Here is a 57,466-nt window from a genome sequence, read left to right on the forward strand (position 1 = left end):
ATCATTACAACTATTCAGATGGAAAGCGATCATTTTCTTAAGCTCCAGATCGGAGAAGCTTATAAACACTCACTGATGGAACTGTTCGGAAAGTAGATCTTTCAGACGTTTGCGGTTTCACTGCAAAATACAATGGTTTCATTACATCCTTCCCTTTTGACCCATCAATCCTGTGTATTTTTGCTGCAGATTAAATGATTTTATAATGAAAAATTGTGTGTATGCAGCAGGAATTCTCATATCCGGACTTTGCTTTTCTCAGGAAACAGGTTCAAAGGTGAAAGCCTCCTTTTTTGATGGAGTTGTAGTGGCCGGATATGTAGATCATGGAGCTTTTATCAACTTTACAGGCCCGAATATCAGCTTTACCCATAAAGGTCTGAAACTTATCGCCGGAATGCTTCCTTCGCTGCGGATCAAAGAAGATCATTCTCCGGGAACAAAAAACAGTCCGATCACCCCAAACCTGGGCGCAGGTCTTACCGTAGTGTACAAAAAGATCGCTCTTCAGATACCGGTTTATTACAATACAAAAACATCTGCAGAAAACGGAGCCTGGAAAGCAGGACTTGGACTAGGCTATTCTTTCAGATAGACTTTTATTACATTTTTTAGAACATTTATTACATTTTAGAAAGAAGGGTATTTAACATCAATATATTCTCATCAACTTTGCATTAAAATATTAGGAATCATGAACTGGGGAAAATACAGAAATTTAATTTTTTACATTCTGACCATTGCCTTTTTTTCCTGCCTGATGTACTTCTTCATCATAGAAGGACAGACGCTGGAGATCGGAGAAAATATCGTTAGAAAAACCAATACTGGCTCTACCTGGGAGAATTTTCAGGAATCTTTTAAAGCCAACCTCCACCATCCGCTGGCATTGCTTCTTGCACAGATTGTCACCATTATTCTGGTCGCAAGACTTTTCGGATGGATCTGTATGAAAATCAAACAACCTACGGTAATTGGTGAAATGATTGCTGGGATCGTTTTGGGGCCATCACTACTTGGGATGTACTTTCCTGAATTTTCCGCTTCTCTTTTTCAGAAAGAATCTTTAGGTAACTTACAATTTCTGAGTCAGATAGGCCTTATCCTCTTTATGTATATTGTAGGAATGGAGCTGGATCTGAGTGTATTAAGAAAAAAAGCTCACGATGCAGTAGTGATTAGTCATGCGAGTATCATTATTCCTTTCGCACTAGGAATCGGTCTTTCTTACTATGTATATCAGGAATTTGCACCCGAAGGCATCCAGTTTACATCATTTGCCTTGTTCATTGCTATTTCAATGAGTATTACGGCATTTCCGGTATTGGCCAGAATTGTTCAGGAGCGAAATCTTCAGAAAACCAAGCTGGGAACTATTGTTATTACCTGTGCAGCAGCTGATGATATTACAGCATGGTGTATCCTTGCCGCTGTAATAGCCATTGTAAAAGCAGGATCTTTCACCAGTTCCATCTATGTGATCATTATGGCTATTGCCTACGTATTTTTAATGATTAAGATCGTGAGACCATTTTTAAAAAGAATCGGTGATCTTCAGGCGGGCAAAAAAACCATCAGCAAACCAATGGTCGCTATTTTCTTCCTGACCCTGATCCTTTCTGCCTATGCTACTGAAGTCATTGGTATCCATGCATTATTCGGAGCGTTTATGGCCGGAGCTATCATGCCGGAAAATGCAAAATTCCGAACCCTTTTCATCGATAAGGTTGAAGATGTTGCTTTAGTCCTTCTCCTTCCGTTATTCTTTGTCTTTACAGGTCTCCGTACGCAAATCGGATTACTGAATGATGGTCATTTGTGGATGACGGCAGGATTTATCATTTTAACGGCTGTCACAGGAAAATTCATAGGAAGTGCACTCACTGCAAGGTTTGTAGGAATCAACTGGAAAGAAAGTTTAACGATTGGTGCATTGATGAATACAAGAGGATTAATGGAGCTTATCGTCCTGAATATCGGGTATGATCTGGGCGTGTTAAGCCCGGAGATTTTTGCGATGCTGGTTATTATGGCTTTGTTTACCACATTTATGACGGGGCCTGCTTTAGACTTTATTAATTTTATTTTTAAATCTAAAAAAAGCGACGAAGAAATGCATGATGGTCATGATTCCAAATACCGCGTATTGCTTTCTTTTGACAAACCGGAATCCGGAAGCACGCTTCTGAAGCTGGCTCACGATTTTACCAATAAAATGAACGGCAATAAAAGCATCACTGCGATGAATATTGCTCCCGTGGACGAAATGCACGCTTATGATATCGATGAATATGAAGATGCGCAGTTCAAAAACGTCATCGAAACATCACACGATCTGAAACTGGAAGTCACGACCCTTTTCAAAGCGTCTACTGATATTCAAAACGATCTTGCAGGGATTTCAAATAAAGGAAATTATGATCTTCTCCTGATTATGCTTGGGAAGTCAATGTATGAAGGAAGCTTACTGGGAAGATTGCTTGGGTTCACCACCAAAATTATCAATCCTGAAAAACTTCTGAATACGGTAAAAGGGAAAGGAAATATTTTCAACAATTCTCCTTTTGACGATTTTACGCTTCAGATCCTAGATAAGACCCAAATTCCGGTAGGTATTATGGTAGAAAAAGATTTCAAATCAGCGGATAAAGTATTTGTCCCTATTTTTAACCTGAGCGATTTCTATCTGCTGGAGTATGCGAAAAGACTGATCAACAATAACAATTCACAAATTATTATCCTGGATGCTGCCGGACAGATCCGTCATAATATCGAAGTGAAAGAGTTGATCAGAAGTATTGAACAGGTAGCCCCGAATCACATCACTTTATATAACGAGAAAAAGATCGAGAAAGAATTCCTGAACTCACAGGATCTGATGTTGGTCAGCAGCAAAAGCTGGAAAAACCTGATCGACAGTAAGAGCCTTTGGCTGTCTGATATTCCTTCGACATTGATTATCTCGAACCCATAGAATTAATGTAACACTGTAGCAGTATAACAATGTAACAATAGAATAATCCCAAGGTATTATAATAGATATTTGTAGTATCCGGCTTGATTAAATGATTGATAAACTGGTACATTGTTATATTGTTACATTATTTTTCCTTCCTGAGTTTTAGAAGTTTTTGAAATGTCTCAGAAATTCTTTTCTGCTCTCCTTCAATATAATCACTGCTGAAAGGTGCACCACAATCCAGACTATTGGTTACATGAAGCAGTTTTTCTTTTTCAAAATAATTTCTGTTTTCCTCAATTTCTGATTTTTTAAAGTCAAAAGTTTCGGTATCATTATTTTCTTTCATGGCCTTTACATCATAATACAGCGGCCGGTTGTAGGTATATATTTTCTCAAAAACAAACGATAGATTTCCATTAAGAAGATAATATTCGGTAAGTACCTGCCCCATTTCACCATAAAGTCTTGCCGATATCTTTTCCAAACGCCCCTTCTGCTCATAAAATACAGCTTCCCCGCCTTCTGTGGATTCTCCTTCTATGTCTCTCTTTGTAATGGAACTCCATTTTGTAATAGAATTGATCCTTTTAAAATTGGCACGGATTGGTTTCAGCCTGTCTGTTAAATATTCGTTGACGACAATATCATTTTCCCTGAATGATTCTTTGATCTTTATCGTATCAGATGTAGAAAGCTGCCTATTTCCAGTTTCGGTTGTGAAAGTTCCCGCATTACTCCACTGTATGGCAGCAATTACTACCAGTAAAGGATAAAAACAATTCTTCATGATCATTGTATTTTGCTGTGATATTAATTTACTGTTCTATAATAAAGCTAGTTAATCTTCATGATAACGTACTCCGTATCACTTAAAAACTGGAATTACTATCTTTGGAGAGATACGATAAGTAAGCTTCCATTCTCGCGAAGATCACACTGGTATTCTAATAATGATTAACAATATCTAACTTTTGAGGAAAGCCTATTGGCTTTTATTTTTCCAGAAGTGATTCAATAATTTTGTTTTGTGTTAATTCAAGAATCTATTTCACTTTAAGAAAAGTTCCTTCCAACGTTGCATTCATTCCAAACTCACAATCTGATGTTTGCACAGACGGAACCTGTGTAATGGATAAAAATCCATTATAAAAGGTCGCGACGAATGAACATGATTTGTTGACATCAATTGTAAACTGATTATTTTTAATCATCACCTCTCCCGATGCATCTGCAATATTTCTGCCCGGAGCCCCCGTTACAGAACCAATGTCATAGGAATACATCTGATCTTTCAGCTTTTTAATCGTGATACTTCCCTGATAACCGTTTTCTCCATATTGATACGTATACGTTCCTTCAAAACGATCAGACGGAACAGGTGCAAATATTTCCGGTTTCGGATGTACTTTAGTCTGGATATCAAGTGTCATGGGATAAACTGTTTCAGACTTTGTGGAAGACCATGATCCAGATAATTTTCCATTTTTTAAGACCGCATCAATAATCCCACTGATATTCCCATCGTTTTCAAATTCCTCCAAATGATAATGGTTTTCGGAATCCACCGTTCCTATTATTTTAATGGTTTTTTTTTCTTTAGTTTTTACATATCTGATGTTCCCTAAAACGACATTCTTTGAAACACTTACGGTTAGTTCAACAGGGATTTTTTGGTTGACAAGACCGCTAAAACTATAATTCGCGTCTGTATTCTTTTGCTGAGCGTGACAGATGCCTGTGGCAAAGCATATCATGAAGGTTACTTTTTTCAGATAGTTCATATTATTTAGATTTAATGATCAAGTGGATACGATTCAGTGAAGTTATTTTTTTTAAAAAAAAGCTTCGTCATACAAAAGTACAAAAAGACGACTATTACAATGCTCTTCTACCAGAAAAAGCCAGTTGAAATTGACCGTTATTTTACGTATTAAAAAGTAATCCCTAAACAAAAATTCAACTGATATTCAAAACTTTATAAAAACAAACATTTTAAAATTACAGACTGAGTCCATTTCAAAGATGAATATTCATTATTTTTGAACCACTCTAAAAAGTAAATTTAAAATTCCATCAATGAAAAAAATAAGTTTCGTCTGCCTAAGTCTGTTAATTTTTACAGCCTGTCAAAATGATTCCAAAAAAGAGCGTACTGAGACCACAGCAACTACAAAGGATACCATCACTGCAAAAGCACCTTCAGCAAATACCATCACTCCGCAAACGAAGGAAATTCCCACTTTGAAAGAATGCACGGAAAAACAGGTTGAATATGAAACCGAAGTGGAATGTATCTTTAAAAATAAAGACGTTAATGAAGTCTACCAAGCTACCATAAAAGATCAGGAGATAGAAAAAGCAGAACTTTTACTGCCGGACCTTCCCAAAGAAAATACCACCAAAGAAATCAATAAAGACGGCCTGTTGTCCATCAGCTACACGGTTTCTCCAAAGAAAACAGAGATTGAGTTTCAGTTTGAAGGCGGAGTAACGACCTTAAGTCTTGAGCAAATGAATAAAGACGTTAAAAGAATCATTATTCACAGCGCAGATTAAGCCGGAGAAGAAACACCGTAATAATTTAAGTCAAAAATATCTTGAGTTTAAAAAAATGTTTTATACCTTTGCTCTGTGAATTTCAATAACACGACATATTATTATAGAATTTTTAACTCAGATCTGGGATAGGGATTCTTATGAACATAAACATATAAACCTCGTCCTAGGACGGGGTTTTTTATTTTAAAAAATTTAAAAAGATGAAAATAAGTATTATTGGTGCAGGTTTAATCGGAGGTTCAATGGCTTTAAAATTAAGAGAAAAAGGCATTGCAGATTTTATCTATGGAATTGATAACCATCAGCAGCATATCAGTAAAGCACTGGAACTTAAAATTATTGATGCAGGTACAGATCTTGAATACGGGGTTAAAAATGCTGATTTTATCATCATTGCCGTTCCAGTTGATGCAGCCAGAAAGTTACTTCCTGATGTTCTGGATTTAATATCTGAAGACCAAACTGTAATGGATGCCGGATCTACAAAAGCAGGGATCGTGAATTCAGTTAAAGACCATCCGAAACGTTCCAGATTTGTAGCTTTTCACCCGATGTGGGGGACAGAAAACAGTGGTCCTGCATCTGCTGTTTCCGACAGTTTTTCAGGAAAGGCAGGCGTTATCTGCAACAAGGAAGAATCGGCACCCGACGCTCTTCAGTTGGTCGAAAAAGTGGCAGAAAACCTTGATATGCACCTGATCTACATGAATGCCGAAGATCACGACGTTCATACAGCTTATATTTCTCATATTTCCCACATTACGTCTTACGCTTTGGCCAATACTGTTTTGGAAAAAGAACGTGAGGAGGAAACGATTTTCCAGCTTGCCAGTTCCGGTTTCTCCAGTACGGTACGTCTTGCAAAATCGCATCCGGAAATGTGGGTTCCCATTTTTAAACAAAACAAAGAAAATGTTCTGGACGTTCTGAACGAACATATTACCCAGCTTAGAAAATTTAAGGCTGCACTAGAAAAAGAAAACTATGAATACCTTGAAGAACTTATTACCAATGCCAACAGAATCAGAGGAATATTAAGGTAAATCAGAAGTAACCAATATTAAAATACAGGAAGCTGAAAGAAGGAGACAAGAGATAAATAACCACCTTGACTCCTTCTTTTCAGCTTTTTATTTTAACCACTATCCTTTTAACTTCTCCTTGAAGATCGGGCCAACTCAACAGAAGCAAAAATTCTTGAGTACTTAATCTACCCTCTCAAAAAATATTTCACGGATCCTCACGAACAATTCAATAAAAAACGTGACAATTCCCCTCCTCCGAAGGGGTGGCGAAAATTCAAAGAATTTTTGACGGGGTGGTTGAATCTTTTAGTTCATTACTCACCCGCCCTCTAATTCTTTCTCTCCTTTCACCATTAAAATCCTGGACTTTCAGATCATTTCATAAAAAAATTTTAATAAAATTAAAAAACATTTTAACTTTATTAAAAAAAGTATTACTTTCGTAAAAAATATAATCAATGAAACTTCCGACGGTTTGCCCAAGTTGTGACAGTACTTTAAACGTAAGTCAGATGAAATGCCCGAGCTGCAAAACAGAAGTCAGCGGCGATTACGAACTTCCCGTTCTTCTCAAGTTGAACCGTGAAGAGCAGGAATTTGTTCTGAATTTCTTTCTTTCCAGCGGAAGCATCAAAGAAATGGCCAAACAAGCCGGACTTTCCTATCCGACCATGAGAAATAAAATGGACGACCTGATCACTAAAGTAGGACAACTAAAAACGAACCTCTAAACTCAACAAGATGAACTGGAAAACCATATTTAATCCTTTTGAAAGATTTGATGATAAATTGCTGCTAGGTATTGGCATATTAGCAACAATTTTGGCTATTTTAGTGGGTTATTGGACAGGTACCTATTTCAGCAGTATTTATAGGATTAACAGTTTAGATAAGGTGACATTCCAGGCTGTTGCTATTCCCACCTTAATCAGTTTTTCGTCTGCCATAGCCGTTCTTTTCATTTTAGGTAAAATTTTAAACAGCAAAACACGGCTTATTGATATTGCCAATACCGTATTAATTTCACAGCTTTTGCTTGTTATTCTTCAAGCCACAGACAAAATATCTTTTATAAAAGAGGCTCCTAAAAAAGTGATCGCGCATCAGAAACACCCTTCTGATCCGTTACCTGTTTTAGACATTGCCATTATGCTCACAATGGCATCAGTCACTATTATTATTTTGATCTATAGTATAACCCTTTATTACAATGGCTTTAAAACAGCAACCAATATCAAAAAATGGCAGCATATCGTACTTTTTGCCGCGGCATCTATGATCACGACTTTGATATGCCAAATATTACTATCTAAATACTTCTAAACATCATGAAAATCAAATTTTTATTGGTGCTGGTTTTTCTGGCACACCTTTGTCACGCCCAAATTGAAGGCACCTGGAACGGAGAAATCGACACCCAGATGATGAAACTACCCTTGATACTGAAGATCAAAAAAGGTCCGGAAGGCTATTCCTCTCTGCTCAACAGTCCCAAACAGAGCAAAAATGATATCACTGTAGACCAAACGGCTTTCAAGAATAACGAACTTAGTTTTAGCATCAAAAAAATCAATGCCAGTTATAAAGGAGTTTTCAAGGAAGATCATTTTGAAGGGAACTTTACCCAGAATGGGAAAATACTTCCTTTAGACCTATTCAGACATCTTCCTGTTTCTAAAAATTCTGACGTGCCTTATCTCAATGGAAAAGCAATTAATAAAGAAAAAATAGATGATTTCCTGAATTATATTGCTGAGAAAAACCAGGGAATCGGCAGTGTATCTATTTTCAGAAACGGCATTCAGGAATACCATAAAGATTTCGGCCAACAGCAATTAAACAATGTGACCTATGATAAAGACACGCAATATCAAATAGGGTCTGTCAGTAAAATGATTACAGCAGTGATGCTGATGCAGCTGGTTGAAAGCGGGAAGCTTAAACTGGATGAAAAACTCTCAAAATATTATCCCGAGATCCCCAACGCTAAAAAAATCACCATAAAACAAATGCTGAACCACACCAGCGGATTGGGCGATTATGTAGGTGAAGAAAAAGATAATTGGCTTTTCGGAAAGGCGGTAGGTGATAAAGCCATTGTTGCGGAGATCAAAAAACAGGGCGGCAGCTTTGAACCGGGAAAGAAAACCAAATATTCCAATTCAGCTTATTTTCTACTCAGCAGAATTCTGGAAAAAATTTCCGGTCAACCTTATAATATCCTTTTAAAGGAAAATATCCTGAAAAAAGCAGGAATGCACCATACTTTTTCGGTACTGGACCATCCAAAGAATGTATTTAAATCTTACAAATTCACAGAGGGTAGCTGGAAAGAAGTTCCTGATTTTGATTTCCACAATTGTATTGGCTTAGGAGATATTGTCTCTACGACAGAGGATATGAATACTTTCATTGATGCTTTATTCACCGGAAAATTCATTAAAAAAGAAACTCTTGAAATGATGACTTCCAATAAAGAGGAGAAGTTCTTCGGAACCGGAATCATGAAAGTGCCTTTCTACAAAATTATTGCCTACGGACATGGTGGTGATACAGCAGGATCTCACTCTATTCTATCGTATGAACCGAATGATAAACTCTCTTTTGCAGTGACCATTAACGGAGAAAATCTGTCCCATAATGATCTGTATCTTGGTATTTTAAATCTTTTATATGGAAGAAATTACCAATACCCATCTTTTGACGCAGAAAAATCAGATCCCGAACTAAAACAATATGAAGGAGAATATGAATCAAAAGAAATCCCGATTCCTTTGACTGTATTTTCTAAAAACGGATCTTTATTTGCGCAAGGAAAAGGACAACAGGAATTCCCTCTGGAAAAGATGGAAAAAAATAAATTCCAGTTTGAAAAAGGCGGTATCACCATTCTCTTTATTCCTGAAAGCAAACAAATGCAACTCATTCAGAAAGGAAAAACCTATCTGTTTGATAAGAAATAAAAGCATAGCCATAAAAACACGCTATATATTCAAAAGAAATCCTTAGGTTGCGGCCTAAGGATTTTATATTTCAAAACAAAATGCTTTCTTTTAACATTCAGGAACGTTCACTGCAATAGCAAGTCCGCCTTCTGACGTTTCTTTAAAACGGTCACTCATTGATAAAGCCGTTTCCCACATGGTTTGAATCACTTCATCTAAGGTTACTTTCGCTTTGGAAGGATCACTTTCTAAGGCAATATTGGCTGCTGTGATCGCTTTCATGGCGCCCATTGTATTTCTTTCGATACATGGGATCTGTACAAGCCCTTTGATTGGGTCACAAGTAAGTCCGAGGTGATGCTCCATGGCAATTTCTGCCGCCATTAATACCTGACCGATGCTTCCTCCTAAAATTTCGGTAAGCCCTGCCGCTGCCATCGCCGATGATACCCCGATTTCGGCCTGACATCCGCCCATCGCAGCAGAAATGGTTGCATTTTTCTTGAACAGCGTTCCGATTTCTCCGGCAACCAGTAAAAACCTCACAATATCATCTTCGCTTACACATTCTGTAAATGCCTGCGAATACATTAATACTGCCGGAATAACACCACTGGCTCCATTGGTAGGTGCCGTGATAATTCTTCCGAAACTCGCGTTCTCTTCATTCACTGCTAATGCAAAACACGCGATCCATTTATTGATATTGGTAAAGTTTTCTTCCGCATCCACAACCAGCTTAAACCATTCGTCGATATTTTTATAGATCTTATCTCCTAAAAGTTTCCTGTTGATTCCTGCGGCCCTTCTGGTTACATTTAAACCTCCGGGAAGGATACCTTCTTTATTGACTCCTTTATAGATACATTCTTTAATATTTTTCCAGATATACAATGCCTGTTCTCTGGTTTCTTCAGGAGTTCTCCAGCTTTCTTCATTGATCATGATCAGATCTGAAAATCTGCTGAATCCCAGTTTTTCACAATATTTTACAATATCTGAACCATGATGACAAGGATAAAGTGTACGGACACAGTGTTTTTCTATAGAGTTTTTCTCCTGGCTGGCAATAAAACCACCTCCTACAGAATAGAAATCCTGAACAAGCTCGGTTCCGTCTTCAAAAACAGCTCTGAAAATCATTCCGTTAGGATGAAAATCAAGGGATTTCTGCATATTTAAAACCAGATGATGCCCGTAGATAAAAGGAATTTCTTTTTCTCCACCCAGATTAATGATCTGGTCACTTTTGATCTTCGCTATTTTTTCATCAATTTTTGAAGTATTGATGGTGGTAAAATCTTCACCATTCAATCCAAGCATTCCGGCAATATCTGTCCCATGTCCAATTCCCGTTTTAGCTAAAGAACCGAAAAATTCAAGAAAAACTTCCTTCACTTCCGCGATGGATCTTTCCCTTTTTATAATTCTGATAAATGCAGAAGCTGCATTCCAGGGACCCATTGTGTGCGAACTGGAAGGGCCTATTCCTACTTTAATAATCTCAAAAACCGATATTGATTCCATAGATGATTCTTCATTTTTCCTCGAAAACAAAGATACATGATAAATCCCAATAAAAGCATCCCGGGATCTTAGAATTAATACTCCTTAACGCGGCATCAGATGCCTTTATAATAAGTATTTTTGTAAATTAGCTGATCCGTGTTGTCTTCTAAACCTGTTGATATCAATTTTCTATCCTTTTAATCATTTTGAATGGAAACATTAATTAAGAACATTTTAAAGCATGTAAGGTTAAGTCCGGAGGAAATTGCCATTTTTAAAAATTTCTGGACAGAAAAAACATTGGAAAAAGGCGAATTTCTTCTAAGAAACGGTGAAACCTGCCGATATGACAGTTATATTATTTCAGGGGTTTTAAAAGCTTTTTGCATCAATTCAGATAATGGAAATGAGGAAATCCTTTTCTTAGCTATTGACGATTGGTGGGCTACCGATATCTCCAGTTTTTCTAAACAAAAAGCATCCATTTACAATATTCAGGCCGTAGAAAAAACAAATCTTTTACAGATCAGTCATCAGAATTTTCAAAAAATGCTGCAGGAAATTCCTTCTCTGGAAAGATACTTCAGGATTATTTTAGAAGGCTATCTGGGAACTCTTGAGAAGAGAATTGTCTGGAACCACATGTACAAAGCGGAACAGAAGTATTATGATTTTCTCGAGACCTATCCTGATATTGTTTCCAGGGTTCCTCAATATTTAATTGCTTCCTATTTAGGTGTATCAGCAGAATTTATAAGCAGAATACGAAAAAAAAATAAATCCTCTTGAACTAGATCAATTTTTAAGGACTGAATAATCAGGAATTTTGTCGCTATAAAATTGACAGTAATGAAAGTATTGATTATTAATGCAAGTGTAAGAAATGAAAGATCTTACAGCCGAAAATTGACCCAACTTTTTGTTGAAAACTGGAAAACCAGATATCCCGCAGATGTATTTACGTACAGAGAAACGGGGATTGACAGTATTCCCAATATTAACGAATCTTGGATTGCAGGAGCATTTAAAAAACCGTCAGACAGGACAGAAGAAAACCAAAAGTCATTACAGGTAAGCAATGAGCTGGTCCAAGAGCTCAAAGAACATGATATCTATGTCATTGGAACTCCTATGTATAACTGGTCTGTTCCCAGTGGGCTAAAAGCTTATATAGATCAGGTAATGCGGATCAATGAAACCTGGAAATTCAGGTCAGCAGTTCCGGATGGCGACTACGTAGGTTTGCTTGAAAACAAAAAAGCATTTATACTATCTGCCCGGGGCGATACAGGATACGGAGAAAATGAAAAAAACGGACATATCAATTTTCAAACCACTTATCTGAAGCATATTTTCGGAATCATGGGAGTCAAAGATATTTCCATTTTTTCATTAGATAATGAAGAGTTTGGGGGCGAAGTCTTTGAAAAATCTAAACACAAAATTTTCAACGCTATCCAATCCATTGAATAAAATGAGAAAAACATCCTTCTTAATTGAGTAATTTCAATCAGGGCATAAGGCGTAAATCCGAATGCCCTGTTTACTTCTAGCAAACATCACTTGAGACTTTCCTCATGCTGGGAAAGATCGAGCCCCATAGACTCTGCTTCTTCAGAAACTCTGAGGGTAATAATAGAATCTGTAATCTTATACAAAAGCAGGGAACCAAAGAATGTGAAAACCGAAACAAGAGCCAGAGCAATCATATGATGAGCAAAAACTTCAATTCCTCCATGAAGAAGACTGGCATTTTCACCGTGGGCAAATACAGCCGTGAGGATCATTCCCATAATCCCACCTACTCCGTGACAGGCAAATACATCCAGCGTATCATCTATTTTTTTCAGCGCTTTCCAGTTCATCATGAGATTAGAAACGATCGCCGCTGCAAATCCTATAAAAAGACTTTCCGGAATGCTGACAAAGCCACAACCGGGAGTAATTGCTACCAGCCCTACAACCGCTCCGATACACGCCCCCAATGCAGAAACACTTCTCCCGTTGATCCGGTCAAAAAAGATCCAGGTCATCATGGCGGAAGCTGATGCAATCGTAGTGGTTCCAAAAGCCATAGCTGCCGATGCATTCGCGCTGAGTGCTGATCCGGCATTAAACCCAAACCATCCGAACCAGAGCATTCCGGTTCCTAAAAGGACATAAGGAATATTGGAAGGTTCATGGTGAGGATTTTTTCTGTTCCCTAAAACCATCGCACCAGCCAAGGCTGCAAAACCGGCACTCATGTGGACCACAGTTCCACCCGCAAAATCTTTTATGCCAAAATATTTATTTAAAAGTCCGTCCGGATGCCATACCATATGACAAAGTGGTGTATAAATGAAAATGCTGAAAAGCACCATAAACAAAAGATAAGAGATAAAACGTACGCGTTCTGCAAAAGAACCGGTAATCAACGCAGGTGTTATAACGGCAAATTTCATCTGAAAAAGGGCAAAAAGAACAAACGGAATCGTAGAAGCCATTGCTTTGTGAGGCAGCACTCCCACCCTGCTGAAAAATGGATAACTTAAAGGGTTTCCGATGATTCCGTAATGAACCCCATCCACTTCAAAACCTAAAGAATCCCCGAAAGATAAAGAAAACCCTACAACGACCCACAAAATTGAAATAACACCCAGGGCAATAAAGCTTTGGAGCATCGTGGAAATCACATTTTTTTTCCCTACCATGCCGCCGTAAAAGAAGGACAGTCCCGGGGTCATCAGAAGGACAAGACCTGCTGCTGCCAGAATCCATGCGACATCTGCGCCTACGATTTTATCTTCACTGAGGAACTCTCCCGTATTGGGGAAATCAACGATCGGGCTCCAGAATAATCCTCCGAACGCCACAAGGGTAATGACTGAGAAGGAAACGATCCATTTTAAACCAATTTTCATACAATTTATATTTAACCCTATCAAAATTAAATATAAATTTTATAAAAACACATGTTTTCAAATTTAAACCCCTAAAAAAAATACACTAAATCGTAAATTTTATCATTTCAAACAAAAACCTCCTTCAATATTTTGGATACTTCCTTGTGTTTTGTGGCCGGAAAAAGATGCGTTCCTCCTTTGATGACATAATCCGGTTTTGAATATTTAATAGGAAATACAATATCTTTATCTCCTAAAATCTGGATAACCCCCGGAATTTCCTCAAATTTCCATTCTGAGACCTTTTCCACAGACCACTTCAGATAGTAGGGATCCCGAACCTGAAAGTATTGAAGAATTTTTGGATTCTTCGGATCAAACAACTTTCTCACTACAGAATAAACATTCGCCGCTTTGTCATTGAACATCCCTGTAGGAAGTATTCTCGGAATTTTTGTAATCTCCCCTGTCCTGATCAATTTAGATTTTTCTTTATCTGACCTGATGCTTCCCATGATAACCACTTTTTGGGCAGGTTTAAGTTTATTGATCTCCTGAACCATAATCCCACCAAAAGAATAACCCAGCAGGCAAAACGGCTCTGAATCATCTACTTTCTCCGCCATTCTTTCAACATAGGAATAAAAGGGCTCATTTTTGTGGGGAATAAGCCAGTCTATAAAAATCAATTCACAGTTCTCGGGAAATTCCAGTCTTTCCAATACTTTAAAGTCTGCTCCGAGGCCACTTACTACATAAATTTTCATAGGACTAATTTAGGAAAAACGAAGGAAAAGAAACAGATTAAATTTGACATGTACCGCATTTTTAATTTTTAAGAATACGGGACGTTTTAGAATATAAAGAGAGATTTTGCTTTAACTGTATGCTTTTGTAACGCAAAGTTTTTGCCTTAGTCTTTATAACAAGGAAAGCAAAGAACTGCCGCTGCACCAATAACTGAGTTATCGAATCATGTGATTGCTCAAGTTGTTTAACCTATTATCTATTTCTTCCAGCAGCCCGTTTTATCAATCCATTAAAGGCATAAAAAATGGGCAGTTTATAAAAACTGCCCATCGTATTTTGATAGTATATCTTACCTATTTCTTTTTCTTCACAGGAACCCTGTTATCATTATCCAGTTTTTCTGTAGAAACTTTGAATTGGAAATCCATTTCATCCTTGATGAAGTAATCTTTCAGCGAAGACTGGTAGAATACTTTAAAGTCTCTTCTGTTTAATGAGAATTTAGCAGATTCAATCACCACTGTAAACTGAGTTACATAAGCATTCGCCGGGAAGGTGATCGTTTTTCTTACTCCTTTGATGGTAATATCACCATATATCGTTGAATTGTACTCACTGTTTGCTAAAGGAATTATTTTAGTCAGGTGGAATTTCGCGATCGGAAATTTTTTAACTTCAAAGAAATTGGTGCTTTTCAATTCGTTGGTAAGCTTGATTTGATCTTCTTCGGAAATATCTCCCGCCATCATGCTTCTCATATCTATAATAAACTCTCCGTCTACCAGAACTGTTTTATCGAAATTGAATTTTCCGCTTTTCAGCTTTACCGTCCCTGAATGCGAAGAAGCCTCAGTTTTAACGACTTTATATCCCCACCACCTGATCTCTGATGAAGTCACTTTTGAAACCTTATCAAATTTCCTCTGTGCAGAAACAAATGATATGCTCGCGCACACCATAGCAAACAATAGTAATCTTTTCATTCTTTTTTATTTACAATTCAACAAAAATAAAAAAAAGTGTAGAACTTCTACACTTTTAACAATCTTTTTTTGATTAAATTATTTAGCAGTCACCTTTACAATCATTTCGATGTCATCTTTCACAAAAACATCTTGCATTGTAGATTTGTAAGCAACGTCGAATTTCTGTCTGTCGAAAGCGAATTTATCAGAAACCAGACTTACCACTCCTTTGCTGTAAGCAATCTTTGCTGGGAAAGTGATTGGGCTTGTTTTTCCTTTCACGGTAAGGTTTCCTGTTACTAAAGAGTTGTAAATCTTATCGCTGTTTTTCTTTACAGAAGTGATTTTGAAAGAAGCAGTAGGGAATTTTTCAACTTCGAAGAAGTCACCGTTCTTAAGGTGTCCGTTCAATTTCTGCTGATATTCTCCTGAAAGATCAGTTGCGTTGATAGAAGTCATATCCAATACAAAGCTTCCTCCTACAAGATTATTTCCTTTCATGATCATATCTCCGGACTTTACTTTTACCGTCCCGTCATGAGAGCTTGCCTCAGATTTAGCTACTTTGTATCCCCACCAGTGAACATCAGACGCTACTACTTTTTTTGACTGTCCGAATGCCAAACCGCTGGCAACAACTGCTAATAAGAATATTTTTTTCATTTGAATAAAGTTATTTACTTGTTTAATGCTGCAAATGTAGCCAACTTATCCGATAGATTTCATTGATGTATATCAATAAAAGTAATTATTTTTATGAATAATATCATCCCATAAAAAAACTCCGAAAGTTTCGGAGTTTTGTATTTTAATTTTGATAATAAGCGGTGTACAATGCGGCGCCTTTCAATGCGGTATGGTTTTGTTTAACCAGATAGATCGGCGTGCTTTTCAACAGCTCTTCCATCTTGTCACTTATTTTAAACTTATCATAAAATTTTCCCTTGTCTATATATTCTCTGATGGTCTGTGGAATATCTCCGGAAATCAATAATCCTCCGGTCGCTTTAAGCTTCAGCACAAGGTTGTTCGCCTCTCTTGCCATGAATTCTATAAAGGTATCTAAGGCAATTTTACAGATGAGTACGTCTTCCTCTACGGCAGCTTTGTAAATCTCCTGAACGAAATTCCCTCCAGAAATACGTTCTGCCAGCCATTCCGGCTCAGGATGTCTTTTTACGTCTCTTAAGAATCTGTAGATATTGAAAAGACCTGTTTTAGACAGTACGTTCTCCCAGCTTACAATACCATAGATATTGTTCAGGAACTGATAAAATTCAACTTCTACATTCGTTCTAGGAGAGAATTCTGAATGTCCACCTTCTGTGGCGAAAGGTCTCAGGTATTTCCCGTCGAAGAAATATCCTGCTTCCCCCAGTCCGTTTCCGGGAGCAAGGATGGCTACATTTCCTTTTTCAAGATGACCACTGGTATAGATCGGATCCAAATCATTATCTTCCAGAAGTCCCATTCCATAGGCAGAAGCTTCAAGGTCATTCAGCATATCCGCTTTCTCAAACCCGAAATCTCTGGTATATTCTTCAATATTTAAGTCCCAACCTAGCCTTGCAGGACTGCTTTTCCCATCAATTACTGGTCCGGGAACAGCTAATGAAAGACGTTTTACATTCTCCAGCTGATTATCCTGAATGAATTTTCTTAATATATCAGAAAATGACGCATAGTCTTTCGTACTATAGTCATTCTGAATTTTTATCTCAAGACCTCCGTTACCGGAAACAAAATAGCCTAAGATGGTTATATCTTCACGGAGACTTGCTCCAATGATTGTCACATGATCATTATTACTGTTCTCTACTCCTGGTAAATAAAGCGGAAATTTTGGATTCAAAATCATAACCTCAAATTTTATCAAATATAATAATAGTTTTCGTAAATCCTGTAGGGAAGCAAAAAACCTTTTCATTTTAATAAAAAGGTTTTGGCTAATAATTGTTTATATATAAATCTAACTACTTTCCTAATGGAATATTGTATCCGAAACCAAGTCCGATATTCCCCACATTATAGTCCTGTCCAGCGATATCGCCTTTATCTCCTACAAAAACTTTTTGGTATTGTACGAAGAAATTCCAGTCTCTGTTGTGGTATCCGATCTCTGGTTTGATGTAGAAACCTCCGTCTGGTCTGTCGGCAGAACTGTTGGAAGCTACTTTTTTATCCCCTACAAGGAAACCGTATCCTAAGTCTGTTCCAAAGTAGAAACCAGTCTGTTTAGGATAAATTCTGATTAAAGCTCCTACAGGAACTACCCCTACGTCATTGTTATCATAACCGTTGTTACTTTTTCCAAAATAATGAGTATATCCTGTTGCAATACCTAATCCAAATCCTGGAGTGATCAAATTCTGATATGATACATCCACTCCTGCAGCTGCAGAAAGATTATCTGAAGGAACTGCTAAACCAACATTTGCACCTACCTTGATCATATTGTTCATCTTTGAGCTTTGTGCACTTGCGACACCTGCTGTTAAGATTCCAGCCATTAATATTGTTTGCTTTAACATTTTCATAACTCTAATTTTAAATTTTACTAATCCAATAAGATGTAAAAATCGTGCCAAGGGAAGTTTAGCGTTGGATTTTAACACCAAAACCAAATACAAAACAATGATTATCAATATGTTAATTTATATTAAAATTAAATGATTGTTTAAGTTAAATCTTAAAATTCATACGATTGCGAATTCTTAACCGTTATCATTTTAACCTTTATCTCTCTTTATCATCAAAAAATTAAATTCTCTTAACATGGCCGACTCACTTTTACACAATAAACATCTTCTTTGGCGTGCCGGTTTCGGAGCTGGAATCAACCAGATCGGGAATCTGAAAAATATCAGCTTAAAAACGCTTGCTAATGAATTATTTAAAGAACAAAAATATACAGAAATCAACTATGACACGCCTGATACTGTAATTTCAGATGATATGATGGACAGCAGAACTCCGGCTGATAAGAAAAAGGAAATGCAGCGGATCATCAGGGAACAAAGCAATGAACTGAACCTGAATTTTCTGAATCAGATGGTGAACAGCAAGGATCAGCTGAGAGAGAAGATGGCTTTTTTCTGGCACGGACATTTTGCATCGAGGGTCAACAATTCAAAATTCAGTAAACAGCTTTTGAATACGATCAGAAAGAATGCGCTGGGTAATTTTAAAGAACTCCTTTTCGAAGTGAGCCAGTCACCTGCCATGCTGAATTTCCTCAATAATCAGCAGAACAAAAAAGATCATCCGAATGAAAACTTTGCCCGCGAAGTCATGGAACTGTTTACGATGGGAAGGGGAAATTATACGGAAAAAGACATCAGAGAAGGAGCCAGAGCATTTACGGGCTGGGGATATGATAAAGAGGGTAATTTTAAAGAGCGAAAAAACCTTCACGATGACGGAACCAAAACATTTCTGGGAAAAACGGGAAACTTCACCGGAACCGATATTTTAAATATCATCCTTGAACAAAAAGCGACTGCTGACTTTATTACGACTAAAATATATAAGTTTTTCGTGAATGAAAAGGTAGATGAGAATATTGTAAACCAATTGAGTACGAATTTCCATCAATCAGGATATGACATCAGAAAACTCATGTCTGATATATTTTCGAGTTCCTGGTTTTATGATAAAAAAAATATTGGAAACAGAATAAAATCTCCGATAGAACTAATGGCTGGAATGATGCGGATGCTCCCAATGAACATTCAAAACCCGGAAAACCTCATCGTTTATCAGAAACTGCTTGGCCAGATGCTTCTCTATCCGCCGAACGTTGCCGGATGGCCCAACGGAAAATCATGGATAGACAGTTCTACCCTGATGGTCAGACTTCAGATTCCGCAAATATGGTCCGGATTGCGCCCTTTGGAATACAGTCCGCGACAGGATGATGATATCGACATGGGCATGAAATCGCGTGAAACAGCCATGAACAAATCGTTTAAAAACCCTAATATTACGATTGACTGGGCTAGGCTGGAAAAGGTTTTTGCCGATAAAAACTGTGAAGAATACCTTATTCAGAATACCAAAACTCTCGATATGGATTCTGTGAAGAATTTTTCGGATAAGAGTATTAAAATGAATATTATCAATCTGATGTCTACGCCGGAATATCAGTTGTGTTAGATAGCAGATCAGTGAATAAAAAACATCCACCATTAAAAAAACGCAGTCAAGCCCTGCCACCTGTCACCTGCAAGCTGCCACCTTTAATTTAACCTAAAAACAAAATTATGCTAATCAAAAGAAGAGATTTCCTCAAAATAAGTTCATTAGCTACTGCATCGCTGATGATGCCCAATTTTCTGAAAGCCATGACATTGAATGACGCTCTTGAGCCGAATCAGAAAATCCTTGTTGTGCTTCAGTTTACGGGTGGAAATGATGGTTTGAATACGATTATTCCGTCAAAAAATGACATTTACTTTAAAGAAAGAAACCATATTGCCATTAAAGATTCTTTACCATTGAATGACGAAACGGGAATCAATCCGGCGTTGTATTATTTTAAGGAACTATACGACAATGGTGAACTTTCTGTCATGAATAATGTAGGGTATCCCAATCCGGATAAATCTCATTTCAGAAGTATGGACATCTGGCATTCTGCCAGTAAAAGTGACGAATTTCTGGAAACAGGATGGCTGGGACGTTTTCTGGATGAAGAATGCTACCGATGTGAACATCCCACCCAGGCACTGGAAGTAGATGATATGCTGAGTCTGGCACTGAAGGGAGAAAACAATAAGGCCTTTGCATTTAAAGATCCCAAAAGGCTTTATCAGACCAGTCAGGAGAAGTATTTCAAATCTTTATATGATCACCATCACGATGATGAAACGGTTTCTTATTTATACCAGACGCTGGGCTCCACCATCAATAATGCAGAGTATATTTTTGAAAAAAGCAAGTTAAAAAAGACGGATCAGACGTATCCCAATTCACAACTGGGAAAGGATTTTAAAACGGTGGCATCCTTAATCAAGTCTGACATCAATACTCAGGTTTATTATCTTTCTGTGGGAAGTTTTGATACCCATGTGAACCAGAATGAAAGACAGACCAAGCTGTTCAGCGACATTAATGAAGCGGTAAAGTCATTTGTAGCTGATCTGAAAAGCAACGGTATTTTCAATGATGTTCTGCTGATGACTTTTTCAGAGTTCGGGCGTCGGGTCGCTCAGAACGCGAGTAACGGAACGGATCACGGGACAGCCAATCAAATGTTTTTTATCAGCGGTGGTCTTAAAAAGAAAGGAATGCTCAACGCGCTTCCGGATCTGCAGAAACTAAATGAAGGGGATCTGATCTATACCGAAGATTTCAGAAAAGTGTATGCTACGATTCTCAAAAACTGGCTGAAGGCAGATTCTTCCAAAGTATTAGGCTGGAAGAATGGAATCTATGATTTTATATGATCGGATTTAATAAAACTGCCACTCTGATCCTATGAATCAAAATGGCAGTAATTTAAGATGCATCTCTGCTAAATATGGGAATTTCTCCCGCAGATTTTACAGATGACGCAGATGTTTGCGTTGTATTTTGTCTTCTTTGATATTACTTTATGCTTTTCTATATTTTTTCTTTTTCTTCCACGGTGCATTTTTTCCGACATCTCCTGCCATAATACATCCGTAAGGCATCACCTCATCAAGGACTTCACAAAGTCCGTATTCTTCAATCTGTGCTCTTACGTTTTTAGCACTTTTATAAGCGGTTGGCAGTTCGGAGATATCAATTTCATTGGAGAAAAAACGGATATCAAGTCCTTTGGTTTCTTCATCAAAGATCTCTTCAATTGTTTTATGGGCCAATGACTTTTTATGCTGCGTTCTGCTGAAATTTCTTCCGGCTCCGTGCGGCGCAAAACCAAGATTTCTTTCATTTGTTTTTCCCTGAACAATCAAAACGGGCTCTGACATATTTAGTGGGATCAATCTCGGTCCTGTGATATCCGGCATAAATTTATCATCCAGAGGAGTGGCTCCTTTCGCATGATAAAACAGATCACCATCTTTGAAAACGAAGTTATGCTCATTCCAATATCTATCCTGCTTTTCAGTCCCCAGTTTATTTAAAACTGCATCATGAATATTGATATGATTTTCCTTCGTCCATGTTCTGATGAGCTGAAGGGCTCCCCAATAAGCCTGTCCTTCTTCAGTATCGAAAGGGATCCATGCATTTTCTCTCAAGGTTTCCGGAGATATATCCTGTCTGAAACGATTGGCCACTTTCATTCCCTTATCATAGAGAGCAGCACCCGGAGCTCTTGATCCATGATGGGTAACCAACATCGTATTTCCTGTATTTTTGGACGTTCCAACGAACAGGAAATGGTTTCCGTCTCCCTGAGTTCCCATATGAGAACGGGCAATACTGATCAGTTTTTCATCACTTAAGAAGTAGTTTTCTCTGAAAGCATCCATCAGTTCCTGAGACATCGGCATCTGCTCTCCTCTCGGTCTTCCTCCATATCCGAAATGCGTCACTGAATGAGCTGCATCCAGCACTTCTTTAGGATCAGCATCTCCAAAATCCGTCAACATCACAGAACAACAGATATCTGCGCTATGAAATCCAGGGTGAATGGCATTTTTAGCCACAACCACTCCACCTACGGGAATCAATCCTTCGGGACCTGTAGGACAGGCATCCGGCATCAGAGCACCGGCCGTCAGCGTAGGTGTTTTCATTAATACTTTCATCGTGTTGATGACTTTTTCCACATTATCAGTTTCACTTTCATGCTCAGCTCTGATGTTGATGATAAAATCTTTTGCGGTTTCATGAAGGGGAATGATATCGGGCTGCTTAAACTGATCAAGATATTCTTTGATCTGAACTTCGTCCAGATTATTTTCGTTGATATGTGTAATGGCATCTTTAAACCATTTGGCTGGTCTGTACCCTAATTCAATCAGGTGATTTCCGTTAAATTCCATTTGTATTGTCATTTTGATAGTGCAAAGTAATACCACAAGTGCGCAATAATTCTGCGTAGATAAAATTATTTTAATTATTTTTGTCAAAAAGTGGAGAAAGCCATCGCTTATTACAATTCAATTCTTAAAATTAAAAAATTATGTTAGTAGAACAACTCAAAAACAATCCTGAAGCCATTCAGTTTAAAGAAGTTATTGCCTATATCGATGAACACTATGATTTTACCCCTACAGAGTTTAAAAATGGTACTACGGTAAATGAAGCGGGTCAGAATAACGGTTCATGCAAAGTCTTCAGTTTTGCAAAGCTTCAGGGACTTTCAAAAGAGCAGGTACTTCCCCTTTTCGGAGAATTTTACAGAGAAGATGTTCTGCAAAATCCTGAAGGAATGGATCATCAAAACATCAGAAACTTTATGGAATATGGGTGGAAAGGTGTTTCTTTTGAGGGAGAAGCATTGAAAGAGAAATAGTTTTAGATAAGTGAATGGTGAATTTGCTTCGCAAGGGAATCATAAATTATGAAAACGATAAAAAAATTGACGTGCGAAGCAAAATTCACCATTCACCATTCACCATTCACCATTCACTATTCACTATTCACAATTGACATTTCACCCATCCAAAAAACCACACCACCATGTCATCCAATAAAAACGCACTGATCCGTTACAAAACATTAGACAAATGCCTTAAGAACAAATACCGGAAGTATACGCTGGAAGATCTTATTGATGCGTGTTCTGATGCTCTTTTTGAATTTGAAGGAAAAGAATCTTATGTCAGCAGGAGAACTGTTCAGCTTGACCTGCAAAATATGCGAAGTGAAAAATTCGGGTATGAAGCGCCGATTGAGGTATATGAAAGGAAATACTACCGATACAGCGACTCTGAGTACAGTATCCACAATATTTCCGTGAATGAAAGCGATCTGAAAGCGATGAATAATGCTGTTCAGATCCTGAAGCAGTTCAAAGATTTCTCTATGTTTAAAGAGATGAACGGGGTAATTCAGAAACTGGAAGATTCCATCCATTCTACAGGCCAGAAATCTATTATTCATCTGGATAAAAATGAGCAGCTGAAAGGGCTTGAACATATCGACATTCTTTACGAAAGTATCTCCAGCAAAAAAGTTCTGAATATTCTCTACCGAAGTTTTACTGCCAAAGAATCCAGCAATTATGTGGTTCATCCTCAACTTCTGAAGGAATTCAATAACCGCTGGTTCCTGATCTGTCAGCATAAAGGCAAAATGTACAATTTAGCCCTGGACCGTATGGAAAGCATTAGCATAGAAGAAAATGTTGTGTATATTGATAAAGATCTGGATGGTGATGAGTATTTTAAAGATATTGTCGGAGTAACCGTTTCGGATACGATGGCTCCAAGAAATGTCATTTTCTTTGTAGACTCTCACAATGCCCCGTACGTGAAAACAAAACCCATCCATAAAAGTCAGGAAATCATCAGCGAAACAGAAAAAGGCACATTATTTAAGGTCTGTGTACAACTTAACTTTGAACTGGAAAGACTGCTGCTTGGATTTGGAGATTCTCTGATCGTTCACAAGCCAAGAAAACTGAGATTAAAACTGCAGGCTAAGTTTAGGGCGGGATATAAAAATTATGAGAATTTAAAAATTCCGGATGAGGACTAATTTAATTCTTCCTGAGTTTTTTAACCGCAAAAGAGATATTTTTAAGTTAAATACTTTGCGAATAGGGAGCTCACTTAAGTTTTTTGAAAATCAAAGATTTTCGTGATGACAAAAATTTGCCGGAGTGAAATTCCCCTTCCGTGGAGGGGTGGCGAAAATTCAAAGAATTTTTGACGGGGTGGTTCAAAGTAAACTTTAAAACACTTACCACCACTAATAATTTCAAAATGGCTCAGAAATTGTATTAATCTGCACATTAAAAAAATCATACTATGAAATCAAGAATATTTAAAGCATTGATTGCAATTATAGCGCCTATTGCGATAGAGTATATCGTAAAAAAGATATCTGAGAAATTAGATAAAAAAGAAGAAGATAAAGGAAATGGTCCAAAGCAGATTACTGCTTAAAACCTGAAAGTAGTTAGAATTTAATTTTATTGAAAAGAGGCCGTCACTTATGTGTACAGCCTCTTTTTTTATTTTTTATCGAATCATCCGTTCAGCTTCTTCACAGAAAAATTTCCTTCATTCACCTGAATAATCACTTTCTTTCCGTAGTCGATCTGTATCTTAAATAAATTCTCCAAAGGAAACTCTAAAATTGACTGTATAATCAGACGGATGACTCCGCCGTGGGTAACAAGTAAAGCTTTATCCATATTGTTCTCGGCAGTAAATTCATTCCAAAAGCTCATTACACGAGCCTTCATATCGAGCAGACTTTCTCCTCCGGCAGCTTTTACATTGACAAAATCGTAATACCAGGGATTGATTTCTTCTTCGGGAATATCAGTCCATTTTTTCATTTCCCAGCGGCCGAAATTCATTTCCCGAAGCCTTTCATCTGTCTTATAATTCAATTTAAAATGTTCTGCCAAAAGGGTACATCTGCCGGAAGGACTTGAAATTACGTGATCAAAATTTTCATCAAGATCCAAAGCTCTAAAATCTTCAGCAAAATTATTTCGTAAAGGAATATCTGAAAAACCATAGCACAGATTCTCAGGATTTTCTACAGCTGTATGTCGGATTAAATGAATTTCCATACGATCATTGTTCCTAAATAAAACAAAACTTCGCAAACCTGCTGTACAGAGCCCAGACAATCTCCGGTATATCCTCCGATCTGTTTTTTAAAATACCATCCCATATAGATTTTTCCTAAGTAGGCCAGTGTAAAAGCGAAGATCAGACGCCAGTCCGGAATAAGAGCAAAAGCAACCAGAACACTTATAAATCCTGTTACTAAGGCAGTCCCTTTCAAAGGTTTATTGGCTAGAGGCTTAGATTTGCTGGTATCAATATCTGTTACATACTCATGAGTATAGATCATCGTTCCCGAAATAAACCGGCTTGACGTATGAGCCAGGACGATAATACCCAAAACTTTAAACAAATCTACGGTTCCCAGCGCCTGAATACTGTAAAACTTCAGTGCAAACAGAAGAACAATACCAATCGTTCCGTAGGCTCCTACTCTGCTGTCTTTCATAATGGTAAGGATCTTTTCTTTTCCATATCCCCCTCCGAAACTGTCACACATATCCGTGAAACCGTCTTCATGAAAAGCCCCGGTCAGCAAAACACTGCCAATCATCATCAGAACAATACCTGTTTCCAGATTAAAAAGCTGAACCGATAAATATAAAATCAACGCATTAATCAATCCCACCAGCAATCCTACCGAGGCGAAATATTTTTGAGATCTATTCATAATCTCACTTGAATACGGAACCTTAAAAGGAACCGGGATTCTCGTAAAAAACATCAATGCAGTGGCGAAATAGGTTATTTCGTTTTTTATGACTTTCATCTATCTTTATTAAAGGTCAGTAAAATTAACAATATTAAATCACTATTTGCCATTAAAAGATCAATAGGAAAATGGAAAACATGAGGGTTATCATCTGCAATAACTACTTTTTACTTTTGTAATATTTTACTTTTGCCAACTGATAACCTTAAAAAAAACAAATGAAAAAAGCTTATTTTGCCGGATTATGCCTTATATTCCTGGCAAGCTGTTCAGGTACTAATGACGATCTGCTCAATTCTAAAGAACAAGATCAGTTGCAAAGTCCTGACAAACTGAATAATAAGAATGAATTAGCGCGAGGGGGTTTCAGAGATCCTTCAACTCCCACTGAAGATACTCCTCCCAGCGGGATATGGTCTACCTCTATCTACATCACCAACACGATTTATGGTTTTTACAGTAATTACACCAAAAAATATCTGTACGGAAATTCTCCTTTAGCTTCCGAACTTCCTAAATCATACCCTGGCCTTGGTTTTTATGGTATGGATAGATTCTTAGGATCAGCTGATGGAAATGGTCCTGTCATTTCAAGTTGGTTCAATACAGTTAATAATGATTTGGTATTAACGACCGACCCTAATGAGTTGAACGGACAAAGTCACTGGCAGAAAAAAGATGTCGGAACAAGCTATAATGGTGATGAACCCGGAAGTTATCCAATTTACAGATATTCCAATTCCAGTAACAAGACTCACTTTTACACCCGGGATTATAATGAATTAGGAAATGGAAAAGATGGATTTGTCTATGAAGGAATTTCTTTCTACTTAAAAGAATCAGGACCTAAACCTTTCAGAGTTCGTGACGGAACTTTCTTCGAGGATAATAAAACAGGAGCGGTATATATTGTATTTGAAAGTACCTTAAGACGTATTGATTCCTGGTCCGTTGTTAATGGATTATTTGATTTTAAGCCTAACCCAAGAAACGGTAAGCCCAAAGATTGGCTGATATTGAAAGTTGATATTGAAAATTATACAGGTACCAGAGGAGCTGACATCAATTCATCCACTCAACTCGTACAAAATACTGACGGCAAAATGTATATGGTAGACGACGGATTATACAGATACATTCCTACCACTCAAATATTCAATACCTATAATTTTAATGAAGATGCTGTTCAGCATAAATATGTACGAATGATGTTCACAGGTAAAGATATTGCCAAAACCTATTAATAGAGTTAGTTAAATAATAGACAAAGGGGCTTCATTGCCCCTTTTTTATTTTCAGAAAGTTCATTTTGTAATGGCACTACACTGGTTAGATAAGTCATAGAAAAAAGTTTAAGATGGCTTATTGGAAACATGAGCGTCTTCGAAACTTGACATTTCATTCATAAAATTAACCGCACTCTGAATCAGTGGATAAGCCAGTGCGCAACCTGTTCCTTCTCCCAGACGTAAATTCAGATTGAGTAATGCTTTCTGTCCTAATAACCCGATCAATTGAAGGTGAGCTTTTTCATCACTTACATGACAAAAGATACAATGATTGATTATTTCAGGATTCTTTTTCCATGCAGTGGCTACCGCAACGGTTGCAATAAAGCCATCTACCATGATCAGCATATTCTGATGAAAAGCCTCTTCCATGGCCCCTATCATCTGGGCAATTTCCAGTCCTCCAAACGTTTGAGCAATGTCATCAGGAGCTGATATCCCCGGATACTTTTCTATGGCAGCAGACAAAATATTGATCTTGTTCTGTAACTGATCATCATTCAGACCTGTTCCACGTCCAATACAGCTCACAATCGGTAAATCAAACAATTGACTCATCATCAGAGAAGAAGCAGACGTATTTCCGATACCCATTTCACCGAAACCAATGATATTGCATCCGGTCTCAGCAATCTCAGCAACAACCGATCTTCCATTTTCCAACGCCTGCTGATATTCTTCAACCGTCATGGCAGGTTCCTCAAGGATATTACGGCTTGATTTCCTGACTTTTTTATCAATCAATTCCAAATCTTCAGGAAAATCGAAATTCACTCCGGCATCCACAATCTTAATGGCTATATGATGCTGTCTGCAAAACACATTGATCGCTGCCCCTCCACCCAAAAAATTCATCACCATCTGGTAGGTAACTTCCTGCGGATAGGCACTTACGCCCGCTGTCGCAATTCCATGGTCTGCTGCAAAAACGACTAGATGCGGGTTTAAAAGTTCCGGCGCAACCGTTTTTTGAACCATCCCGATCTTATGAGCCAAATATTCCAAATGGCCCAATGCTCCCAAAGGTTTCGTTTTAAAATCTATTGTATGTTGTAATTGTTCTGCTAACATTGATGTACAGATAGTTTTAGTTAAATTATGAAGTTGCAATATTAGTGAAATTAGGGAGAATGGGAAGAAGGAAGATGGGAAGATCAGAGACACGAGATTTCAGACATGAGACTCTAGGTTAAGGAAAAGATTGAGATTGAGCAAGATTAAGGATCATGTCGACAACTATTTTTTATATTTTGAAAATTTATCGCCTTAACTATTTTTACCCCCTCATCCAACATCTACAAAATCGTAAACTCTAAAACGCTACAACTCTCAAACTCAAAATCCGAATCCGAACGCCACAACGCAAAAACACTGCGCACTGCTACTTTTACTTTGCATTAAAATTGAACAACATGACACCAAAAATACTTGAAAAAATAAGAGAAATAGAGGCCGAACGAGGGATAGAAGTCCTTTTAGCCGTAGAATCCGGAAGCAGAGCCTGGGGTTTTGCATCGCCGGACAGCGATTATGACATACGTTTTATCTACAGACATGAAAAAGATTGGTATCTTTCTCCCTGGGATAAAGACGAGACAATAGAATTCATGACTGAGGATGATCTTGACGGTTCCGGATGGGATCTTCGAAAGACTTTTCATCTTTTGCTAAAATCGAATGCGGCTTTATTGAGCTGGTTTTACTCGCCTATCGTTTACAAAAAGAACGGGAAGTTTGTAGAACTTTTTACTCCCATAGCAGATACTTGTTTTTCGCCAATAGCCGTTTCTTACCACTATCTGAGCATGAGTAAAAAATATCTGGAAGCCTGCAGAAGCGATGAAGTGAAACTGAAAAGTTATTTTTACTGTTTAAGAACCGCATTGACCGGAAAATGGATCATCGAAAAAGGAACGGTTCCTCCGGTTTTATTCAGTGAATTGCTGGTTTTAGTTGATGATTTTACTAGAAATAAAATAGAAAATCTTGTTGCTTTAAAAGCTACAAAAGGAGAATCTTATTATCATTCTAATGACTGGGAATTGTTTGGATTTCTGGAAAGTATGGTTAAGGATAATGAAGAAAAAGCTAAGAACTTGACTGGAGGAAAAGTGGATAAAGGTGAGATGGAGAGGGTTTTCAGGGAGATATTGGCACTATAAATAGTTATGAGTTATCAATAATGGGAATATTTGATTTTTTTAAATGGAAAAGTAGATCTTCGGTGTTCAACAGTGAGATCAAAGCTCCTGAATCTGTTATTCATCCTTTTACAAAGCAATGCCAGCTTTTAAAGGAGGAATTTGGTTTGGTCATTCCCCAGTCTTCTATTGACTGCCTGATTCGTTTCAATCTTCCGGTAGACAACTATTATTACAGTCTTTTTTGGCATTTTAAAAATGATTTTCTTGAAGTTTTTTATAATGAAAAATTTATTCAATGGGTTGTAAACCGCTATAAAGAAGTATATGGTGCAGATGCGGATTTGAAAATCTTACAGGAACAATTAGACGAGGCAAAATTTGAGTTCGATCTAAAGAATGATTCCTTTCAAAGCAATATTATTGACTTTGATCTCATCAATCAATGCTATGCTGAATTTAAAGCTTCCGGTGAAAAACTTATGATCACGATTAATTTCGATTATGAGAATCTGATCCTTAACACAGAAATGAAAGGATATGTAGGTCAGAATTATCCCAGTTTTAATGGACTTTATAAAACAACGGCTGGCATACAATATAAACAGCTGGAAGATTTTAAATTACTGGAAGATATTATCCAAAATTTACTGGATGAAAAAGAGAAAAATAAGAACTTTCCTTTTTAACAGAATCTGATATTAGAAATAAAATTAGTTTACCCAACTGACTCCTATAAATAAAGAAAGTTCCTTTTTTAAGGGACTTTTTTTGTTTAAGCAAATTTCTAAATCTTACTTCCTAAAATAAAATTAAAAAAAATAATTAATACACACAAAATCAAATATTTATAAAAATATTTATTTTTTCTCAATTATTTTTTTTATAAAATAATTCTACGCAAAAACATTGCGCACTCATACTCTTACTTTGCATCATCAATAAGGAGGCTGTAGCTCAGATGGTAGAGCAACGTAAAAACACTTTATACTAATTTTAATCTGCTTAGGCAGGTGTGATCCATAAAGTTACTTCGCTTTTCACGCCGTAGGCCGCCGGTTCGAGTCCGGTCAGCCTCCCTGATTGAAGCGGTGCGAGATTTAGGTTACTTCGATTCAAAAAAACGCCTTAATCAATTTTTAACCGCTTCTTTTTAATGAATAAAAAAACTAAGAATATGTCAAAATTTAACACAAGAAAAACTGGGTTTGACTCCGGCATCATCGCTGGAAAATTGACAGATACAGCAGGAAAATATTCAGACGATGAGTTGCTGAGAAGGGTGGCACTGGCCAATATGCTTTTTGAATCCGATTATTATCAGCCTGCAGACGAGATCATGAAACAGATCGAAGACCTTTGCTATAAGGTGGAGGGAGAAAAAATCATCGAACTGGCTCTGGAATGCCGTTTTGAACAAAAATTAAGACATACCCCGCTATGGCTGTTGATTCTTGCTAATGAAATTCATGACGTTTCTGTGAAAGATGCTCTTGCTAAAATTGCCAACAGACCGGATATGACCATTGACGTTCTTCAGATGCTGAAGGTAAGAAACGGTTCGTATAAAATGTCCAAGTCGATTAAAAAAGGTCTTGCAAAAGCTTTTGATAACTACGATGAATACCAGATCGCGAAATATAGAAAAAGCAATATGGATGTTTCTCTGGTAGACGTTGTGAATCTTGTACATCCAAAACCAACCACAAAAAATGAACTGGCTCTGAAAGGGCTTGTGGAAGATACTCTACAGCCTGCCAACACTTGGGAAACAGCCCTGTCACAAGGTGCTGATAAAAAAGAGACTTTTGAAAGAATGATCGCTGAAAAAAGTCTGGGTTCTCTGGCCATCCTGAGGAACCTGAGAAATATGACTGAAGCAGGACTTTCAAGAAACGATATAAGAACTGCAATATCCCAGGTTGGAAGTTATTGGCTTACCCCATTGAACTTTCTGGCCGCTCAGCGAAATGCTCCGGATTATACCGCAGCTATTGATGAAGCCATGAAAAATTGTTTCGTCCAGGAGAAGATTACAGGAACTACGATTCTGGCTATCGATGTTTCCGGAAGTATGGGAAGGATAACCTCGTCCAATTCCAAGTTTTCAAGAATGGATCTTGCATTTGCTATGGCCGCTGCAGGTTCGTATATTTTTGAAGATCTTATCCTTGTATTTACTGCCGGAAGCGATGCTGAGAGAAAAGGCAAGCATATGATCTGGAACGGATCCAAAGGTTTGGGACTATTCACCAATTATAGCAAAATCGCTATGGAAATGGGTGGTGGAGGTATTTTTACGTATCAGCTTTGTGAATGGCTGAAGGAAAATGGCTATGCAAAAGATGCCGAAAGACTGGTCGTTATTTCTGATAGCCAGGATATCGACGCTCATTACGGTCTGGTCAGAAAACCGGATACCTCACCATATAAAACCTCATATATCATTGATATCTCAACCCATACCCACGGTATAAAAACAGGAAACTGGACTGCAGAGATCAATGGATGGAGCGATAAAGTATTTCATTATATTAAGGCTCTGGAAAACTAATGGTTTCCGGAGTTCTTTTTAATCAACTGAATTAACTATTTAATAATAATGGAAATGATTATTTTCATCGGGATCCCAGCCAGTGGAAAAAGTTCTTTATATAAGGAGTTTTTTTTCAATTCTCATATCAGAATAAGCATGGATCTTCTCAATACGAGAAATAAGGAAGGAAAACTACTTCGGTACTGTTTTGAAACGCAATCCAAAATGGTTATTGACAATACAAATGTTACAAAGGAAGGCAGGAAGAAATATATTGAACTGGCCAAACAAAACAAATATGAGATTATTGGATATTATTTTGAAAGTACTATTCAGAATTCTTTGGAAAGAAATAAAAACCGAAAGGAATCCATTAATGAAGCTGGTATAAAAACAAAATATAAGGAATTGGAAAAGCCTCTGCATGAGGAAGGGTTTGATCATATCCGGACTGTAAACATTATCGATAATGAATTTATAATCACCACTTATGAAGTTTGAAGAAATTGAAGTTTTAATGAGAAAAAACGAAGCCTTATCTGAGCAGTATATTCTCCCGGAGAATTTTATTATTGTGAGATTAGACGGAAAAGGTTTTACAAAACTGACCAAAGAAAAGCTGGAACTTGAAAAGCCTTTCGATGAAAGATTTCATCTTGCAATGACAGCAACCATGCAACATCTCTTTATGGTGGGATTTAGAGTCATCTACGGCTACACACAAAGCGATGAAATTTCACTGTTGATCCACAAGGATGAAAATACATTCAGCAGAAAAGTAAGAAAATTTAACTCGGTTTTGGCAGGAGAGGCAAGCGCATTCTTCAGTTTACAGTTTCAGCAGATTGGTGTTTTCGACTGTAGAACGATTGCCATTCCTAACCATGATATGATTCTCGATTACTTTTGCTGGAGACAGGAAGATTCTCACAGAAATTCTCTTTCTGCCTATTGTTATTGGACTTTGATAAAAAATAATTTCACAGCTAAACAGGCTGCTACAAAAATTGAAAAAATGTCGCAATCTGATAAAAATGAGCTGCTATATCAGTTCGGGATCAATTATAATGATCTCCCTGTCTGGCAGAAACGTGGTGTGGGAATGTATTCCAAAGAAGTAGTTAAGCAAGGTTTTAATCCTGTAACACAGTTGAGTTTGGAATGTATGAGAAATGAACTTTATCTCGAAACAAAAATACCGATAAGAGAAGATTATAGATTATTTTTGAACAGTATCCTGAAAAGTAAATAAAAGAAAGACAGAAAAATTACTGGGGGTTCATATAAAATGAAACGAATGAATGTAAAAACATATCTCATATACTCCTTATAACCATCGTATTTTACGGTTTTAAAAATTTAGTAACTTTGTATAAATTACATGAAAGATGAATTACAAAATATCATTTCAGGAAAGAGCCAAGTTAGGCATGGAGATGCTATCCAAAAAGTCTCCCATTACCTTAGAGCAGGCAAAAGCACAGGCAAAACGTCTGGAACAGGCAAGCAGATCAAAAGTGAAGAAGCAGCGCTCTTAAAACAATATTGTAACCAGCATAATTTTTGGATAGATACCATTGACATCAGCAGTTTTGTATCTTCCGGAGCAGAACAAAAAGTATATTTATTCAATAATTACAAGGTCATAAAGCTCAACGATTCGATTTATTATGAAAAATGGCTGGATTACCTGAACAATCTTCTTTTGAATAATTATTTTTTTCCTGATACAGCTTACAAACTTATTGGTTTCCATGAATCTGAAAACATATTGTATGCTGTTGTGGAACAAGATTTTATAGAATCCGATAAGCTTACGGATTTAGAACATGTAAAACTTTTTCTGCTTTCCAACGGTTTTGTTAATCATAGGAATAATGATTACAACCATCCTGAATTAGGAATTATCCTTGAAGATTTACATGATGAAAATGTTCTTACTTTTCAGGGAAATTTATTCTTCATCGACACTGTTTTTTATCTTACTGAACAATTTCAACCATGACCATCCAAGACTTAAAATACAACAACCTCATCCTCTTCGAAGCCATCTCAGGAAGCCGTTCTTTTGGGTTGGCCACAGAAAACTCGGATACGGATATCCGTGGGGTTTATTATCTGCCGAAAGAAGAATTTTTCGGTCTGAATTATATCCCGCAGATTTCTAATGAAACCAATGATATTACCTATTACGAGATTGGAAGATTGGTAGAACTTCTGCAGAAAAATAATCCCAATATTCTGGAAATGCTGGCAAGTCCGGAAGACTGTATTCTTCAAAAAAACCCACTGATGGACCTGCTTCAGCCTGAGGATTTTTTATCTAAATTATGTAAAGATACCTTTGCAGGATACGCTGTTTCACAAATTAAAAAAGCGAAAGGGCTCAACAAAAAGATCCTTAATCCCATAGAAAAAGAAAGAAAATCGGTTCTTGATTTCTGTTATATTCTCGACGGCCCGGGATCAGTCCCTCTGAAAAAATGGCTCTCAGAAAATGGAAAAGCTCAGGAAAAATGTGGTCTTACCAATATTGGAAATACCAAAGGAATGCATGCCCTGTTTTATGATGAATCAGGAGACTTGGATTATAAAGGAATCATACAGCATGAAGAAGCCAATCAGGTTTCTCTGTCTTCCGTTCCTAAAAATGAAAAACCAACAGCTTATCTCTACTGCAACCTTGATGCCTACTCCACCTATTGTAAAGACTACAAGGAATACTGGAAATGGGTTTCCGAACGAAATGAAGACCGCTATAATGTCAATCAGGAACATGGCCAGAACTACGACAGCAAAAACATGATGCATACCATTCGTTTGCTACAGTCTTGTGAACAGATTTTCAAAACAAACTCTTTACAGATCCGAGTAGACAACAGAGAGGAATTACTTGATATCAAAGCCGGAAACTGGTCTTATGAGGCAGTCATGCAGAAAGCTGAAAATCTGATAGAGTCTATAGAACTACATCATTCAGTTTCTGTGCTTCCTGACCATCCTGATATAAAAAAAACAGAGAAAATGTTAATAGAAATACGGGAGAAATTATATCGTTAAATCTTAATATTCTTAATAACTCAACTTTATCTTAATGGTAAAATTTTAAAAATGTCAGGAATATTAAGGTTATTTTTTCTTTGACGCTTTAGCTATTGCATTGTAATCCAGGCCTATTTTTATCCAGTACTCAAAATCATCCTGTTTTTGAAACCCCACAGGTTCCACATAACAATATCCTTTGAGCTGTTTTCCCTTCATCATCATGGGAAGAAATCCCGTTCTTTCGGAAACTTCCTCTTCCAGATCCGGATGATAACGGCACATGAGATTATAATGGCTTACGTTAATACACATTTTATCATTGACTAAAAATGATAATCCACTGAACATTTTCTTTTCTCTGATCTCAAGATCAGGAACGAGTGAAAGTCTTTCTCTGATTCTATCTGCAAGTTCAGTACTGTAGGCCATTAAGAATAATTTTACACTTTAAATTTATGCAAAATATAGATGAAACAAAGCATTTCTTTTCGTTTTCAATCCTCATTTTAGAGTAATAAATATATTTTTATTTAAATTAATTATTGTTTTACGATAATTAATTATACATTTGCAACAGTTAAATGAGTATTGCTATGAAACAGACCAAAATTATTTCCAGAATTCTGTATTATCTCTGCATTGTGCTTTCCGCAGGTTATCTAATGACTTTAGTCTATTCCATAATATGTCTTGCCACTGGTTTTGCAGTGACTCCGTATAAGAATGATCAGTATCTTCATATCAATTATCCATTTACAGAACAACCGTTTCTGAATATTGAACATCATTATCCGTATATCATCTTTTCATTTCTGCTGGTTTTACTTTCCTATGGAATTTTTTTCTGGCTTTCGGCGCTAGTTTTCAAAGTATTTTTTCAGTCAAAACTGTTTACAAAAGAAAATATACTTCAGCTTAAGAGCTTTTACATGTATAATATTTTCATTCCGCTACCGATTGTTGTCGTCGCAAGTTTTTTTGTGGAAGTGGAAAGTATCATCTGGGGACTGGTGTTTATCCACTTTATGCTTGGAATTTTCTGTCTGTTTCTTGCAAATATCTTTAAGCAAGGACTACATTTGCAAAACGAACAAGACCTATTTATATAATGCCGATCATAGTCAACTTAGATGTCATGCTAGCCAAGCGAAAAATGCAGAGTAAAGAACTGGCAGAAAAATTAGGAATTACCCCTGTTAACCTTTCCATTCTTAAAACAGGCAAAGCCAAAGGGGTCCGTTTCGATACCCTGGAAGCGATCTGCAAAATTCTTGAATGCCAACCCGGAGATATTCTTGAGTATCGGGAATAATCTCTTCAGTCTCGGAGTCCTTGTTTGTGGGCTTTAAAGTCTGAGTATTAAAAATACAACTCACAAATATCTACTTAATCGCTCTCAGTCTTAGACTCAGCCTAAAATCTGATGTCTGAAATCTAATGTCTGAAATCTAATCCTTACTTTAAGCAACCCTCACGGTATGCTCTACCCTTCTATTATCCAAACCTTATCATATGAATACTTTATCTATCGACAATCTTAGCCTCATCTACAAAAATGGCTATCAGGCGGTTAAAGATATATCGCTTGAGATCGGCAACGGCATGTTTGGCCTACTTGGACCGAACGGGGCCGGAAAATCTTCTTTAATGAAAACCATCGTTGGACTGCAGAAACCCACTTCAGGAACGATCATTTTCAACGGAACGGATATTTCCCAAGATCCTGATTTTATTAAACAGAAGCTGGGTTTTCTTCCCCAGGATTTTGGCGTCTATCCGAAAGTTTCTGCGTATGATCTTCTGGAGCACATCGCTGTTTTAAAAGGAATTACCAACAGCACAGAGCGTAAAGAACAGATCCTCAGTCTGCTTGAAAAAGTCAATCTTTCGGATTTCAGAAAAAAAGAAGTTCATACTTTTTCCGGGGGAATGAAGCAGCGTTTCGGGGTGGCTCAGGTCCTTTTGGGAAATCCTGAAATCATTATTGTAGATGAACCTACTGCAGGCCTTGATCCTGAAGAACGTAACCGTTTCAATGCTCTTCTGAATGACATCAGCAAAGAGGTTATCGTTATTCTTTCAACCCATTTGGTGGAAGATGTCCGGAATTTATGCTCGGAAATGGCTGTTATGAATAATGGACAGATTCTACGACAAGGAAAACCGACAGAACTCATTTCCGAACTGGAAAACAGAATCTGGTCCAAACCAATTGACAAAAATGAACTGGAAAATTACCTTTCCAGTCATGACATCATCAGCCGCCAGCTGATAGAAAGAGAACTTCATATTACTGTATTTTCGGAAGAACAACCAAGAGATTTCAATGCGGTAAATCCCCTTCTGGAACACGTTTATTTCCGTACACTCACTCAAAAACCTTAGTCATGAACTCTATATTTTTATTTGAAGCCAGACGCATCACCAAGCACTGGCCAGCTTATCTTATAGCCTTTATTCTGATAGGTATCGGGGTCTTTTGCGGCAATGCATTCAATCTCACTGTAGGGGAAGGAATCTATCTGAACTCACCGTATACCATTGGTTTTATGACAGGAATGATGAGTCTTTCCATTATATTTATTGCGGTTATTTTTGCGGTACAGCTGCTTTTCAAAGACTCAGATTCAAAATTTGATGTTTTGCTTTTTTCATTTCCTTTGTCTAGATGGACTTATATAAATGGGAAATTCAGCATCTATTTTCTACAGACTTTTTTAAGTTTTTTCTTGTTAATGGCAGGTTTTCTTTCAGGCCAGATCCTGCGGACAGGAAGTGAAATGCAGAGCTATTTCAATGGAGGCTATTACCTGTATCCTGTGCTTATTTTTGGTCTCATTAACTGTTTTTTTGTATGCAGTTTTCTATTTTTCATTTCATTGACAGCGAAGAAAAAATTACTGACTGTCGTAGGCGGGCTTCTGCTTTATGTTCTGTATATGGTCATTTTAGTCTTTTCCAATTCGCCTTTTATGGCAGGAAGTTTACCTCAGTCTGTTGAGATCCAGCAATTTTCCGCCCTTGCAGATCCGTTTGGATTGTCATCTTATTTCTTTGAAGCGAGAACATATTCTGTTCATCAAAAAAACACTTCAATCGTATATATGACAGGATATTTACTGATCAACAGACTTGTTTTTCTCACGATGGCTGCTCTATTTCTTCTGATTACTTACCGTTTATTTTCTTTTTCATCGGTTTCAAAACAAAAAGTAAAAAAAGCAGTTTCCTGTGCTGAAAACCAAAGCATTTCTTCGGCCCACTATTCGATATCAGAATTGGGTTTTGGTAAAAAAAATGCTCTCCGCTCCCTGTTTTCCTTTGCAAAGATTGATTTACTTTATCTTTTCGGAAGCATCAGTATTCCTGCAGTTTCAATACTTCTGCTTTTCTTCGTAGGAATGGAAATGTATGCGGAGATTGAAAAAGGAATCCGTCTTCCGCAGAAGTATGCCAGTTCCGGTCTCATGGCCACCACTATTTCAGAAAACTTTCCGTTGTTTGGATTTCTTCTTGCCGCTTATTTTATTAATGATTTATATTGGAGGAGTCGTTCTTCCGGATTTTCTCTGATCGAAGACAGTACTTTCTTTTCAAAAAGCAAAATGGCAGGACATTTCATTTCTATCAGTGCTCTGCTTTTTCTTTTTACCATGATCTTAATTACTGAAGGTATACTTTTTCAGGCAGCTTATCAGTATTTCCCTATCGATTGGAATGCTTATCTGAGTGTCTTTCTTTTCAACACTTTTCCGTTGATTCTCTTCTCAGGACTCCTGCTGTTCATCAATCATCATATCCGGAATAAATTTATTGCTTTAGGGAGTTCCGTTCTTATGGTATTTTTGCTGACGGGTCCTGCTTCCGGGAAATTAATTCCTTATCCTCTATTCAGAATATTTTCAGATTTTAAAGGCAGTTACAGCGACTTTAACGGATATGGAGTCTATACCTATGCTTTTGCAGAAAGACTTTTATTCGGAGCCGGATTGATTTCATTTTTATGGATGATCAATACTATCGTCAGAGCGAAAAGATTTAATCTGGCTACCTTTATTCCCAGCCTTCTTTTGCTTATTTCAGGGATTTATGCAGGAACATTTTTCATGCACGGATATATTCCGAAAAATGAAGAACAAACAATCTCAGCAGCGGCTCAGTACGAAAATGACTGTAAACAATATGAAAATCTTCCTCAGCCACAAATTACCGATGTGACTACGGAAATTGCATTATATCCTTCAGAAAATTCATATCAGATCTCTGGAAAGTATATCCTGACCAACTTTACGGATCATCCTATTGACAAAATCCTCATTAATTTTAATCCGGATCTCAAGATTGAATCCGCTATTTTCAGTGCAGGTTCTGAAATAATAAAATTAAATAAAAACACCTCAGAAGTTAAGATAAAGAAACCTATTAAATCTGGAGAAAAAGCTTACCTGAATTTTAAACTTTCGCATAAATGGTATGCTGTGAACGGGCATCAATCCTTTAATGCCATTATAGAAAACGGTTCCTTTATGAGAATCAGCAGATATTATCCTACGATCGGATATCAGAAAGGGGAAGAAATTCAGGATGAACAACTGCGAAAGGAAAATCACCTCGCAAAACTTCCAAAATTAAAAAAACCGGAAGATCCGGGAGTCTTTGAAAAGAATTTTATCCATTTAGATATGACGGTTTCCACGGAAGACAACCAGACCGCTATTGGTACCGGAGATCTGGTTAAAAAATGGAAAAAGTCAGGACGAAATTATTTTCAGTACAAAGCGGAAAATATTCCGTTCCGTTTTGCAGTGTCGTCTGCAGATTATGAAACCAAAAGTGTCGTGTATAAAGGCATTACATTGAATATTTTCTACCACAAAAAACATTTCGAAAATGTAGACCATCTTCTTGACAACGCAAAAATTACGCTGGATTACTGTGAACAGAATTTTGGAACATATCCTTTTAAAACAGTCAGTTTTGCTGAGATCTCATCTTTCACCAGAGGATTTGCAGCGACAGCGTATCCATCGGCGATCTTTATGCCTGAAGATATGATTTTCCATGCCAACATCAATGCTGATAAAGAGCAGGATGTTATCAATGAACTTGCAGGACACGAACTTTCCCATTTGTGGTGGGGAAACAGCCAAATTGATCCGGATGCCAGAGAAGGTAACGTTATGCTTACGGAAACGCTGGCCATGTATACCGAAATGATGCTTTATAAAAAAATGCACGGCACCGAAAAAATGAAAGAAAGGATCGCCATGCATCAGCAAATCTACGACAATGAAAAGGGACTCTCTGAAAACGTGCCTATCTATAAATCAACAGGTGATTTTCCGCATATAGCTTATTCAAAAGGCGCTGTAGCAATGGTTAGATTAAGTGAACTGCTTGGAGAAGAGCAGGTAAATAAGGCATTAAGGCATTTCCTTCAGAACAATCACTATCCCAGAAAACCATCTTCGGTAGATCTGCTTCATGAGTTTTATAGAATCTGCCCTGAAGCAGCCACAAAAAAGCAGGTAGATACATTATTTAAAACGATATAGGTCATCTTTTAAACTGATGATAAAAATTTTATCAACGACATGATCAGCGAAATAAACAACAAGTAAAATCTGCTAAACTTTGCTGAAAATCTTCGATTGTCCTGCGTCTTAAAAACATCAACATTTTTCAAACTTTGCGCTCTTGCTACCAACAGCCTCTCTTGATCTAATCAGTAAAAAGAAAAGGATTAGGTAAAAACTTTGCTTAAAAAAGACAAAAACCTGTTTCATTGTTTTACTACTTACTATTAAATCAAAAGAAATCCCTCAATTTGAGGGATTTCTTATATCTATTTAAGATGTTAAATCTTAAGCTTCAGATGAAGGATTTTGATTTTCCTTTGGAGCCTGATCAGCTGGTCTTCTATCACCTTCTGGTCTGTCCTGTCTTTCTGGTCTTCTGTCACCTTGAGGTCTGTCTTGTCCTTCAGGTCTTGGTTTAGACTCAGGTCTTGCAGGTCTTGGCAACAAAACTTTTCTTGAAAGTTTCATTTTCTTACGGTCATCATAACCCATGAATTTCACTTCCACTTCGTCTCCTTCGTTGTAAGGTACTTTATCAAGACGAGCCCATTCGATTTCAGAAATGTGAAGTAATCCTTCAGTTCCTTTTGCAATGGCTACAAAAGCTCCGAAATCCATTACTTTAACCACTTTTCCTTGATATACTTCCCCTACTACCGGTACAAATGTAATCTCGTTGATTCTAGCGATTGCAGCATTGATCTTCTCTCTGCTTACGCCAGAAATCTCGATTCTTCCGATTTCTCCTACTTCTTCAATAGCAATAACCGTATCTGTATCTTTTTGAAGCTGCTGAATGATTTTTCCACCAGGTCCGATCACAGCACCGATGAAATCTTTAGAGATCTCAAGCATTACCATTTTCGGAGCGTGAGGTTTCACGTCTTCTCTTGGTACTGCAATGGTTTCAGTGATTTTATTAAGGATATGTAATCTTCCGTCTTTAGCTTGTAAAAGCGCTTTCTCCATGATATCCATAGAAAGTCCCTGGATTTTGATATCCATCTGACAAGCGGTAATTCCGTCTGCTGTTCCGGTTACTTTAAAGTCCATATCTCCCAGGTGATCTTCATCTCCTAAGATATCAGAAAGAACCGTAAATTTTCCAGTCTTAACGTCTGTTACCAATCCCATTGCGATACCGGAAACTGGTTTTGTAATCTGAATACCTGCATCCATTAACGCTAAAGTCCCTGCACAAACAGTGGCCATAGAAGATGAACCGTTGGATTCTAAAATATCAGAAACGATACGGATGGTGTAAGGGTTTTCTTCAGGAATCATGTTTGCCAAAGCTCTCTGAGCCAGGTTTCCATGTCCTACTTCTCTTCTTGAAGTCCCTCTTAAAGGTCTTGCTTCACCTGTTGAGAACGGCGGGAAGTTATAGTGTAAGAAGAATCTTTCGTCATAATTGACCATTACGCTGTCTACCATGTTCGCATCTTTCACAGAACCTAGCGTTACCGCGGTTAGAGACTGAGTTTCACCTCTTGTGAAGATGGCAGAACCGTGAGCTCCCGGTAAATAATCAATTTCGCTCCAGATTGGACGGATGGTTTCAGGATCACGACCATCAAGACGGATTTTATCATTCAAAATCATCTGACGCATCGCTTCTTTCTCTACATCATGGAAATATACTTTGGCGAAAGGGGTTACTCTTTCTAATTCTTCAGCATTTTCAACATATTGCGCTAAAAATTCAGCCAAAACAGCTTTGAATTTTTCACCTCTTTCTTCTTTTCCTGAAGGAGTTTTCGCTACTTCATATACTTTATCGTATGTTTCTTTCCACACTTTCTCACGGATGGCTTCATCGTGATTTTCGTGGCTGTATTCTCTTTTTGGAAATGATTTACCTACTTTTTCAGCTAATCTTTCCTGAGCTTCAACTTGTTTTTTGATTTCTACGTGAGCAAACTGGATCGCTTCAAGCATTTCCTGCTCAGAAATTTCTTTCATCTCCCCTTCTACCATTACGATAGAATCTTTCGTTGCTCCTACCATGATGTCAAGGTCGGCAATTTTAAGATCTGCATAATTAGGGTTCACAGAAAGTTCTCCGTTGATTCTTACCACTCTTACTTCAGACATTGGTCCGTTGAAAGGAATATCTGTAATAGCGATTGCTGCAGATGCTGCAAGACCTGCTAAATCATCAGGAATTGACTCTCCGTCATAAGAAATTAATGAAATCATCACCTGAACTTCCGCATGGAAATCTTCAGGGAATAATGGTCTAAGAACTCTGTCCACCAAACGCATCGTTAAGATCTCCTGATCCGACGGTCTCGCTTCTCTTCTAAAGAAATTTCCAGGAATTTTACCTCCTGCGTAAAATTTTTCTCTGTAATCTACGGTTAAGGGTAGGAAATCTACTCCTTCTTTGGCTTCTTTACTGGCTACCACCGTTGCTAAAAGCATGGTCCCACCTATTTTTACGACTACAGAACCATCAGCCTGTTTTGCTAATTTTCCTGTTTCAATTGTAATTTCTCTGCCGTCTGCAAGAGTAATCGTTTCTGTAATTGCTTGAGGTATACTCATAAATTGTTTTGTGTTGCACTCCGTATTGAGTGCTTTAATTATTGATAGTTCGTCTAAATTTTCGTTTGCAAAGATAACGTATAATAATGAGATATTAAATTTTCAATCTCAGAAATAACAGGCGGGATTATAAGATTTTCCTCTCCTATTTTATCGATGAAGTAAGAATTACTTACAAAATGTTCAACTTATTTATCATATTTCATCAATAAAAAGATTTTTTCCAAAGAAAATTCATCAAAGAATCCGACCAATTTCGTATTATTGTCTCAAAAAAAGTAAATACTATTTTTATCTTCACAAAGACCACCGATTTACAGAAAAAAACACCTGAAAAGTTGCAGAAAAACAGGCGACTGCCTTATATTTGCCACGCTTCTCAAAATATATATGCAGCAGACGAAACCAACTGAAAGAGCTTAACAATTCTTTTCTAATAAATAAATGTTTATGATCAATAAAGAAGTAAAAACACAGAGCAGAAATTATACGATCCCGTTAATCACGATCACACTGCTCTTTTTTATGTGGGGATTTATCACCTGTATGAATGATATCCTGATCCCTTATCTGAAACAGCTTTTCAAACTCACCTTTTTCGAATCCATGCTGGTACAGTTCTGTTTTTTCGGAGCGTATTTTATAGGTTCACTGATTTATTTCCTGATTTCTATTACCAAAGGAGATCCTATTAATAAGGCAGGTTATAAAAAAGGAATTATGTTCGGTATATTTCTCGCGGCCTTTGGCTGTATTCTGTTTTATCCGGCAGCAACTTTTTCTTATTATCCTTTATTTCTGGGTGCCTTGTTTATTCTTGGACTTGGTTTTACAGTACTTCAGATCACCGCAAATGCCTACGTTTCTTTACTTGGAAGCGAAGAATCAGCATCCAGCCGTCTGAATATGACGCAGGCTTTTAACGCTTTCGGAACAACCATTGCACCGGTATTGGGAGGACATTTGATTTTTGAATTTTTCTCTGCTCCGGACGGTTCTTTCAGCGCAGTAGCCACCAGAATCCCTTATCTGATTTTTGCGGGAATTCTTTTATTGGTTGCTTTATTGATTTCAAGAGTCAAACTTCCTTCTTTCCAGACCCAGGAAGAAGAGATTGTAAAAGGTTGGGGTGCTCTTAAGTTCAGTCATCTTAAATTTGGTGTTTTTGCCATGTTCTGTTATGTAGGTGGAGAAGTAGCAGTAGGAAGCTTTATTATCAGCTTTTTGGAGCAGCCACAGATCATGGGTTTTAATGAAATTATCAGTAAAAATTACCTTTCGCTGTATTGGGGAGGTGCTATGATCGGACGTTTTCTTGGGGCTATTTCTTTAAACCAATCCTTAAGCCAAAGCAAAAAAGCAATCTATATGCTGGGAGCCGCCGCCGCTGTTTTTCTGGTTATTTTCAGTATCGTAGACCTGACCTTTTCACAGATCAGCTTTTTCTTAGTATTCATCGCGCTTAATTTTGTGGCGTTCTTTATCGGTAAATCAGCTCCGGCAAGAACATTGTCTATTTTTGCAGCCGTGAATGTGGTGCTTCTAATCTCTGCAATGGTGAATCATGGCGAGCTGGCGATGTACAGTATTTTAGGAATTGGGATCTTTAACTCTATCATGTTCTCCAATATCTATACGTTGGCAATTTCCGGTTTGGGTAAATATACCAGCCAGGGATCTTCATTAGTGGTGATGGCTATTCTGGGGGGTGCTATCGTTCCTATTTTCCAGGGATATCTTGCCGATCAGTTCGGGGTACAGCACTCATTTATTATTCCTGTATTCTGCTATCTGGTGATCCTGATTTTCGGAGCGTATTGCACGAAATACTTAGGACATGTGGAAACTACTGACGCTAAATCGGGACATTAAACCGGCCAATAAAAGATGGTGAATTGCCAATGGTGAATTTTACTGCCCTGCAAAATTGACCATTTACACTTAAATAATACACTGTTTTAATCAATACTATAAAGTGAGATATTTTTAAAATGTCTCACTTTTGTTTTTAGGTATGATTTAAGATGTAACTTTTACAAGGAATAAAGTACTTATCCGGTAATTACTATCTTTTGATTATGAAGATTCAGCTAAAGCTAGAGTATTTTGCCTTTTTGCTATTGGGAGTGTTTGCTTTTGAGCGGACTGAACTTTCGTGGTGGTGGTTTGCAGCGTTGTTTTTTGCTCCTGATATTTCCATGCTGGGATATGCGGTAAACAGCAAAACCGGAGCATTTTTCTATAATCTCTTTCATCATCTGGGATTGGCCATCCTTATATATATTACCGGAATAGCCCTTCATTTACCGTATGTACAAATGATTGGAGCCATCCTGTTCTCCCACTCTTCATTTGACCGGATCTTAGGCTACGGACTGAAATACCCGGACAGCTTTCAGAATACCCATTTGGGGAAAATTGGAAAAGATAAAAATTAGACATATAAAAAAAGCAACCTCTTTCGAGATTGCTTTTATTTTGAAAATCTTTGTAGATTATTTTCTTAAACCTAGTTCAGCAATAATTGCTCTATATCTTGCGATATCTTTGTTTTTAAGGTAATCTAGTAAACTTTTTCTCTTACCTACCAATTTCACTAGAGATCTCTCTGTGTTGAAATCGTGACGGTTAGCCTTTAAATGCTGAGATAAGTGATTGATTCTAAAAGTGAAAAGAGCAACTTGTCCTTCAGCACTTCCTGTGTCTGTTGCAGATTTTCCATGTTTTGAGAAAATTTCCTGCTTTTTTTCTGTTGTTAAGTACATTCCAATATTGTTTAATGATTATTATGTAACGGCTGCAAAATTACAACTATTTTTTAATTCAGCAAAACATTATTGATTTCATGTATCAAATTTGATAGAAAAAAATGTTAAAAATTTCTTAATAAATTGTATGCCATCCAACGAAAAGGCAGTAATTTTGCATACGAATTACAAATGAGAAAAATTATATTCTTTACAGCACTCAGTTCTTTTTTACTGATCGGTGTTATTTCAGTGAAAGCACAGAAAAATGCAGATAACAAAGTAAAAAAAATCTTATACTTCAATCCCGAGGTAGAACCTGATATTGAAGAAATTAAAGAACCTACCAATCACGCTTTCTTCAGCGCTGTTTCTGATAATTTCAGCGGAAGAAGAAATAAAATGCTCAGAGCCGAGGTTCAGATCCCTTTTGACAGCATAGAAAAACAAACCATCACCGATTACTGTGTCAATAACGATGCTGATTTTGCGATTGTTCCCAAAGTAAGATATTTTAAGGTAGGCATCGGTAAGTATGTCTTTTCCAATCAGGTCGTGGTAAGCATGAAACTCTTCGATGCAGGAGGAAATCTGGTTACTGAAACGGATTATGACACCTACCGAAAAAACATGCGTCTCTTGGGTTCTACGGAAAATTCTATAAAGATCGGTACCGATGGCGCCATAAAAGGTATTCTGAAAAAACTACGGAAACTTAAACATTCGGAAGGAGCAGAGCTTTAGAGGTGAAAAGTGAATTTTGCTTTGCAAGTTAATGGTGAATTTTGAGCGATGGTAAAGTTTACATTTGACGATTCACAAACATTCAATATTCTTTGAACGTGAATGGGCAATTCTGCTGCGCAGGGAAATCGTCAATTTTGGACGATGGTAAAAATTATCTTTGACGACTCACAAACATCCAATATTCTTTGAACGTGAATGGGCAATTCTGCTGCGCAGGGAAATCGTCAATTTTAGACGATGGTAAAAATTATCTTTGACGACTCACAAACATCCAATATTCTTTGAACGTGAATGGGCAATTCTGCTGCGCAGGGCAATCGTCAATTTTGGACGATGGTAAAAATTATCTTTGACGACTCACAAACATCCAACATTCTTTGAACGTGAATGGGCAATTCTGCTGCGCAAGGAAATTGTAAATTTGGACGATGGTAAAAATTATCTTTGACGACTCACAAACATCCAATATTTTTTGAGCGTAAAATGTCAATTCTGCTGCGCAGGGAAATCTCTTCACAAAACTAAAACAACATCCAAACATACTGATTGCTAGATAAATATTTTCACCATTTGATGAATAATTAAATATTTTTTACTATTTTAGTTCAACAAATTAAAAATTTATACAGTATGAACAATTTAAAAAAACTCAACAGAGAGCAGCAGAGACAAATTAATGGAGGTGATATTAACAAGTGCAGCCTAACAAAGCCTTGCAGTATTGGATGGTGCTGTGATGGCGTTTGCAAAGAATATGCATGCATTGAATTTTAATCTTATAGGTAATGATCTAAATTATTCGTATGAAAAAATTGAAAAAACTCAACAGAGATCAGCGAAGACAAATCAATGGCGGAGGTATTAACAAATGCAGTGAAACCAGACCATGCTTCATAGGTTTTTGCTGTCGAGGCCTTTGTATGGAATATGATTGTATTGATTAAAACCAGTTAATATGAAAAATCTAAAAAAACTGAACAGAAAACAAAAACAGGAAATCCAGGGTGGCGGTATGATAAAAAAATGCCAGATCCACAATCATTGCGGATTCCAGGAATGCTGTGACGGAGGAATGTGTATGCCCTCACCCTACTATCCTTTATGCGGACCTATTCTTGAAATAACATAGGTATTTATGCTTTAAAATTTAATTTTTTGACATCTGCTCCGGCAGATGTTTTTTTTCACTGTAAAGGACGTTCAATTCTACTTTACACTTTAATTAATCCTTAATTTTGCCCGTTTCTTTTTTAGTCTTAAAATTTTGAATTATTTTTGCATATCCAAAAAATTCACGTTTTGAATTCCAGAGACGAACTTATCTTCAATCCCGCCGACATTGCCGAAACTCTTAGCAGCCTTCCTGCTGACGAGAGGCTTCTTGCGTTTTTGAAGGTTCCGAAAGAATACAAAGCAGACGTTTTCTCTCACCTTGACCCTGACTTTCAGGAGGATACTATCAGAAGTATCGGAAGCGAAGAGGTTTCTGAGATCCTGAACGGGATGACTCCGGATGACAGAACTTCTCTTTTTGAAGATTTTCCGGATGAACTGATCAAGTACTCTATTAATCATCTCAATCCTCAGGAAAGAAGAATTGCCCTGAAGCTTCTGGGCTACGATTCAGACTCTATTGCCCGTCTGATGACTCCTTACTACATCCAGATCCGTAAAGAATGGACGGTAAAAAGATGTCTTCAGCAGATCAAAAAGGTCGGGAAAAGAGTGGAAACCATGAATCATCTTTACGTAGTGGATGAAAGAAACCGTCTGATTGATGATATTGCTTTAGGAAGCCTTCTTTTGGCTGAAGAAGATACTCTGATCTCGGATATGACGGACAATCACTTTGTCGCAATCATGACCACCACTTCAAAGGAAGACGCAGTAACCTATTTTGAAAAATATGACAGAACTGCTCTTCCCATTATTACTGAAGCTGGTGTTCTTGTAGGCATCGTAACTATTGATGATATCCTGGACCAGATCGAACAGCAAAACACAGAAGATATTCAGAAATTCGGGGGTCTTGAAGCTCTTGATGATCCTTACACGCAGACTTCTCTTTTGGAAATGGTCAAAAAAAGAGGAACATGGCTGATCATTCTTTTTTTCTCTGAAATGCTTACTGCTTCTGCGATGGGATATTTTGAGGATGAAATTCAAAAGGCGGTGGTTCTTGCCCTTTTTGTACCCCTTATTATTTCCAGTGGAGGAAACTCCGGTTCTCAGGCTGCAACGCTTATTATCCGTGCGATGGCTCTTCAGGAAATCGGTCTTAAAGACTGGTGGTATGTGATGAAAAAGGAGATTTTTACCGGTTTAGCGCTTGGGAGTATTCTTGGTGTCATCGGCTTTTTAAGGATCATGGTATGGCATGAGGCAGGATTCTTCAATTATGGAATGTACTGGCCTTATGTGGGTTTAAGCGTAGGAGTTTCTCTCGTTATGATCGTTCTTTGGGGAACACTTTCAGGCTCCATGGTTCCATTTATTCTGAAAAGATTAAACCTGGACCCTGCTACTTCTTCCGCTCCCTTTGTAGCCACTCTGGTAGACGTTACCGGTCTTATTATTTATTTTTCCGTAGCCGGACTTTTCTTAACAGGAAAACTTTTGTAATTTTAAATAAATGCTAGATATTTTAACAATTATCAAAAAAATAAATAATTCAAAACAACATCTGCAATAAATAAAAATAAACAACTACAAGTAAGTAATATTCAACACGATTAAATAAAGATTTATCATAAATTCAGTTTATTTGGAAATTATTTCTTAACAATCAGCAAACACAAGTGAATGAAAAATAAATTCAGTATAATTAAATTAGATAGCCTTTATTCATTATTTTCTAAAGAACTAAGCCTCAACAGAATTTTTGGACTGGACATACTAAGATTTTTTGCTATTACCACCGTAATTATCTCTCACGGACGATTTATATTTTCGGAAAAGGTAGATCGCTTTTTTACATATATCACATTTGATGGAGTTACTATTTTCTTTGTTTTAAGTGGATTTCTGATTGGTGGTATTTTAATTAAGCAGCTTGAAAACAATACCCCCAGATTTTCATTACTTTTGGATTTCTGGGTCAAAAGGTGGTTCCGTACTTTACCTGCTTATTTTTTAATTTTAACAATTCTCACTATTTGCTATACTTTCACAGATCCCAAATTCTCTTTTGGAACTATAAAAAATTACTATTTTTTCTGTCAGAACCTATATTATCCTACTCCTGATTATTTCACAGAATCATGGAGCCTGAGTGTAGAAGAATGGTTTTATCTTACAGTTCCTTTTCTGATTTTTATCCTGACAATTTTCTTTAAATTAAAGCCTAAAATTTCAGTGCTGATCACAGCTTTAACCATTCTATTTTTTATCAGTTTTTTGAGGTATATGATTTATGCTGAAAAAGATCTTCAAAAGGCATTATCTTTTAATCATCAGGTACTTTTCAGACTGGATAGTATCATGTATGGCGTTATTGGAGCATATTTCAGCTATTATTACTCTAAATTATGGAAATCAATCCCAACAATTTTACTCATATCCGGTATCGCTATATTTTTAATTCAAAAGTGGATTTTTGTTTCAAATATGTTTCCTGAGCCATTGCTGCTTTATAATGTTGTTTTTGAATACAGCCTGACCTCAATAGCTACACTATTACTGCTTCCTTTCCTTTCCAATTTTAAAAAATCAAAATACAAGATAGCAAATCTGATCACTATTATTAGCCTGATCTCCTACTCCATGTATTTAACGCATATGGCACTTATCAAAGGAATTATTTTAAAAAGTATTCCCTGGACAGATTTTACAACTAATTATAATATTATATTGCCTGTCTTTTATTTTCTCTATTGGGCACTTACGATTATATTTTCAATCATAATCTATAAGTTCTTTGAAGTACCAACGACTAATCTTAGAGAAAAATTTGTTTTCAGTAAAAAAAATCAAGGTCCGGTTATGGAAATCAAATAATCTCTAAAGCATTATTTGGCTGCCGGATGAAGAGTTTTATGTTTTTAAATTTGAATAAACAACAAATCATTTTAAATTTAATATGAGAGTCATTTCCCTAGTTCCGTCTATTACAGAGGCATTATTTGATCTTGGCCTTACTGAACATGAAGTCATCGGCAGAACAAAATTCTGTATCCACCCCGAACAAAGAATAAAAAATGTACCGGTTATCGGCGGTACAAAAAATATCAATATTGATAAGATTAAAGCTTTGCAACCGGATATTATCTTGGCCAACAGAGAAGAAAATATCAAAGAACAGGTAGAAGCATTAATGGCCGATTTTAAGGTACTGGTGACTAATGTGGAAAATATTGAAGACAATTACTACCTTCTTAAAACACTCGGAAATATTTTTAATAAGGAGGAAAGAGCCCAACAGTTTAACCTGAAGATCTACGATGTTTTACAGCAGGCTCAACTTGATTTCCCGGTAAAAGCAGCCTACCTCATCTGGAAAAATCCTTATATGACGATAGGTTCCGATACTTTCATTCATAAAATTCTGGCAGAGATAGGTTTTGAAAATGTTTTTAAGGATCAAACGCGCTATCCTGAAATCCAAATGGAAGACCTTGCTGATGCAGAAGTTATTATGCTTTCTTCTGAACCTTTCCCTTTCAAAGAAAAACACATAGAGGAGATGAAGACTTTCTATCCTGATAAGAAGATAATGATTGTAGATGGAGAAGCATTTTCCTGGTACGGAACCCATATTGCAAAGTGTGAAAATTATTTTAAAGAATTACTGGATGAAATTCATGCGATGCAACGTTGATTTTTTTAACACAAAAGTTTTTTTTAGACACTTCAGTTATTCTTAAGTTAAAAAGCTTTTTGAAAAGAAGATCACTTAAGTTGTGCGAAAATGAAAGATGTTGATCATGACAAATTCTTCGGCCTAAAATTCCCCTCTCCTGGAGGGGTGGCGAAAATTCAATGAATTTTTGACGGGGTGGTCATCCCCCACTCTCTTCTCCCCTCTGCCAACCATCTCTTACAACAACCCTTTACACAAAAAAAGCTCCGATTTTAAATCGGAGCTCATATTTTATATTTCTTATTAAAATTTCAATTACAAAATTTTGGAAACTTCATGACAAAGCCATTCCAAAAGTTCACGGTCTTCATCTGTAAACGGATCTACCGTATGCGAATCGATATCGATCTGACCCACATTCTGGCCATCTTTGAAGATAGGAACTACAATTTCAGCTTTTGTATCAATAGAACAGCTTAAATAATTGCTCTCCTGATGAACATCCGGAACTACGAAGGTTTCATTGGAAACTGCAACTTGCCCACAAATTCCTTTTCCATAAGGAATGATGGTATGATCTGTAGGAGCACCCACGTAAGGACCCAGTTTCAGTTCATCTTTATCTCCGTTTTTAAAGTAGAATCCGGTCCAGTTGAAGTAAGAAATTTCCTGATCCAACAAGTGACATACCTTCTCTAGTTTCTCTTCTGTGTTATGTTTCGGACTTTCAAGAATGGAAGAAAGTCTTTTCTTTATTTCTGACATTTTATTTTATTTTTTAGGAGAATTGTTTGAAGGAATGTTCTTCTTTGTAGCCGAACATTCCACGCTCTTTTATCATTTCTGCCACCCCTTCAGGAACCTGGTTTTCCCAGCCTTTAATGCAGCATGTTATTTTTCTAAGGATCTCTCTTGAATAAATTTCCAAAAACTCCGGATTATGATTCGTAATATCTACAATACGGTTGTTGTGTTTGAAATATTTGTACAGCTCTTTAAGATTTTCTTCTACTTTAAGGTTGGCAGAATCCAGTAATTCATGAGTTTCAGGGTCTTTGTAAGGGTAAAGATATACTCTCATCCCGTTTCTGAAAAACTTTCCGAATGCTTCCAGAATCCCTCCTGAAAGGTCTTTATAATATTTCTCGTCAAATACCATCAGAAGGTTATTCACTCCCATGGCAACACCGATATCTCCGCTTGTGTACGAAGCAAAATAATCGATAAGTCTGTAATATTCCGAGAAATTTGAAATAATCACGGTATAACCGAGTCGTCCGAGAATATCTACCCTGTCCATAAAGTCTCTTTCGTCGATATCGCCATCTGCCCTAAGATTTGAAATGGTGATCTCAATCAGGACTTCTGTTTCTTCATGAGTACAGGTCGCATCTTTCTGAAACATCTCAAGACCGTTTTTAAGCATATCGATGTTCACTTTCGTTACAGGCCTGAAACTTCCTCGTACGGCAAATATATTCTTCTTGTACAGAACGTCGGCAGGAAGCATATTACTCCCCTGGGAATTGAAGATTACGGCATCTGTCATTCCATGTTTTACAAGTTGCAGCGACATCAATCGGTTATCAACATAGTCAAAAGCAGGACCACTGAAATCGATCATGTCAATTTCAAGACCGTCTTTGGCAATGTCGTCGTATAAAGATTCGATTAAAGTTCTGGGATTGTCGTAGTAGTTGAAAGCTCCGAAGATAAGGTTTACCCCAAGGTTTCCTAAAGTTTCCTGCTGTAAGGTAGCATCATTTTCATTAAATTTTACGTGGATCACGATTTCGTTGTAATCTTCGTTTTCTTTAGTCTGGAAACGGATTCCTACCCAGCCGTGGCCTTTGAGTGTCTTGTCGAAATTAATCGTCGTTACCGTGTTGGCATAAGAAAAAAACTTTCTGTTCGGATTATTTTCTCTTGAAATCCTCTCTTCGATCAACGCGACTTCATAACGGAGCATTTTACGGAGTCGGTTCTGGGTGACATACCTGTTTTTCACCTCTTTTCCGTAAATGGCATCACTAAAATCTTTGTCGTAAGCAGACATCGCCTTAGCAATTGTACCGGAAGCCCCTCCTGCTCTAAAAAAGTGACGAACAGTCTCCTGCCCTGCTCCAATTTCTGCGAAAGTACCATAAATAGTAGGATCTAGATTAATTGTTAATGCTTTTTGTTTAGGAGTTAGTTTCTGATACATTAGGACGTAAAATTTTTCGTAAATTTACCAAAATTAAACCAACCTCAAAAGAAAATGAAGTTGAAATTTTTAGGAACTGGTACTTCCCAAGGTGTACCCGTTATAGGCTGTACATGTGAAGTATGTACTTCCAAAAATCCCAAAGACAAGCGTTTCCGCTCCTCAGTAATGATTACTACAGAGGAAAGCAGAAAAATACTGATCGACTGCGGACCGGATTTCAGAGAGCAGATGCTCCTTAATCACGAAAATAACGTAGATATTGCACTTCTGACCCACGAGCACAATGACCATGTGATCGGGCTTGATGATATGCGTCCATTGATTTTTAAAAGTGGAAAAAATATGCCCATCTACTGCAACGAAAGGGTTGGCCAGGAGATCAAGAAACGTTTTCCCTATGCTTTCGCTGATGAAAGATATCCGGGAGCACCGGCTTTTGATCTTCATGAAATTGAAAATAAACCTTTCCATGTTTTGGATACGGAAATCACGCCTATTGAAGTGACTCATTACAAAATTATGATCCTTGGCTATAAGTTTAAAAATCTCGCGTATATCACGGATGCCAATTTCATTTCAGACACTGAAAAAGAAAAACTGCAGAATCTGGATGTGCTGATTTTAAACTGTATCAGAAAATTTGATCCGCATCCTGCCCATTTTGTCCTTCCTGATGTCATCGCCCTGTTTAACGAGCTTAAGCCTAAAAAATTATTTTTAACCCACATCAGTCACCACCTGGGACTGCATGATATTGAAGATAAGGAGCTTCCGGAAGGAATACATCTTGCCTACGATGGATTGGAGATAGAATTTTAAAATTTTTCCTCCAAAAAGCTTTTGAACATTAAAAAAAGTTTATATATTTGCACACCGATTTGAAACAAGCCCAGTTGGCGGAATTGGTAGACGCGCTAGACTCAAACTCTAGTATCGAAAGATGTACCAGTTCGATTCTGGTACTGGGTACAAGACCGGAAAGAGGTGATAATTCACTATTTTTCCGGTTTTTTTTTGCGCATAACTCATTGTTAATCTGATAGATATAGGTAAGCAAAACGTTGGGTCGAATAGTTCGATAATGATTTTCAAAAAATTCCAATTTTTCAGGGAATATCGAACTAATTATTTGACGTTTTAAAGTGATATCCCCACTACTATAGGCTTTAGCAAGATCTACAACGTTCGATAATGCACGGTCTAGTAGTTTCGGAAAATCTATTTTATTTTTATCTTTTACTTTTGTCAGGTTGCTTTCTAACTTTTCGATTTTGTCCTTGCAATCAGTTTTAATTTCCAAATAATCCTCATTATCAATGATCTCTTCCAGTAATTTGTTTCGTGCCGACTTTAACCTGTTATTCAATCCATCTATTTCCATTAATATCTTTTTTCTTTGATGTTGAGGATTATCGATAAACTTCTCAAAATTTTGTTTCAAGACCTTTCTCAAATATTTTTTAATGGACTCCCTCATCTCTAATGCTTGCAGTAATTCCAGGAATTTATTGTTGATGATTTCTGCTCTATAACGATATCCGCATGGTGACTGACAGTGGTAGTAATAATATTTCTTGGAGTGTCCTGTAGATGCACTGCCTGTAATTAAATGTCCACATTCCGGGCATAGAAGGAATCCTCTCAGTGGAAGATTATCGTCAGACAGTACTTTAACATTGGGTCTGGCAAGATTTGCATTGCCATTCATTATATTCTGCACTTTTTCGAATAACTCCTCACTGATCAAAGGTTCATGGATACTTGGAACATAATGGGCCTCTTCGTCATTGTATTGTTCTACATAAATTTTTCCGCAATATGCAGTATTCCTCAAGCCAGCAAGAAAAGAACTAACTTTTACAGTTTTCCCTTCCCTCCTATTCATCATATCCATAATCTGGCTGGCAGAATAAACACCTTTCGCCATTTCATTAAATGCCCATTTCATATTGGAAGCTTCCGGTTCTTTTTGAGTGACATACTTCTTCCCGTTTTCCGTGATCTTATTCACATATCCATAGGGCGCCCTTCCCATTAATCTTCCTTCTTTTCTGGCACGACGCATTCCATAGTAGGTATTCAAGGCACGCCTGTCATTTTCAACTTCCGGTGCTGCAAGATAGATAGCCAGCATCATCTTGTTCTCGGGAATTGAAAGATCTAAAGGTTGTTCAATGGCTTGCGGATCAACATTGAGCTTTTTCAGGATATTGATCATTTGATAGGCATCACCAGCGTTTCTGCTAAAACGGTCCCATTTGGTAAACAACAATAAATTGGTTTTGGAGCTCTTTTTCTTAAGAGTATCAAGCAGCTTAAGCCATTCAGGCCTGTTAAAGGTTTTGGCGGAATAATCTTCATAAATGACCTGTCCCACTACGATACTATTATTCTCACAGTATCGCCTCAGTCTTTCTTCCTGGTCTCTTTGGGAATAACCTTTATCTGCCTGCTCATCGGTTGACACACGAATATATAAATCGGCTTTTTTCATTTCTACAATCTTAAAATATTATTCATCTAAAAACTCCCTTATTGTGACTGTCAATAGCATTTTTAGAAATTCTACAATTTGTTCAGCTTCCTCAATAGTTAACTCAATTTCCTCCTCTTCTTTGAGAATTTTGATAATCTCTTCAGTGCTTATATTTTTAATTTCAATGTTCTTTTCCATAACCGAAATCTTTTAAATAAAAATATTCGGCTAATCCAACAACTATTAATTAATGTATTTAATTGATACACTTGGCTTAGATGTGCTTTTACTCTTGAATTTCAAAATATTTCAGAATGGCATTGTAGTTATCTTGGGCAGTTAGGCAGGTATCAAGAAGATAACCTCTAATATTTTCCCATTCCTGTAATCCTCTGTAATAAAATAGCTTTAGCTCTTCATCAATAATAAATGGAATAACGTTGTTAGCTAAGCATTCTTTAAACATAATCAATCTGCCAACACGACCATTTCCGTCTTGAAAAGGGTGAATAATTTCGAACTGATAGTGAAAGGCAATAATGTCCTCAATGGTTTTATTTTGAATATCGTTGTATTCAGATAAAATCTCTTTCATTCTAGTTGCTACTTTGCCCGGTGCTGTAGTTTCATTACCTCCAACTTCATTCGGCAATTTCTTGTATTCCCCAACATTAAACCAGTCTTTAGCACTATCAGATGTTCCGGACTTTAGTAAGAAATGAAGCTCTTTTATTAATGATTCAGTTAATTTTGATTTAGCCTTATCAATTATGAGATCAATAGCTCTAAAGTGATTTGTAGTTTCTATGATGTCATCTACATTGATACTTTCCTTCGAAACCCCGACCGTATTTGTTTCAAAAATATATCTTGTCTGATCTAATGTTAGCCTACTTCCTTCTATTCTATTTGAGTTGTACGTCAGATCGATCTGGGTTCTGTGATAAATGCCGCCCTTGAGCTTCATTTCTTTCTCTTCCTTCAGTTTGTTCAGCAAAGGATTTTTACTAAACTTCTTTTTACTTTCTTTTGAAGGAGGAAGCGCATCCTCTGGAATATTATAGGTTTTACCAGTTAAGAACGAACCGTTAATCCTGCCATGCGCACAGTAATTCCTGACAGTTCTTTCAGGTATGTTCCATTTTTTGGAAAATTCTGCTACTGATATATATTTCATAAGATTCTAGATAGCCTTCATCGGCAAAAATTACATTATTTATATGTGCAAATATATCATTTATTTGCCGTTAAAGGTAAATAAAAATAAAATCTGTTTTCGACAAGTTTAACAATTTATGCCAGCTTTCATTGTTATCCCTCTATTTACTTCATTTAAATTTAATAAACATTGACGATG

57 protein-coding genes, 2 tRNA genes and 1 pseudogene (1 of these 60 running past the window's edge) are annotated in these 57,466 nt (G+C 37.1%); 39 read left to right on the top strand and 21 right to left on the bottom strand.

Annotated elements, in window-relative coordinates:
• From BUC06_RS11420 to BUC06_RS11430, 3 genes are all read left to right on the top strand, one after another.
• Window positions 1–96, top strand: partial view of a LytR/AlgR family response regulator transcription factor gene (locus BUC06_RS11420; protein ID WP_073333982.1) — the final stretch only. Its footprint begins 615 nt before the window's first position; only the last 96 of its 711 coding nucleotides appear in the window; its start codon lies beyond the left edge, outside the window; its stop codon occupies window positions 94–96.
• A 109-nt stretch (window positions 97–205) separates the two neighbouring features.
• Window positions 206–595 (top strand): hypothetical protein, encoded by a 390-nt coding sequence (locus BUC06_RS11425; protein ID WP_073333986.1) that lies wholly within the window; start codon window positions 206–208, stop codon window positions 593–595.
• Between the two features lie 99 nt (window positions 596–694).
• On the top strand, window positions 695–2,974 hold the full coding sequence (locus tag BUC06_RS11430) for a cation:proton antiporter (protein WP_073333988.1): 2,280 nt from the start codon (window positions 695–697) through the stop codon (window positions 2,972–2,974).
• A 127-nt stretch (window positions 2,975–3,101) separates the two neighbouring features.
• On the opposite strand, the gene BUC06_RS11435 is transcribed toward BUC06_RS11430, so the two are convergent.
• Entirely contained in the window at window positions 3,102–3,749 is a 648-nt protein-coding gene (locus BUC06_RS11435; RefSeq protein ID WP_073334197.1) for a hypothetical protein, read from the bottom strand.
• 256 nt (window positions 3,750–4,005) lie between these two features.
• Window positions 4,006–4,743 (bottom strand): hypothetical protein, encoded by a 738-nt coding sequence (locus tag BUC06_RS11440; protein WP_073333991.1) that lies wholly within the window; start codon window positions 4,741–4,743, stop codon window positions 4,006–4,008.
• Between the two features lie 295 nt (window positions 4,744–5,038).
• Here BUC06_RS11440 and BUC06_RS11445 point away from each other — a divergent pair, with 295 nt between their 5' ends.
• The 5 genes from BUC06_RS11445 to BUC06_RS11465 all read left to right on the top strand — a co-directional run bounded on the left by BUC06_RS11445 (window position 5,039) and on the right by BUC06_RS11465 (window position 9,509).
• Window positions 5,039–5,518 (top strand): hypothetical protein, encoded by a 480-nt coding sequence (locus BUC06_RS11445; RefSeq protein WP_073333994.1) that lies wholly within the window; start codon window positions 5,039–5,041, stop codon window positions 5,516–5,518.
• 203 nt (window positions 5,519–5,721) lie between these two features.
• Window positions 5,722–6,564: a prephenate dehydrogenase gene (locus BUC06_RS11450; RefSeq protein WP_073333996.1), complete on the top strand. Its 843-nt coding sequence runs from the start codon at window positions 5,722–5,724 to the stop codon at window positions 6,562–6,564.
• A gap of 440 nt (window positions 6,565–7,004) precedes the next feature.
• Window positions 7,005–7,277 carry a DUF2089 family protein gene (locus BUC06_RS11455; RefSeq protein WP_073333999.1) on the top strand — a complete coding sequence of 91 codons (273 nt, stop codon included), beginning with the start codon at window positions 7,005–7,007 and terminating at the stop codon, window positions 7,275–7,277.
• A gap of 10 nt (window positions 7,278–7,287) precedes the next feature.
• Window positions 7,288–7,869, top strand: a complete 582-nt coding sequence (locus tag BUC06_RS11460) for a YIP1 family protein (protein WP_073334002.1) — start codon at window positions 7,288–7,290, stop codon at window positions 7,867–7,869.
• A gap of 5 nt (window positions 7,870–7,874) precedes the next feature.
• Window positions 7,875–9,509: a serine hydrolase domain-containing protein gene (locus tag BUC06_RS11465; RefSeq protein WP_073334005.1), complete on the top strand. Its 1,635-nt coding sequence runs from the start codon at window positions 7,875–7,877 to the stop codon at window positions 9,507–9,509.
• A 90-nt stretch (window positions 9,510–9,599) separates the two neighbouring features.
• On the opposite strand, the gene BUC06_RS11470 is transcribed toward BUC06_RS11465, so the two are convergent.
• Window positions 9,600–11,018 (bottom strand): L-serine ammonia-lyase, encoded by a 1,419-nt coding sequence (locus BUC06_RS11470; RefSeq protein ID WP_073334007.1) that lies wholly within the window; start codon window positions 11,016–11,018, stop codon window positions 9,600–9,602.
• Between the two features lie 192 nt (window positions 11,019–11,210).
• Between BUC06_RS11470 and BUC06_RS11475 the strand changes: the two genes are divergently transcribed.
• Together BUC06_RS11475 and BUC06_RS11480 are read left to right on the top strand one after the other, a co-directional pair.
• Window positions 11,211–11,789, top strand: coding sequence for a Crp/Fnr family transcriptional regulator (locus tag BUC06_RS11475; RefSeq protein WP_073334010.1), 579 nt, complete (start codon window positions 11,211–11,213; stop codon window positions 11,787–11,789).
• A 60-nt stretch (window positions 11,790–11,849) separates the two neighbouring features.
• Window positions 11,850–12,473: an FMN-dependent NADH-azoreductase gene (locus BUC06_RS11480; RefSeq protein WP_073334012.1), complete on the top strand. Its 624-nt coding sequence runs from the start codon at window positions 11,850–11,852 to the stop codon at window positions 12,471–12,473.
• Window positions 12,474–12,559: 86 nt separating this feature from the next.
• On the opposite strand, the gene BUC06_RS11485 is transcribed toward BUC06_RS11480, so the two are convergent.
• The 6 genes from BUC06_RS11485 to BUC06_RS11510 form a co-directional block, all read right to left on the bottom strand.
• Entirely contained in the window at window positions 12,560–13,903 is a 1,344-nt protein-coding gene (locus tag BUC06_RS11485; RefSeq protein WP_073334015.1) for an ammonium transporter, read from the bottom strand.
• Between the two features lie 107 nt (window positions 13,904–14,010).
• Complete coding sequence (locus BUC06_RS11490) at window positions 14,011–14,652, bottom strand: alpha/beta hydrolase (RefSeq protein ID WP_073334018.1); 642 nt, start codon at window positions 14,650–14,652, stop codon at window positions 14,011–14,013.
• Between the two features lie 336 nt (window positions 14,653–14,988).
• Window positions 14,989–15,618, bottom strand: coding sequence for a YceI family protein (locus tag BUC06_RS11495; RefSeq protein WP_073334019.1), 630 nt, complete (start codon window positions 15,616–15,618; stop codon window positions 14,989–14,991).
• 78 nt (window positions 15,619–15,696) lie between these two features.
• Window positions 15,697–16,263 carry a YceI family protein gene (locus BUC06_RS11500; protein ID WP_073334021.1) on the bottom strand — a complete coding sequence of 189 codons (567 nt, stop codon included), beginning with the start codon at window positions 16,261–16,263 and terminating at the stop codon, window positions 15,697–15,699.
• A gap of 145 nt (window positions 16,264–16,408) precedes the next feature.
• Window positions 16,409–17,458, bottom strand: a complete 1,050-nt coding sequence (locus BUC06_RS11505) for a glucokinase (protein WP_073334022.1) — start codon at window positions 17,456–17,458, stop codon at window positions 16,409–16,411.
• A gap of 115 nt (window positions 17,459–17,573) precedes the next feature.
• Window positions 17,574–18,137, bottom strand: a complete 564-nt coding sequence (locus BUC06_RS11510) for a hypothetical protein (RefSeq protein ID WP_073334024.1) — start codon at window positions 18,135–18,137, stop codon at window positions 17,574–17,576.
• A gap of 238 nt (window positions 18,138–18,375) precedes the next feature.
• On the opposite strand from BUC06_RS11510, the gene BUC06_RS11515 reads away from it, so the two are divergent.
• Window positions 18,376–19,755, top strand: a complete 1,380-nt coding sequence (locus tag BUC06_RS11515; protein ID WP_073334026.1) for a DUF1800 domain-containing protein — start codon at window positions 18,376–18,378, stop codon at window positions 19,753–19,755.
• A 107-nt stretch (window positions 19,756–19,862) separates the two neighbouring features.
• Entirely contained in the window at window positions 19,863–21,047 is a 1,185-nt protein-coding gene (locus BUC06_RS11520; protein ID WP_073334027.1) for a DUF1501 domain-containing protein, read from the top strand.
• 147 nt (window positions 21,048–21,194) lie between these two features.
• Here the strand turns inward: BUC06_RS11520 and BUC06_RS11525 are convergent, their stop codons facing one another.
• Window positions 21,195–22,577: an RtcB family protein gene (locus BUC06_RS11525; RefSeq protein ID WP_073334029.1), complete on the bottom strand. Its 1,383-nt coding sequence runs from the start codon at window positions 22,575–22,577 to the stop codon at window positions 21,195–21,197.
• Window positions 22,578–22,717: 140 nt separating this feature from the next.
• On the opposite strand from BUC06_RS11525, the gene BUC06_RS11530 reads away from it, so the two are divergent.
• The 3 genes from BUC06_RS11530 (at window position 22,718) to BUC06_RS23810 (ending at window position 24,647) form a co-directional block, all read left to right on the top strand.
• Complete coding sequence (locus BUC06_RS11530) at window positions 22,718–23,050, top strand: HopJ type III effector protein (protein WP_073334030.1); 333 nt, start codon at window positions 22,718–22,720, stop codon at window positions 23,048–23,050.
• A gap of 167 nt (window positions 23,051–23,217) precedes the next feature.
• Complete coding sequence (locus BUC06_RS11535) at window positions 23,218–24,237, top strand: helix-turn-helix transcriptional regulator (RefSeq protein WP_073334032.1); 1,020 nt, start codon at window positions 23,218–23,220, stop codon at window positions 24,235–24,237.
• Between the two features lie 272 nt (window positions 24,238–24,509).
• Window positions 24,510–24,647 carry a hypothetical protein gene (locus BUC06_RS23810; RefSeq protein WP_164466284.1) on the top strand — a complete coding sequence of 46 codons (138 nt, stop codon included), beginning with the start codon at window positions 24,510–24,512 and terminating at the stop codon, window positions 24,645–24,647.
• An 83-nt stretch (window positions 24,648–24,730) separates the two neighbouring features.
• On the opposite strand, the gene cobC is transcribed toward BUC06_RS23810, so the two are convergent.
• Together cobC and BUC06_RS11545 are read right to left on the bottom strand one after the other, a co-directional pair.
• Window positions 24,731–25,285 (bottom strand): alpha-ribazole phosphatase, encoded by a 555-nt coding sequence (gene cobC, locus BUC06_RS11540; protein WP_073334033.1) that lies wholly within the window; start codon window positions 25,283–25,285, stop codon window positions 24,731–24,733.
• The gene (locus tag BUC06_RS11545) at window positions 25,270–26,052 is read right to left on the bottom strand and encodes an adenosylcobinamide-GDP ribazoletransferase (protein WP_083564058.1); all 783 of its coding nucleotides are present in this window, start codon (window positions 26,050–26,052) and stop codon (window positions 25,270–25,272) included. Before BUC06_RS11545 ends, cobC begins: the two co-directional genes overlap by 16 nt.
• A 161-nt stretch (window positions 26,053–26,213) precedes the next feature.
• Here BUC06_RS11545 and BUC06_RS11550 point away from each other — a divergent pair, with 161 nt between their 5' ends.
• The gene (locus BUC06_RS11550) at window positions 26,214–27,239 is read left to right on the top strand and encodes a hypothetical protein (RefSeq protein WP_073334035.1); all 1,026 of its coding nucleotides are present in this window, start codon (window positions 26,214–26,216) and stop codon (window positions 27,237–27,239) included.
• A 108-nt stretch (window positions 27,240–27,347) separates the two neighbouring features.
• Here BUC06_RS11550 and cobT read toward each other — a convergent pair whose 3' ends face one another.
• Window positions 27,348–28,355, bottom strand: coding sequence for a nicotinate-nucleotide--dimethylbenzimidazole phosphoribosyltransferase (gene cobT / locus BUC06_RS11555; protein ID WP_073334037.1), 1,008 nt, complete (start codon window positions 28,353–28,355; stop codon window positions 27,348–27,350).
• 341 nt (window positions 28,356–28,696) lie between these two features.
• On the opposite strand from cobT, the gene BUC06_RS11560 reads away from it, so the two are divergent.
• The 8 genes from BUC06_RS11560 to BUC06_RS11590 all read left to right on the top strand — a co-directional run bounded on the left by BUC06_RS11560 (window position 28,697) and on the right by BUC06_RS11590 (window position 35,021).
• Window positions 28,697–29,446 (top strand): nucleotidyltransferase domain-containing protein, encoded by a 750-nt coding sequence (locus tag BUC06_RS11560; protein ID WP_073334039.1) that lies wholly within the window; start codon window positions 28,697–28,699, stop codon window positions 29,444–29,446.
• Between the two features lie 20 nt (window positions 29,447–29,466).
• On the top strand, window positions 29,467–30,114 hold the full coding sequence (locus BUC06_RS11565) for a hypothetical protein (RefSeq protein ID WP_073334040.1): 648 nt from the start codon (window positions 29,467–29,469) through the stop codon (window positions 30,112–30,114).
• A 257-nt stretch (window positions 30,115–30,371) separates the two neighbouring features.
• Window positions 30,372–30,504, top strand: a tRNA-OTHER gene (locus BUC06_RS23815).
• 98 nt (window positions 30,505–30,602) lie between these two features.
• On the top strand, window positions 30,603–31,979 hold the full coding sequence (locus tag BUC06_RS11570; protein ID WP_073334204.1) for a TROVE domain-containing protein: 1,377 nt from the start codon (window positions 30,603–30,605) through the stop codon (window positions 31,977–31,979).
• A 48-nt stretch (window positions 31,980–32,027) separates the two neighbouring features.
• The gene (locus BUC06_RS11575; RefSeq protein ID WP_073334042.1) at window positions 32,028–32,462 is read left to right on the top strand and encodes an AAA family ATPase; all 435 of its coding nucleotides are present in this window, start codon (window positions 32,028–32,030) and stop codon (window positions 32,460–32,462) included.
• On the top strand, window positions 32,452–33,213 hold the full coding sequence (locus tag BUC06_RS11580) for a tRNA(His) guanylyltransferase Thg1 family protein (RefSeq protein WP_073334044.1): 762 nt from the start codon (window positions 32,452–32,454) through the stop codon (window positions 33,211–33,213). The genes BUC06_RS11575 and BUC06_RS11580 overlap by 11 nt, the downstream gene beginning before the upstream one ends.
• Window positions 33,214–33,342: 129 nt before the next feature.
• A complete protein-coding gene (locus BUC06_RS11585; RefSeq protein ID WP_073334045.1) occupies window positions 33,343–33,966 on the top strand; it encodes a putative polyvalent protein kinase domain-containing protein in 624 nt (207 codons plus the stop codon).
• A complete protein-coding gene (locus BUC06_RS11590; RefSeq protein ID WP_073334047.1) occupies window positions 33,963–35,021 on the top strand; it encodes a nucleotidyltransferase domain-containing protein in 1,059 nt (352 codons plus the stop codon). Before BUC06_RS11585 ends, BUC06_RS11590 begins: the two co-directional genes overlap by 4 nt.
• 69 nt (window positions 35,022–35,090) lie before the next feature.
• On the opposite strand, the gene BUC06_RS11595 is transcribed toward BUC06_RS11590, so the two are convergent.
• Window positions 35,091–35,435, bottom strand: a complete 345-nt coding sequence (locus BUC06_RS11595; RefSeq protein WP_073334049.1) for a TfoX/Sxy family protein — start codon at window positions 35,433–35,435, stop codon at window positions 35,091–35,093.
• Window positions 35,436–35,599: 164 nt separating this feature from the next.
• Between BUC06_RS11595 and BUC06_RS11600 the strand changes: the two genes are divergently transcribed.
• The 4 genes from BUC06_RS11600 (at window position 35,600) to BUC06_RS11615 (ending at window position 40,561) form a co-directional block, all read left to right on the top strand.
• Complete coding sequence (locus BUC06_RS11600) at window positions 35,600–36,115, top strand: DUF2975 domain-containing protein (RefSeq protein ID WP_073334205.1); 516 nt, start codon at window positions 35,600–35,602, stop codon at window positions 36,113–36,115.
• The gene (locus tag BUC06_RS11605; RefSeq protein ID WP_040995723.1) at window positions 36,115–36,318 is read left to right on the top strand and encodes a helix-turn-helix domain-containing protein; all 204 of its coding nucleotides are present in this window, start codon (window positions 36,115–36,117) and stop codon (window positions 36,316–36,318) included. The genes BUC06_RS11600 and BUC06_RS11605 overlap by 1 nt, the downstream gene beginning before the upstream one ends.
• A gap of 200 nt (window positions 36,319–36,518) precedes the next feature.
• Window positions 36,519–37,391 (top strand): ABC transporter ATP-binding protein, encoded by an 873-nt coding sequence (locus BUC06_RS11610; RefSeq protein ID WP_073334050.1) that lies wholly within the window; start codon window positions 36,519–36,521, stop codon window positions 37,389–37,391.
• A 2-nt stretch (window positions 37,392–37,393) separates the two neighbouring features.
• Window positions 37,394–40,561, top strand: a complete 3,168-nt coding sequence (locus BUC06_RS11615) for an ABC transporter permease/M1 family aminopeptidase (RefSeq protein WP_073334052.1) — start codon at window positions 37,394–37,396, stop codon at window positions 40,559–40,561.
• A gap of 309 nt (window positions 40,562–40,870) precedes the next feature.
• Here BUC06_RS11615 and BUC06_RS11620 read toward each other — a convergent pair whose 3' ends face one another.
• Complete coding sequence (locus tag BUC06_RS11620; RefSeq protein ID WP_073334053.1) at window positions 40,871–43,132, bottom strand: polyribonucleotide nucleotidyltransferase; 2,262 nt, start codon at window positions 43,130–43,132, stop codon at window positions 40,871–40,873.
• A gap of 450 nt (window positions 43,133–43,582) precedes the next feature.
• Here BUC06_RS11620 and BUC06_RS11625 point away from each other — a divergent pair, with 450 nt between their 5' ends.
• Window positions 43,583–45,004, top strand: coding sequence for a sugar MFS transporter (locus tag BUC06_RS11625; RefSeq protein ID WP_073334055.1), 1,422 nt, complete (start codon window positions 43,583–43,585; stop codon window positions 45,002–45,004).
• A 206-nt stretch (window positions 45,005–45,210) separates the two neighbouring features.
• Entirely contained in the window at window positions 45,211–45,570 is a 360-nt protein-coding gene (locus BUC06_RS11630) for a DUF4260 domain-containing protein (protein ID WP_073334057.1), read from the top strand.
• Window positions 45,571–45,627: 57 nt separating this feature from the next.
• Here the strand turns inward: BUC06_RS11630 and rpsO are convergent, their stop codons facing one another.
• A complete protein-coding gene (gene rpsO, locus BUC06_RS11635; protein WP_073334059.1) occupies window positions 45,628–45,897 on the bottom strand; it encodes a 30S ribosomal protein S15 in 270 nt (89 codons plus the stop codon).
• Between the two features lie 174 nt (window positions 45,898–46,071).
• On the opposite strand from rpsO, the gene BUC06_RS11640 reads away from it, so the two are divergent.
• The 7 genes from BUC06_RS11640 (at window position 46,072) to BUC06_RS11655 (ending at window position 51,442) form a co-directional block, all read left to right on the top strand.
• Window positions 46,072–46,623: a pyruvate decarboxylase gene (locus BUC06_RS11640; RefSeq protein ID WP_073334060.1), complete on the top strand. Its 552-nt coding sequence runs from the start codon at window positions 46,072–46,074 to the stop codon at window positions 46,621–46,623.
• A 633-nt stretch (window positions 46,624–47,256) separates the two neighbouring features.
• Window positions 47,257–47,400: a bacteriocin-like protein gene (locus BUC06_RS24495; protein WP_455423369.1), complete on the top strand. Its 144-nt coding sequence runs from the start codon at window positions 47,257–47,259 to the stop codon at window positions 47,398–47,400.
• 29 nt (window positions 47,401–47,429) lie between these two features.
• Window positions 47,430–47,570, top strand: coding sequence for a hypothetical protein (locus BUC06_RS23820; RefSeq protein WP_167367420.1), 141 nt, complete (start codon window positions 47,430–47,432; stop codon window positions 47,568–47,570).
• A gap of 11 nt (window positions 47,571–47,581) precedes the next feature.
• The gene (locus tag BUC06_RS23825) at window positions 47,582–47,755 is read left to right on the top strand and encodes a bacteriocin-like protein (protein ID WP_167367421.1); all 174 of its coding nucleotides are present in this window, start codon (window positions 47,582–47,584) and stop codon (window positions 47,753–47,755) included.
• Between the two features lie 170 nt (window positions 47,756–47,925).
• A complete protein-coding gene (mgtE, locus tag BUC06_RS11645) occupies window positions 47,926–49,248 on the top strand; it encodes a magnesium transporter (RefSeq protein ID WP_073334062.1) in 1,323 nt (440 codons plus the stop codon).
• Window positions 49,249–49,428: 180 nt separating this feature from the next.
• A complete protein-coding gene (locus BUC06_RS11650; RefSeq protein WP_073334064.1) occupies window positions 49,429–50,622 on the top strand; it encodes an acyltransferase family protein in 1,194 nt (397 codons plus the stop codon).
• An 82-nt stretch (window positions 50,623–50,704) separates the two neighbouring features.
• Window positions 50,705–51,442, top strand: coding sequence for an ABC transporter substrate-binding protein (locus BUC06_RS11655; protein ID WP_073334065.1), 738 nt, complete (start codon window positions 50,705–50,707; stop codon window positions 51,440–51,442).
• A 297-nt stretch (window positions 51,443–51,739) separates the two neighbouring features.
• On the opposite strand, the gene BUC06_RS11660 is transcribed toward BUC06_RS11655, so the two are convergent.
• Both BUC06_RS11660 and BUC06_RS11665 read right to left on the bottom strand, forming a co-directional pair.
• Window positions 51,740–52,189: a GAF domain-containing protein gene (locus BUC06_RS11660; protein WP_073334067.1), complete on the bottom strand. Its 450-nt coding sequence runs from the start codon at window positions 52,187–52,189 to the stop codon at window positions 51,740–51,742.
• A 13-nt stretch (window positions 52,190–52,202) separates the two neighbouring features.
• Entirely contained in the window at window positions 52,203–53,630 is a 1,428-nt protein-coding gene (locus tag BUC06_RS11665; protein WP_073334069.1) for a nicotinate-nucleotide adenylyltransferase, read from the bottom strand.
• Between the two features lie 54 nt (window positions 53,631–53,684).
• Here BUC06_RS11665 and BUC06_RS11670 point away from each other — a divergent pair, with 54 nt between their 5' ends.
• Window positions 53,685–54,452 (top strand): MBL fold metallo-hydrolase, encoded by a 768-nt coding sequence (locus BUC06_RS11670; protein ID WP_073334070.1) that lies wholly within the window; start codon window positions 53,685–53,687, stop codon window positions 54,450–54,452.
• A gap of 68 nt (window positions 54,453–54,520) precedes the next feature.
• Window positions 54,521–54,602, top strand: a tRNA-Leu gene (locus tag BUC06_RS11675).
• Between the two features lie 538 nt (window positions 54,603–55,140).
• Here the strand turns inward: BUC06_RS11675 and BUC06_RS24445 are convergent.
• From BUC06_RS24445 to BUC06_RS24290, 3 genes and pseudogenes are all read right to left on the bottom strand, one after another.
• A pseudogene (locus tag BUC06_RS24445) lies at window positions 55,141–56,127 on the bottom strand (recombinase family protein); the annotation flags it as partial.
• An 18-nt stretch (window positions 56,128–56,145) separates the two neighbouring features.
• Entirely contained in the window at window positions 56,146–56,307 is a 162-nt protein-coding gene (locus BUC06_RS23555) for a DUF2624 family protein (protein ID WP_117590505.1), read from the bottom strand.
• Window positions 56,308–56,395: 88 nt separating this feature from the next.
• Window positions 56,396–57,286, bottom strand: a complete 891-nt coding sequence (locus tag BUC06_RS24290) for a Fic family protein (RefSeq protein ID WP_063970923.1) — start codon at window positions 57,284–57,286, stop codon at window positions 56,396–56,398.
• Between the last annotated feature and the right edge of the window lie 180 nt (window positions 57,287–57,466).

Origin of the sequence: Chryseobacterium carnipullorum, assembly GCF_900142785.1 — a bacterium.
Classification (GTDB): Bacteria; Bacteroidota; Bacteroidia; order Flavobacteriales; family Weeksellaceae; genus Chryseobacterium; species Chryseobacterium carnipullorum.

Bases quoted from the DNA above. Each gene is read 5' to 3' on its own strand.
- BUC06_RS11425 (WP_073333986.1), top strand. From the start codon at position 206: ATGAAAAATTGTGTGTATGCAGCAGGAATTCTCATATCCGGACTTTGC.
- BUC06_RS11430 (WP_073333988.1), top strand. From the start codon at position 695: ATGAACTGGGGAAAATACAGAAATTTAATTTTTTACATTCTGACCATT.
- BUC06_RS11435 (WP_073334197.1), bottom strand. From the start codon at position 3,749: ATGAAGAATTGTTTTTATCCTTTACTGGTAGTAATTGCTGCCATACAG.
- BUC06_RS11440 (WP_073333991.1), bottom strand. From the start codon at position 4,743: ATGAACTATCTGAAAAAAGTAACCTTCATGATATGCTTTGCCACAGGC.
- BUC06_RS11445 (WP_073333994.1), top strand. From the start codon at position 5,039: ATGAAAAAAATAAGTTTCGTCTGCCTAAGTCTGTTAATTTTTACAGCC.
- BUC06_RS11450 (WP_073333996.1), top strand. From the start codon at position 5,722: ATGAAAATAAGTATTATTGGTGCAGGTTTAATCGGAGGTTCAATGGCT.
- BUC06_RS11455 (WP_073333999.1), top strand. From the start codon at position 7,005: ATGAAACTTCCGACGGTTTGCCCAAGTTGTGACAGTACTTTAAACGTA.
- BUC06_RS11460 (WP_073334002.1), top strand. From the start codon at position 7,288: ATGAACTGGAAAACCATATTTAATCCTTTTGAAAGATTTGATGATAAA.
- BUC06_RS11465 (WP_073334005.1), top strand. From the start codon at position 7,875: ATGAAAATCAAATTTTTATTGGTGCTGGTTTTTCTGGCACACCTTTGT.
- BUC06_RS11470 (WP_073334007.1), bottom strand. From the start codon at position 11,018: ATGGAATCAATATCGGTTTTTGAGATTATTAAAGTAGGAATAGGCCCT.
- BUC06_RS11475 (WP_073334010.1), top strand. From the start codon at position 11,211: ATGGAAACATTAATTAAGAACATTTTAAAGCATGTAAGGTTAAGTCCG.
- BUC06_RS11480 (WP_073334012.1), top strand. From the start codon at position 11,850: ATGAAAGTATTGATTATTAATGCAAGTGTAAGAAATGAAAGATCTTAC.
- BUC06_RS11485 (WP_073334015.1), bottom strand. From the start codon at position 13,903: ATGAAAATTGGTTTAAAATGGATCGTTTCCTTCTCAGTCATTACCCTT.
- BUC06_RS11490 (WP_073334018.1), bottom strand. From the start codon at position 14,652: ATGAAAATTTATGTAGTAAGTGGCCTCGGAGCAGACTTTAAAGTATTG.
- BUC06_RS11495 (WP_073334019.1), bottom strand. From the start codon at position 15,618: ATGAAAAGATTACTATTGTTTGCTATGGTGTGCGCGAGCATATCATTT.
- BUC06_RS11500 (WP_073334021.1), bottom strand. From the start codon at position 16,263: ATGAAAAAAATATTCTTATTAGCAGTTGTTGCCAGCGGTTTGGCATTC.
- BUC06_RS11505 (WP_073334022.1), bottom strand. From the start codon at position 17,458: ATGATTTTGAATCCAAAATTTCCGCTTTATTTACCAGGAGTAGAGAAC.
- BUC06_RS11510 (WP_073334024.1), bottom strand. From the start codon at position 18,137: ATGAAAATGTTAAAGCAAACAATATTAATGGCTGGAATCTTAACAGCA.
- BUC06_RS11515 (WP_073334026.1), top strand. From the start codon at position 18,376: ATGGCCGACTCACTTTTACACAATAAACATCTTCTTTGGCGTGCCGGT.
- BUC06_RS11520 (WP_073334027.1), top strand. From the start codon at position 19,863: ATGCTAATCAAAAGAAGAGATTTCCTCAAAATAAGTTCATTAGCTACT.
- BUC06_RS11525 (WP_073334029.1), bottom strand. From the start codon at position 22,577: ATGGAATTTAACGGAAATCACCTGATTGAATTAGGGTACAGACCAGCC.
- BUC06_RS11530 (WP_073334030.1), top strand. From the start codon at position 22,718: ATGTTAGTAGAACAACTCAAAAACAATCCTGAAGCCATTCAGTTTAAA.
- BUC06_RS11535 (WP_073334032.1), top strand. From the start codon at position 23,218: ATGTCATCCAATAAAAACGCACTGATCCGTTACAAAACATTAGACAAA.
- BUC06_RS23810 (WP_164466284.1), top strand. From the start codon at position 24,510: ATGAAATCAAGAATATTTAAAGCATTGATTGCAATTATAGCGCCTATT.
- cobC (WP_073334033.1), bottom strand. From the start codon at position 25,285: ATGGAAATTCATTTAATCCGACATACAGCTGTAGAAAATCCTGAGAAT.
- BUC06_RS11545 (WP_083564058.1), bottom strand. From the start codon at position 26,052: ATGAAAGTCATAAAAAACGAAATAACCTATTTCGCCACTGCATTGATG.
- BUC06_RS11550 (WP_073334035.1), top strand. From the start codon at position 26,214: ATGAAAAAAGCTTATTTTGCCGGATTATGCCTTATATTCCTGGCAAGC.
- cobT (WP_073334037.1), bottom strand. From the start codon at position 28,355: ATGTTAGCAGAACAATTACAACATACAATAGATTTTAAAACGAAACCT.
- BUC06_RS11560 (WP_073334039.1), top strand. From the start codon at position 28,697: ATGACACCAAAAATACTTGAAAAAATAAGAGAAATAGAGGCCGAACGA.
- BUC06_RS11565 (WP_073334040.1), top strand. From the start codon at position 29,467: ATGGGAATATTTGATTTTTTTAAATGGAAAAGTAGATCTTCGGTGTTC.
- BUC06_RS11570 (WP_073334204.1), top strand. From the start codon at position 30,603: ATGTCAAAATTTAACACAAGAAAAACTGGGTTTGACTCCGGCATCATC.
- BUC06_RS11575 (WP_073334042.1), top strand. From the start codon at position 32,028: ATGGAAATGATTATTTTCATCGGGATCCCAGCCAGTGGAAAAAGTTCT.
- BUC06_RS11580 (WP_073334044.1), top strand. From the start codon at position 32,452: ATGAAGTTTGAAGAAATTGAAGTTTTAATGAGAAAAAACGAAGCCTTA.
- BUC06_RS11585 (WP_073334045.1), top strand. From the start codon at position 33,343: ATGAAAGATGAATTACAAAATATCATTTCAGGAAAGAGCCAAGTTAGG.
- BUC06_RS11590 (WP_073334047.1), top strand. From the start codon at position 33,963: ATGACCATCCAAGACTTAAAATACAACAACCTCATCCTCTTCGAAGCC.
- BUC06_RS11595 (WP_073334049.1), bottom strand. From the start codon at position 35,435: ATGGCCTACAGTACTGAACTTGCAGATAGAATCAGAGAAAGACTTTCA.
- BUC06_RS11600 (WP_073334205.1), top strand. From the start codon at position 35,600: ATGAAACAGACCAAAATTATTTCCAGAATTCTGTATTATCTCTGCATT.
- BUC06_RS11605 (WP_040995723.1), top strand. From the start codon at position 36,115: ATGCCGATCATAGTCAACTTAGATGTCATGCTAGCCAAGCGAAAAATG.
- BUC06_RS11610 (WP_073334050.1), top strand. From the start codon at position 36,519: ATGAATACTTTATCTATCGACAATCTTAGCCTCATCTACAAAAATGGC.
- BUC06_RS11615 (WP_073334052.1), top strand. From the start codon at position 37,394: ATGAACTCTATATTTTTATTTGAAGCCAGACGCATCACCAAGCACTGG.
- BUC06_RS11620 (WP_073334053.1), bottom strand. From the start codon at position 43,132: ATGAGTATACCTCAAGCAATTACAGAAACGATTACTCTTGCAGACGGC.
- BUC06_RS11625 (WP_073334055.1), top strand. From the start codon at position 43,583: ATGATCAATAAAGAAGTAAAAACACAGAGCAGAAATTATACGATCCCG.
- BUC06_RS11630 (WP_073334057.1), top strand. From the start codon at position 45,211: ATGAAGATTCAGCTAAAGCTAGAGTATTTTGCCTTTTTGCTATTGGGA.
- rpsO (WP_073334059.1), bottom strand. From the start codon at position 45,897: ATGTACTTAACAACAGAAAAAAAGCAGGAAATTTTCTCAAAACATGGA.
- BUC06_RS11640 (WP_073334060.1), top strand. From the start codon at position 46,072: ATGAGAAAAATTATATTCTTTACAGCACTCAGTTCTTTTTTACTGATC.
- BUC06_RS24495 (WP_455423369.1), top strand. From the start codon at position 47,257: ATGAACAATTTAAAAAAACTCAACAGAGAGCAGCAGAGACAAATTAAT.
- BUC06_RS23820 (WP_167367420.1), top strand. From the start codon at position 47,430: ATGAAAAAATTGAAAAAACTCAACAGAGATCAGCGAAGACAAATCAAT.
- BUC06_RS23825 (WP_167367421.1), top strand. From the start codon at position 47,582: ATGAAAAATCTAAAAAAACTGAACAGAAAACAAAAACAGGAAATCCAG.
- BUC06_RS11650 (WP_073334064.1), top strand. From the start codon at position 49,429: ATGAAAAATAAATTCAGTATAATTAAATTAGATAGCCTTTATTCATTA.
- BUC06_RS11655 (WP_073334065.1), top strand. From the start codon at position 50,705: ATGAGAGTCATTTCCCTAGTTCCGTCTATTACAGAGGCATTATTTGAT.
- BUC06_RS11660 (WP_073334067.1), bottom strand. From the start codon at position 52,189: ATGTCAGAAATAAAGAAAAGACTTTCTTCCATTCTTGAAAGTCCGAAA.
- BUC06_RS11665 (WP_073334069.1), bottom strand. From the start codon at position 53,630: ATGTATCAGAAACTAACTCCTAAACAAAAAGCATTAACAATTAATCTA.
- BUC06_RS11670 (WP_073334070.1), top strand. From the start codon at position 53,685: ATGAAGTTGAAATTTTTAGGAACTGGTACTTCCCAAGGTGTACCCGTT.
- BUC06_RS23555 (WP_117590505.1), bottom strand. From the start codon at position 56,307: ATGGAAAAGAACATTGAAATTAAAAATATAAGCACTGAAGAGATTATC.
- BUC06_RS24290 (WP_063970923.1), bottom strand. From the start codon at position 57,286: ATGAAATATATATCAGTAGCAGAATTTTCCAAAAAATGGAACATACCT.